This window comes from Acidovorax sp. SRI_002 (assembly GCF_057586455.1).
On the sequence record NZ_JBYCZW010000003.1, the window covers coordinates 110,737 to 168,028 of the forward strand.

A 57,292-nucleotide genomic window follows, 5' to 3' on the forward strand; every position below is an offset into this window, starting at 1 on the left:
CCAGCGTGCCGCGGATGATGGCCACGTCGATCTTGGGCGAGGGGTAGAACAGCCATTCCTCGCCGTTGAATTCGACGAGCTTGACGAGGTCCTCCGTGGACTTGCTGTTGAGCTTGCCGCCTTCGATGCGCGGGTCCACAAACGTGCCCAGACCCACCTTGGTGAGCAGCCCCGGGCTGCGGCTGGCAATGTGGCGCGTGAGGTGCGACAGGCTGCCCTGCGGGAAGTTGTAGGCCTCCACCTCGCCGTCAAACACCATCTTCATCATCTCGGCGCCCGTCTGGCCGAAGTGGCCCGCCACGGTGCGCTTGATCATGCCGGGGTGGGCAAAGTGCACCATGCCCGCGTCCTTGCTGTTGCCGATGGCGCCGCAGGCCCAGGTGGTCACGTTCTTCGGACTGCCGTGGTCGAGGAAGTTTTTCTCGATGCCCTTGAGCACTTCCTCCGGCAGGCTGGAGACGGCCAGACCGCCCAGAAAGATGGTGGCGTTGTCGGGGATCAGGGCCCCCGCCTGGGCTGCGGTGATGATTTTCATGGTGCTGTGCTCTTGCAAATGGGTGTGAAGACTGGATTTACGCGTCGGTGTTCTCGATCAGCAAAGCAATGCCTTGCCCGCCGCCCACACAGGCGCTGGAGATGCCGTAACGCAGCCCTCGGCGGCGCAGTTCGCGCGCCAGCGTCACGGTCAGGCGCACGCCGGTGGCGGCCAGCGGGTGGCCCAGGGCAATCGCACCGCCGTTCACGTTGAGCTTGTTCAGGTCGAGCCCCAGCTCGCGCCCCACGGCCAGGGTCTGTGCGCCCTGGGCTTCGTTGATCTCGAACAGGCCGATGTCATCCAGCGTGAGGCCGGTGCGCGCCAGCAGCGCGCGGATGGCCGGGGCCGGGCCGATGCCCATGTACTCGGGCGCCACACCCACAGCGGCCACACCGCGCAGGCGCGCCAGCGGCTTGAGGCCACGCTGCTGCACATAGGCATCGCTGGCCACCACGGCACCCACGGCGCCGTCCACCAGGGCCGAGCTGTTGCCGGCGGTCTGCACGCCGCCCGGGTACACGGTGCGCAGCGCGGCCAGGGCCTCGACCGGCGAGGGGCGCGGGTGCGTGTCGCGGTCGAGCTGCGCGACCTTACGCGGCAGCGTAATGCCGCGCGTGGCGTAGCCTTCCAGTTCAAACTTCTCGCTGGTCACTGGCACGATCTCGCCCGCCAGGAAGCCATCCTCCTGCGCCTTGAGCGCGCGGGCAAAGGACTGCGAGGCGTAGGCATCCACGTCCTCGCGGGTGATGCCGTATTTCTTGGCCAGGTTCTCGGCCGTCTCGATCATCGTCACCGGGCCTGCGGTGTCGATCAATGCCTCCATCAGGAAGTCCTTGAACTCCACGGGCGCGCCCAGCTTGAAGCCGGTGCGGTGCGTGTAGGCCGCAATCGGGTTGCGCGTCATGGACTCGGTACCCACCACCAGCGCCACGTCGGTGTAGCCCAGCGCAATCTGGTCGGCGGCCTGGCGGAACAGCTCAAAGCCCGTGCCGCAGATGCGTTGCACCAGGATGGCTGGCACGGCTTGCGGCACGCCTGCATACAGGCCAATGTGGCGCGGCAGCACAAAGGCGTCGAAATCGGCCTGCGCCATGGAGCCCGTGATGACCGAGCCCACATCGGCAGCGGGCACGCCGCTGCGCACCAGCACGGCGCGCGCCACCTTGATGCCCATGTCGGTGGGCGACACATGGCCCAGCGGGCCGCAGTAATCGACCATGGGCGTGCGCACGCCGTCCACCAGCCAGGCGTTCAGGGGCGCGGAGAAAGAGCTTGTCGAAGTGGTCGTCATGGTCAGGCCTTGGAAGTGGTTTTGCTGTCGGTCACACGCAGCACGGTGGCGTAGCCGGTGTCGCCGGCCGCGCAGCCGGTGAACAGGCCCACGCCGCCGCCGCGCAGCACCAGCTCTTCGATCAGTTCGATGATTGCGCGCATGCCGGTGGGTGCCTGGGGGTGGCCCCAGATGATGGAGCTGCCGTAGTTGTTCATGCGCTCCCAGGCAAAGCCGGTGTCGCGCGCCAGGGCGATGTCGTTCACGGCGAAGGGGTTGTGCGTCTTGATGGCCACCACGTCGCTGATGGAAAGGCCCGCGTTCTTGAGCGCGTTGAACGCGGCAGGCGACGGTGCCATGGGCATGTAACCCGCCTCCACGCGCGCCATGCCAAAGCCCAGGATCTCCACTTCGATGCCGGGGTCGGTGGCTACGGCGCGGGCCCGTTCGCGGGTAGTGACAATGGCGCCCGCGTTGCCGTCGGCCGGATGCGTCTGGCCGCCAAAGGTCACCGTGCCGCCTTCCTTCACGGGCTTGAGCTTGGCCAGGCCTTCGGCGGTGGTGGGGAAGATGCCTTCGTCGGTACTGAGCGTGCCGGTCTGCTTGCGGAATTTGGAGTCGGTGACGGGCACATCGGCCATGTAGCGCTTTTGGAAGGCGCGGTCGTTGGCCAGCGCCTCCTGGTACTGGTGGTAGCGGTGCAGCTTGAGCGCATGCTGCTCTTCGGTGCTGATGCCATAGCGCGCCGCCACGTTCTCGCCGGTCTGCAGCATGGGGTTCTTGGCATACGGGTCGTGGCCCATGTTGTCGGGCACCCAGTGCTCGGTAATGCCATAGCCGCCCGTGCCGCTGGAGTCGGGGTAGTACACCACCGGCCCGTTGGACTGGCGGTCGGCCATCACCAGCAGCGCGCTGGTGGCCGTGCCGCAGGCCACCTCTTGTGCAGCCATCTGCAGCGCGCGCACACTGGTGGCGCAGGCCTGCTGCACCGTGGGCCCGGCCACACGGTCGATACCCATCATGCCGGTGACCCAGGGCAGGCCGTAGAAGCTGCCCTTTTGCGGGTTGGTGATCCCGAGGATCGCCAGGTCCACCGCCGTCAGGTCGTAGCCGCGCGCGGCGAGCGCCTGCTTGCCTACGGCGGCGGCCAGCGGCAGCGCGTTGAGGTTGGCCAGCGTGCCCTGCCACTTGGCAAACGGGGACGACCAGTAGATACCGTAGGGGATGAAGGCGTTCATGACAGGGTCCTTGCTTGGATTGCGCACCAATTTTAGTTATTTATCATAACCATATGAGTCGCTTGAAAAGCTAGGGAAACCCCCTAGCAAAGAGCGGCCTTGCGGTCTTGTTTTAGTTATTTTTGATAACCATAATTTCCCTAACTCACTCACACCACCATGACCAAGAACTCCGACATCTCCCTTGAAATCCGTGGCGAACGCGAGGAAATCGCGGTCATCCGCCTCACCCGCCCCGCCAAGCGCAATGCCTTGAACGACGGCCTGATCCTGGCGCTGCGCGACGTGATGGACAACCTGCCCGCCAGCGTGGGCGCCGCCGTGATCGATGGCGATGGCGAACACTTCTGCTCGGGCCTCGACCTCTCGGAGCTGAAAGAGCGCGACGCGGGCCAGGGCCTGCACCACTCGCGCATGTGGCATGCAGCGCTGGACCGCGTGCAGTTCGGCCCCGTGCCCGTGGTGGCCGCGCTGCACGGCGCGGTGGTGGGCGGCGGGCTGGAGCTGGCCAGCGCCTGCCACATCCGCGTGGCCGATGAATCCACCTTCTACGCACTGCCCGAAGGCTCGCGCGGCATCTTTGTGGGCGGCGGCGGTGCGGTGCGCATCCCGCGCCTGATCGGCACGGCCCGCATGACCGACATGATGATGACCGGCCGCGTCTACAACGCCGTGGACGGCGAGCGTGTGGGTTTTGCCCAATACCTCGTGCCCACCGGCACCGCATTCGATAAGGCCTTTGAGCTGGCCCAGCGCATTGCGCAGAACGCACCGCTGACCAACTACGCACTCATGCACGCGCTGCCCCGCATTGCCGAGCAGCCGTCCGACCAGGGCCTGATGACCGAAGCCATGATGGCCGCCATCGCCCAGAGCGCGCCCGAAGCCAAGGCCCGTGTGCGCGCCTTCCTCGACGGCAAGGCAGCCAAGGTCCAGAAGGCCTGAAGATGCGAGCCCCCGCCCGCGCCAGTGAGTTCTTGAAAGCACCCATGATGGCAACCGCCCCCACCCCCCGCTACCGGCCGCTGCGCTTTGGCGTGACCGAGGTCACCACCCGCCAGGGCGACAACGGCGTGGTCTATGTGCGCGCCACGCAAGACCTGCAGCCCCACCCCGTGCGCCTGACCGACCGCCTGGCGCACTGGGCGCAGACGACGCCCGACCGCACCTGGATGGCGCAGCGTGTGAAGAACGCCGACGGCAGCCTGGGCGACTGGCGGCACATCAGCTACCGCAAGGCATGGGACAGTGCGTGCCGCATTGCGCAAGCGCTGCTGGACCGCAACCTGAGCGCCGACCGCCCCGTGGTCATGCTCAGCGAAAACGACCTGGAGCACGCCCTGCTGTCGCTGGGCTGCCTGGTGGCGGGCGTGCCGCAATGCACCGTGTCGGCCGCCTACTCCACTGTGAGCAAGGACTACGACAAGCTGCGCCACGCCATCGACACCCTCACGCCCGGCCTGGTGTTTGCGAGCAGCGGCGAGCGCTTTGCCGCCGCCATCAACGCCACGGTGGGCGCCGACGTAGAGGTGGCGCTGATCGAGGGCACCCTGCCCGGCCGCAGTACCACCCCATTCAGCGCGCTGCTGGCCACCGAGGCGACACCCGCCGTGGACGCCGCACACGCCGCCATCACGGGCGAGAGCATTGCCAAGTTCATGTTCACCTCGGGCTCCACCAAGGCGCCCAAGGCCGTGATCATCACGCACGGCATGTGGGCCGCCAACCTGCAGCAGATGAACCAGTCCATGCCCGTGCTGGCCGAGGAAGACCTGGTGCTGGTGGACTGGCTGCCGTGGAACCACACCTTCGGCGGCAACCACAACTTCGGCATCGTCATCTACAACGGCGGCACGCTGTACCTGGACGAAGGCCGCCCCACGCCCGCGGGCATGGCCGAGACCATCCGCAACCTGCGCGAGATCGCGCCCACGGTGTACTTCAACGTGCCCACGGGCTTTGAGGTGCTGGCGCACACCATGAAGACCGACGCGCAGCTGCGCAAGAACCTGCTCAGCCGCGTGAAGATGTTCTTCTTTGCCGCTGCCGCACTCTCGCAACCCATCTGGGATGCCCTCTTTGAGGTGGCCGAGCAGGAGGTGGGCGAGCGCATCGTGATGAACACTGGCCTGGGCATGACCGAGGGCTGCCCCTTCTGCGTGGCCGTGAACAGCCCCAACGTGCAGGCGGGCGACATCGGCGTGCCCACGCCGGGGCTGGAGTTGAAGCTGGTGCCGATTGATGGCAAGGTCGAGGTGCGTTATCGCGGCCCCAACATCACGCAGGGCTACTGGCGCAACGCCGAGGCCACGCAAGAGGCGTTCGACGAAGAAGGCTTCTACTGCTCCGGCGACGCCGTGAAGTGGATCGACGAGGCCGACCACAACAAGGGCCTGAAGTTCGACGGCCGCATTGCCGAAGACTTCAAGCTCAGCACCGGCACCTTCGTGAGCGTGGGCCCCATGCGCGCCAAGATCATCGCGGCCTGCGCACCCTATGTGCAGGACGCCGTCATCACCGGCATCAACCTCAAGGAAGTGGGCGCGCTGCTGATCCCCACGCCCCACATCCGCACGCTGGCGGGCCTGCCCAGCGACGCCAGCCTGCCACAGGTGCTGGAGAGCGCGCCCGTGCAGCAGCACTTTCAGCAGGTGATCAACCAGCTGGCCGCACAAGCCACGGGCAGTGCCACGCGTGTGGCCCGCATGCACCTGATGGCCGAGCCGCCCTCGCTGGACAAGGGCGAGATCACCGACAAGGGCTCCATCAACCAGCGCGCCGTGCTCAAACACCGCGCCGACCTGGTGGAAGCCATGCACGAAGGCAAGTTGCCATTCACCCTCGTGCCCCAGAAATGAATTGACCTGAACTGAACGACTACCCAAGGACACCACCATGCAGATTCAAGGACAAGCCGCCCTCGTGACCGGCGGCGCATCGGGCCTCGGTGAAGCCACCGCACGCGCACTGGCCGCCCAGGGCGCCAAGGTCGCGGTGCTGGACCGCAATGCCGAACTGGCTGAAAAAGTCGCCGCAGACATTGGTGGCGTAGCCTGCCCCTGCGACATCACCGACGCCGCCAGCGTGCAGGCCGCCATCGACAAGGCCGCCGCCGCCCACGGCCCCGCGCGCATTCTCATGAATGTTGCAGGCATCGGCAGCGCCAAACGCGTGGTGCAGCGCGATGGCAGTGCCGCGCCGCTGGAAGACTTTGTGCGCGTGGTCAACATCAACCTGATCGGCACCTACAACGTGAGTCGTTTGTTTGCCGCCGCCTGCAGCAAGCTCGACGTGCTGGACAACGGCGAGCGCGGCGTAATGATGTTCACCGCCTCCGTCGCCGCCTTTGACGGCCAGGTGGGCCAGCAAGCCTACAGCGCCTCCAAGGCGGGCCTGGCGGGCATGACCCTGCCCATGGCGCGCGACCTGGCACAGCACGCGATCCGCGTGTGCACCGTGGCGCCCGGCCTGTTTGCCACGCCGCTGATGAAGGAACTGCCCGAGGCCGTGCAGCAATCGCTGGCCGCCAGCATCCCTTTCCCGCCACGCCTGGGCAAGCCCGAGGAGTTTGCCGAGCTGGCCTGCCACATCGTGACCAACGGCCATCTCAACGGCGAAGTCATCCGCCTGGACGGCGCCCTGCGCATGGCGCCACGCTGATCCATTCCTTCCCCCGCCCCCAGAGCTTTCAACGACACACAGGAGACAACACCATGACCATCACCCGCCGACAACTCGTCCAGGCCTTTGGCGCCAGCGCCGCGCTGGGCGCCCTGCACCCCTTTGCTGCCCACGCCCAGGTGGACCAGGTGAAGGTGTATTTCGGCTTCCCCGCTGGCAGCTCGGGCGACACCGTGGCCCGCCGCGTGGCAGAAAAGTGGGGCGGCAGCGCCTTCAGCAAGAACGCTGGCGTGGTGGAGAACAAGCCCGGCGCGGGCGGCCGCATTGCGCTGGAGACGCTGAAGGCAGCGCCTGCCGACGGCTCGGTGCTGGCGCTGGCGCAGGTCTCGGCCATTGCCAACTACCCGCACATCTACAGCAAGATGAACTACACCGACAAGGACTTCGCGCCCGTGTCGATTGCCGCCGTGATGCACCACGGCCTGGCCGTGGGCCCCATGGTGCCCGCCAGCGTGAAGAACGTGAAGGACTTCCTGGCCTGGGCCAAGGCCAACCCCAAGGACGCCAGCTACGGCTCGCCCGGTGCTGGCTCCACGCCGCACTTCCTGGGCGCGCTGCTGGGCATCAACAGCGGCGTGGACCTGCGCCACGTGCCCTACCGTGGCTCCATCCCGGGCGTGACGGACGTGGTGGGCGGGCAGGTCGCCGCCATGGTCACGCCGCATGGCGACTTCATTGCCAACTACAAGGCGGGCAAGCTGCGCATCCTGGCCACCTCGGGCCCCAAGCGCTCGCAGTATGTGCCCGACGTGCCCACGTTCGCCGAGCAAGGCTTCCCTGAGCTGACCACCGAAGAATGGTTTGGCTTCTACGCCCCCGCCGCCACGCCCAAGCCCGTGATTGCTGCCGCCAACGCTGCCATCAACGCCGCCCTGAAGGAAAAGTCAGTCATCGATAGCCTGGCCATCGTGGGCCTGATGCCCCACGGCTCCACGCCAGAGGAACAAGCGCGCTGGCAGAAGGCCGAGTACGACACCTGGGGTCCGCTGATCAAGAAGATTGGCTTTACCGCAGATTCTTGAAGGTTGTGAATCCCCCCTGAGCGGCTTCGCCGCTTCCCCCCTTGGGGGGGACGCCACCAGCGCGGCGGGGCGGCCCTTGCGCGGTGGCCCTCGCCTGGGGGCGCGCCGGTATCGACGGGTGGCGGGCGCAACCCCCACACCCCACCCGTTCGGGCTGAGCCTGTCCAATCCAAGGCGCAAGCAGCCACCAGGCTCGTGCCGACGAAATTCAGAAGAAAACGGCCTCCAGCGCTTATCTATCAAGCGCCAATAGCTATCAAATAGTGAGCATTTAATGCAAGCACGCCAAGCCCTTGCCGACATCCAGCATCTGCTGACCCACGTGTTGCAGGCGCCCAGCCGCTGGCAGGCGCTGGCGCCGTTTGCCGACACCGATGGCGAGCTGGCTGCGCAGGTGTTGGACGAGGCCGCCAAGTTTGTGGACAGCGCCATCACCCCATTGCAGCGCACTGGCGATGAGGAAGGCTGCCGGTTTGACGCAGGCAAAGTGCACACGCCCGCAGGATTTCGCGATGCCTACCAGGCCTTCTGGCAGGCGGGCTGGCCGTCGCTGTCGTGCGCGCCCGAGGACGGCGGCCAGGGTCTGCCCGCAGTGCTCGAATGTGTGCTGTTTGAATGGCTGGCCGGTGCCAACCACGGCTGGACCATGGCGCCCGGCCTGCTGCACGGCGCGTACGAATGCATCAAGCACCACGCCAGCGACGAACTCAAGGCGCAGTACCTGGAGAAGGTCGCCACCGGCGAATGGCTGGCCACCATGTGCCTGACCGAAGCCCACGCGGGCAGCGACCTGGGCCTGGTGCGCACACGCGCCGTGCTGCAGCCCGACGGCAGCGCGCGGGTGAACGGCAGCAAGATTTTTATCTCGGGCGGCGAACACGACCTGACCGACAACATCGTGCACCTGGTGCTGGCGCGCTTGCCCGATGCACCGGCGGGCCCCAAGGGGTTGTCGCTGTTCCTCGTACCGAAAGTGCTCCCAGACGGCAGCCGCAATGCCGTGGTGTGCGAGCGCATCGAAGAAAAGATGGGCCTGCACGGCAGCCCCACCTGCGTGATGCGCTTTGACGACGCCACCGGCTGGCTGGTGGGCGAGCCCAACAAGGGGCTGAACGCCATGTTCGTGATGATGAACGCCGCGCGCCTGCATGTGGGCCTGCAAGGCATCGGCCTGCTGGAAGCCGCATGGCAAAAGGCCAGCGCCTACGCGGCAGAGCGCCGCCAGATGCGCGCCCCCGGCGCCAAGGACACCAGCCTCATCCACGACCACCCCGCCATCCGCCGCATCCTGCACACGCAGCGCGCCTGGATCGACGGCGGCCGCGTGCTGGCCTACCACACAGCCCTGCAGCTGGACGTGGCCAAGCACAGCACCGACGCCGGCGAACGCGCCGCCGCCCAGCGCTGGTGTGCACTGGTCACGCCCGTGCTCAAGGCTGCGCTCACCGACCAGGGCTTCCACGGCGCCAGCGCCTGCCTGCAGGTGTTTGGCGGCCACGGCTATGTGCGCGAATGGGGCATCGAGCAGATCGTGCGCGATGCGCGCGTGGCGATGATTTACGAGGGCACCAACGAGATCCAGGCGATTGACCTGCTGGTGCGCAAGGTGCTGGCCGATGGCGGCCAGGGCCTGGCAACGCTGCTGACCACACTGCCCGGCACAGCGCCCAGCCCTGCGGCCAGCGTACGCCGCCATGCGCTGGTGGAGATCACACAGACGCTGGCGATTGCCGCCCAGTCCGACGCCGAGCTGCCCTACTGGGTGGCCGACGACTACCTGCGCGCCGTGGCGCTGGTGCTGCTGGACTGGGCCTGGCAGCGCATTGCCGCCGGCAGCAACACGCCGCGCTGGCACGAGCCTGCCAACGCCTTCGCACAGTGGGTGCTGCCTGAGTTCGAGATGCGTGCGGCCATCATCCGCCAACGCATCACCCAGGCGTTCGAATTTTTGCCAAGAAAAGCCGCTACCGCCTGATAGGCAAGCGCCATCAGCTATTGATTCAGTAGCAAGCAGACGCAAGCAGACGATCTCCCGCTTTCCCTCCCACAGCGTGTTGAGGCCGCGCTGCGGGATTCCTTGCGCCTCAAAAAAATGGAGACAACAGCATGAACCGTACGAAAAGAAGAATGCGATTGCACCCTCTCGCACTGTCGGCCCTGCCGGTGGCGCTACTCATGGGTTGCGGCGGGGGGTCGTCGGACGCGGGGTTGCCGCAGCTGAGCGCGGCCACACCGGGCACGCTGGCCACGTGCTCTGACCTGGCCAGCAAGTTCACCCACCCCAACACGCAGATCAGCCTGGCCGAGCCGGTGGCTGCAGGGGCACTGACCCGTGGCGATGCTCCCATGCCCGCACACTGCCTGGTGCGCGGCGAGATGTTTCCCCGCATCAGCCCGCAGGACGGCCAGCGCTATGCCATTGCCTTTGAAATGCGTATGCCGCTGGCCTGGAATGGCCGGTTCTTCTACCAGGCCAACGGCGGCTCTGACGGCGTGCTCTGGCCCGCAATTGGCTCCCAGACCGGGCCGCAGCCCACCGTGGCGCTGCAGCAAGGCTTTGCAGTCATCAGCTCTGACGCCGGCCACGCCGGACAGGGGAACATGACTTTTGGTATCGATGCCCAGGCCCGGCTGGACTACGGCTACCAGGCGGTGGCCAAGCTGACCCCGATGGCGAAGGACCTGATCGCTTCGGCCTACGGCAAAAAACCCGACCGCTCCTACATCGGCGGCTGTTCCAATGCCGGCCGCCACACCTTCGTGGCAATGACCCGGATGCCGGGTGAATACGACGGCTACCTGGCTGGCGCCCCCGGCTACCGCCTGCCGCTGGCGGCCATCGCCAACCAGTTCGGCGCCAAACAGTACGCGACCATCGCAACCGACCCAGCGGACTTGTCCACCGCGTTTACGAGCACCGAGCGGGCTATGGTCTCTGCCAAAGTGCTTGAAAAGTGCGATGCGCTGGACGGGGCGAAGGACGGCATCGTGCAAGACACTGCGGCCTGCCAGGCCAGCTTCGACTTCCAGCGCGACATTCCGTCGTGCTCTGGCGCGCGGGACGGCAGCTGCCTGACGCCCGCCCAGAAGACGGCCATCGCGCCCATCTTCTCGGGCGCGGTGGACAGCAAGGGCAACAAGTTCTACGCGAGCTTCCCCTTCGACACTGGCCACAACGCTGCGGACTCGTCGTTCTGGGAGTTCTTCGTCTCCACCAATATCGACCCCGCGATGACTGCCATGACCTGGGGCTCGCCACCAGTGTCCCCCACAGGCTTCAGCGCCCCAGCGTTTGCATTGAATACACCCATCGACACCATGCTCACCTCGGTGGCTGCGACCAGCGGCGTGTACACCGAATCGGGCTTGGCATTCATGCAGCCCGTCAACCCCACCAATCTGGCCACGCTCAAGCAACGCGGCGCCAAGGTCATGGTCTACCACGGTGTGAGCGACCCAATCTTCTCGGCCAACGACACGGCCAGCTGGTATGAGGGCCTGCGCACAAACAACAGCGGCGACGCATCGAACTTCGCGCGGTACTACCCCGTGCCCGGCATGTCGCATTGCGGCATGGGCCCGGCCACCGACCAGTTCGACATGCTGACCTCGCTGGTCAACTGGGTGGAAAAAGGCCAGGCGCCCGATAGCGTGGTTGCAGGGGTGAGAGCAGCGGGCAATGTGGCCGGCGCCAATCCCGACCTGCCCGCCAGCTGGTCTGCCAACCGCACCCGCCCGCTGTGCGCCTACCCCAAGGTGGCGCGCTACAACGGCACGGGTGATATCGAAAGCGCCAGCAGCTTCAGCTGCAAGTAGTGCCCCGGCCCTGGCCACTGCGGCCAGGGCTTTTTTTGATTGCGCCCTTCCCCCGCCCACCTGGAGACATCGCATGCCACACCCCCTCACGCGCCCCCTCCCCCTGTCGGCCCTGGCCATGGCACTGGGCACCGCCACGCTGCTGGCAGGCTGCGCCAATGCACCGCGCACCACGCCCCCACCGCAACTCGGCGCCGCCACACCCGCCACGCTGAAAAACTGCACCACCCTGGCCCAGAGCCTCGCGCTGCCGGACACGCGCATCACCTCGGCAGAGATGGTGGCCGAAGGCCCGATCACCCTGCAGGGCAACACCACCCAGGCGCCCGCGCACTGCCTCGTCAAAGGCAAGATGAAAGAACGCACCGGCCCCGTGGACGGCGCCAGCTACGCCATCGGTTTTGAGATCCGCATGCCCGTCAACTGGAACGGCCGCTTTCTGCACCAGGCCAACGGCGGGCTGGACGGCAGCGTGGTGACCGCACTCGGCGCGGTAAGCGGCGCTGCGCCCGTGGCCCCCGGCCTGGTGCAAGGCTTTGCCGTGCTCAGCTCTGACGCAGGCCACAGCGCGCCCACGCCCTTCTTCGGGCTAGACCCCCAGGCCCGGCGCGACTACGGCTACCAGGCCGTGGGCACCCTCACACCCATGGCCAAAGACCTGATCAAGGGCGCCTACGGCAAGGGCCCCGACCGCTCGTACATCGCAGGCTGCTCCAACGGTGGCCGCCACGCCATGGTGGCCGCATCGCGCTATGCCGACCAGTACGACGGCGTGCTGGCGGGCAACCCCGGCTTCAGCCTGCCCAAGGCCGCCACCGCGCAGCTGTGGAAGGCCCAGCAATACGCCAAGGTATCCCCGGCCGGAGTCAACGGCCAGCCCGACCTGACCAAGGCCGTGAGCCCCGCCGAGTTCCAGCTCATCGGCCGCAAGATTGTGGAGCGCTGCGACGCGCTGGACGGCGCCACCGACGGCCAGGTGAACGACGTGCAGGCCTGCCAGGCCGCGTTCAACCTGCAACGCGATGTGCCCACCTGCACCGCTGCCAACACCGCGCGGGACGGGTCGTGCATCTCTGCCGAGCAAAAGAACGTGCTGGCCAGCATCTTCGCCGGGCCCAAGAACAGCAAGGGCGAAGCCCTGTACACCGGCACTTGGTTCGACCCCGGCGTGGCAGGCAGCAACTTTGCGTTCTGGCACTTCAACGCACCCACCACGCGCGACGCGGGTGCCGTGGCGTTCCTGTTCACCACACCACCCTCCACGATGGACGCCTTCAAGGCCACCACCGGCCTGCAGTACGCGCTGAACTTCAGCCTGGACGCGGACTACCCCAAGATGTTCGCCACCACGCCGGTCTACACCGAGTCATCCTGGTCGTACATGACGCCGCCCAACCCCGCCGACCTGGGCGCCTTGCGCAATCGGGGCGCCAAGATGATGGTCTACCACGGCGTGGCCGACGGCGTGTTCTCGCCCATCGACACCGCGAACTGGATGGACCGCGTGCAGGCAACCCACGGCGGCAAGGCCGACGACTTTGCCCGCCTGTACCTGGTGCCCGGCATGAACCACTGCTCCGGCGGCCCCGCCACCGACCAGTTCGACATGCTGGCCCCGCTGGTGGCCTGGGTGGAACAAGGCAAGGCGCCCGACAGCGTGACGGCGAACGCGCGCGGCGCGGGGGCCAAGGTGGTCAATAACGAGCTGCCCGCCAGCTGGTCCGCCAACCGCACCCGGCCGCTGTGTGCGTACCCCAAGGTGGCGCGGTACAACGGGACGGGAGATGTGGAGAGTGCGAGCAGTTTTAGCTGCAAGTGAGGGGGGTTGAAAGTGGGAAGCCCGGCGTCTGCCGGGCTTTTTTTTGGGTGAAGGGGATGGTTACTTGGTGGCGCGGTAACGAGCCCTATGGGAGTGGATCCTGCAGCAAGCTACCGCTTGCTGTGCGCCGGTTTGCCTTACAGCGCCGTACGAACTTCCAAGCATCCAAATCTTCCCAACTTAACGAGATTGACCAAACTTTCAAAAATTGCGACAATGGGCTCACCTCCACAACCGACGCTAGCCGTCGTCACCCCTCAAATTTGAAGCTCTCACATGACAGCCGAAGCACTATCACCACCCAACCCTATGCAATCGCTTCGAGAGCGATTAATACAAGAAGGATCTATTGTTCCGGAAGGTAGCGTCGAAAAACTTAGAGATAAACTGAATAAAAAAATATTTCAAATTATTGATGAAGGCAGCAAAACGCACGATGAGACAAGAAAATCTTATCTAGACTATGCATTTTCAGTACTTATTGGTCGTGCTATAGATTCATTGTCAGAATTTGAATCTGAATCTTCAGACGGAAAATCAAGATATATTTGGACGCTTAGATTTTCGCTGTTAATTAATAAATTTGAAAAATTTATTAATTCTTTATCTTCAAAGCTAAGAGCAAATTGCCAGAGCACTCTGTTCGCACGGTGCGGATTTTATTCTCCACTAAAAGAGAACATGAAGAATGCACCATGAATATGGTAGAAGGAAGTTAAATGTTGATTAATTCACTAAACAATCTTTCTGCTCGGCTTAAGGTAGATGCCAAGGATAAAACAGCGGGTAAGGCTGACCCGTATGCTACTGCAGCACAGTCTGCTGCAGTTTTGCGCTCAGGTGCAGAGTTCCGTAAAAACCGGATTGCTGCAGCTGACATGCTGACGACTGAAGAGGCTGCAGAGCTGGCCGGCGTGTCGCGTGTAACGATTAATGCTTGGATTAGGCAAAATCGTTGCATTGGCATTGCTAACCTGCGCCGTGGCTTCAAAATTCCTAAGTGGCAATTTGAGCCGCAGGTCTTTGAGTTGATTCAGCCTCTGTTTGAAGCGCTGGGCACGACGGATAGCTGGAGCGTGCTGGCGTTCCTTGAAAACTCTCAAGAGGCACTTGACCGCCGCACCCCTTTGGTGGCGTTGGAACAGGGCGAATCTGCAGAGCGTATCTTGCAACTGGCTATGGCAGAAGGACATTAATAAATATGTTCTTCAAAAATGATAATTTCAGAAAAGCAGGTTCCTAAAATTGAATTGCCCGCTGGGCAGATTTTCCATCGCGTGCAGCGCACTGCTGTACGCAAGGGTAGTGTCAAAATCAATCGAATGATTCTGCCTCCGGCAGGCATCAAAGCAGGGCGGTTTTGTCTGGCAACTGGGGTGACTGCGTATCTGGCAGATAGCGCGGAGACGGCGTTGTATGAAGCAGTTTTCAGACGTGAACTTAAAACCTTCGTTGCTTTAGCGGATTTGCGGTTGAAGGAGTTGGGCACTTTCACATCCAAGAAGCCCTTGAGGCTGGTGGATTTGCGAGGACTCGAAGAGCAATACCCGGTGCTGCAGTCACAGCGTCTTCAGCATACCCAAGCGTTTGCTGAGGAGTGCTTTGGACAAGGCTATGAAGGCATCCTGTACGCCTCAGCGCAGCACCCGCATCATGAGTGTGTGTGCCTCTTTGAGCCCGGTGCCAAAAAGCTGGGTTTTGTAGAGGCTTGGCCTCTGGTGAAGCCGGGCACTGACATTCTGCATGGTGCAGTGGTTGAGGGTGCGCGACGATCTGGGGTGGAGATCAGCTGACGTTTACGAGCCCGCTGATGCGCAATGCCAGTCAGTTAAACCACTGACTGGCATTTTTTGTTCAGATACTTGCATTGAGGCCTTTTTCCCAGCTCCTGACTGCTGGAGTAACACAAACAAGTGCGCTTGCTGCAATAGATGCTCATGCTGTTTGGGGATATTTGCTGGGACAAAAAAACTGGCGAAATGCAATGTATTCACGATGGCATAGCTGCTAACAGCCCGGGCGAACGCATCAGCCGGGCGGACATGTGCCCATAGCAGATAGCCAATGCTGCCCAAGGCGGTGGCTGGGAAGACTCCCCTGTCGAAGGAGCGATGTTCTGCTGTGCAGGCTTACAACAAAGGCTTGCATCGGCGAACCTTTGCAAGCCTTAGATTTTGCGACGGGCTTTCTATAGGAAGCTTGGCAATACAGCCCCTAAGCAATCCAAGCCCCAGGGTGCGCCCAGATGCACGACCCGGCGGCTCAAAACCGCACCCCCACATAGTTCTCCGCCGACGAGATCAGATGCGCTAGGTCCGTGTCCTGCAGCTTCTGGTCGTAGGCAAGCGATTCGAGGGAGGTGTGCAACATGGTCGTCATCCACCGTGAGAAGCGCTGAGCCTTCCACACGCGGGCCAGGGCCTTCTCGGGGTATTTGTCGAGCTGGATGCCGTCGCCGCTTTTTTTTGACGGGCGACCATCGCGTGATACAGGTAGGGAAAAGTTTGATGGCCCGCCGACCATCGCCGGGGAATCAGACGCCTACTCCGACGCGCCCGGCGTGCGTTCGGTCGGCATTTGCGACCTGCTGGCTTCGTTCCTCGCCTTCTTCCCTTGGTCGTAATGCCACTTGATGGCGAAGAACATGCCTGTGCCGAAAACGGCCACCTTGAACACAATGAAGACTATCGGGACCCAATCCATTTTTGAGATTTTCCTGACTGTTGATTGGCACTATCGGATGTGAAGTGCACTGCCTCAAAACGCTGCATCGGCAGCTTCATCGTATTCGAGCCATCGTCGAATCGCACATCGACACCACTGGGCAAATGATCTGAAAACTTGGTGCGATGCTATCGGGCCTGCTGTGCGGGCGTAAGCATCAGTTCTGCCTAAATTTTGCGTAGCAGATGGAGACCGCTGCCCAACGCGACTGCCTGCACTGAACGCCGATCTGGGCGCAAAAAAAGGCTTGCAGGGAGACACCCCATGCAAGCCTTTGACTGGGTAGCAGTGCTACCGCAGGGGGCTCAAAACGGCAACCCCACGTAGTTCTCCGCCAGCGACCCCAGCGCCTTCTCAGAAGAGAACAGATACGCCAGGTCCGTGTCCTGCAGCTTCTGGTCGTACGCGATGGAATCCGGGAAGGTGTGCAGCATGGTCGTCATCCACCACGAGAAGCGCTGGGCCTTCCATACGCGGGCCAGGGCCTTTTCGGAGTATTTGTCGAGGCCGGTGCTATCGCCGTTTTGGTAGTGGGCCACCATGGCGTGGTACAGGTAGTAGATGTCGGACGCCGCGCTGTTCAGGCCCCGTGCGCCCGTGGGCGGCACGATGTGAGCGGCGTCGCCCGCCAGGAACAGGTTGCCGTAGCGCATGGGCTCGGCCACGAAGGAGCGCAGGGGGGCGATGGACTTCTCGATGGATGCGCCGGTGATGAGTTGGGCGGCCACCTCGGCGGGCAGGCGGCGCTTGAGCTCGGCCCAGAAGGCATCGTCGGACCAGTCTTCCACGGTGTCGGTCAGCGGCACCTGGATGTAGTAGCGGCTCAGCACCTGCGAGCGCAGCGAGCACAGCGCAAAGCCGCGCTCGTGCTTGGCGTAGATCAGCTCGGGCGAGACGGGCTTGGTGCGCGAGAGCACGCCCAGCCAGCCGAAGGGGTAGACCTTTTCATACTCCTTGAGCACATCGCGCGGGATGGACTTGCGGCTCACGCCGTGGAAGCCGTCGGCGCCGATGACGAAGTCGCAGTCGATGCGCACCACCTCGTCGCCACTGCGGTAGGTGACGTACGGGTTGGCGCTTTTGAGGTCGTGCGGCTGCACGTCTTCGGCGTTGTGGATGACGATGCCCTTCATGCGGTCGCGCGCTTCGTACAGGTCGCGCGTCAGCTCGGTCTGGCCGTACACCACCACCGAGCTGCCGCCGCTGTATTTGTGCAAATCGACCCGGTCCATCTTGCCGTCGTGGGCAATGATGAAGCCGTCGTGGATCTCGCCTTCGCGGTCCATGCGCTCGCCGCACTGGGCCTCGCGCATGAGCGCGGCAAAGCCGTGCTCGAGCACGCCGGCGCGGATGCGGCCGAGCACGTATTCGCGGCTTTGGCGCTCCAGCACGATGGTGTCGATGCCCTTGAGGTGCAAGAGCTGCGAGAGCATGAGGCCCGAGGGGCCCCCGCCGATGATGCAAACCTGGGTTTTCATGGTGTCTCCTTTGTGGCGAGCGGCTCACAAAACTCCCCTGGCGTTGTTGTCCTGCCTTGCCGTACTGCTTGTACTGTCTGCGGCAGGACGCCTAGCCAGGGCCGCTTCGCTGAGTTGTGTGAGCCGCTCTGTTGGGTTGATGACATGGGTCAAAACGACCACCCAAAGATACGTGGCACAGTCGCCGCGTTGAATGGACGGATGGAGCCAGAACATGCACTTTTCGAACATGGCCGAGAACCACAGCAGCATCCAGTCGTACAGCCTGTTTGGCGAGTCGCAGCACCTGCCCGACGTGCTGCACTGCGAGACGATTGCCGCGCGATCGGTGCTGCACGACTGGGAGCTGGCCCCGCACCGGCACACGCGGCTGCACCAGGTGTTGCTGATCGAATCGGGCGGCGGCGTGGCGCACCTGGATGGCGAGCAGCACGCGCTGGCCGCCGGTGCGCTCATCAACGTGCCGCCGGGCCATGTGCATGCGTTTCGGTTCACACAGCACACACAGGGCTGGGTGGCCACGCTGGCCGATGAATTGATGGACGAGATTTTTGTGCGCGTGGGCGATGTGCGGCGCGACCTGGCGCGGCCCGCCGTGGTCACCGCCAGCCCGCCCATCAGCCAGGCCATGGGGCAGATCTGGCAGGAGTTTTCGGGCCGCGCCAAGGCGCGTGCGCTGGTGCTGCGGGGCCTGAGCGCCACGCTGCTGGGCTGGGTGGCCCGCGCGATGGAAGACCACAGCCCGGGCGACGCGGCAGCACCAGAGTCCAGCCTGGTGCAGCGGCTGGAGGCGCTGATCGAGGCGCATTTTCTGGAGCACTGGCAGGTGGCCGACTACGCGCGGGCGCTGGCCGTGTCGCCCACGCACCTCAGCCGCGTGTCGCGGGCCACCACGGGCGTATCGGCCCAGCGGCTGATTGAGGCGCGCCTGATGCGCGAGGCGCGGCGCAACCTGGCCTACACGCACCTGGGCGTGGCCACCATTGCCTACACGCTGGGCTATGCCGACCCGGCGTACTTCACCCGCGCCTTCACGCGCGATGCAGGCTTGTCGCCGCGCAGCTTTCGCGCACAGGTTGCGGCATCGAGCCCGGGCCGCAGCATGTGAGCCCGGTGACACGCTGCTGACACTGCGCTGTCAGCAGGCCGCCGCGACCATCAAGGCTTCTTTTTTGAGTTTGCACACACAAGGAGCCTTTGCATGAAAAACGCCATCACCTGGTTTGAAATCCCCACCACCCAACTCGACCGCGCCCAGACTTTTTATGAAGCCGTGCTGGGCCAGCCCCTGCGCCGCGAGAACATGGGGCCCAGCGAAGGTGCTGTGTTTCCCTACGACGGCGCAGCAGACGGCGTGGGCGGCGCGTTGATGATGGGCCCGACGGCACCGCAGGTATCGGGCAGCGGCACACTGGTGTACCTGGACGCTTCGCCCTCGCTCGACGCCGCACTGGAGCGCGCCGTAGCCCACGGCGGCCAGGTAGCACTGCCCCGCCAGGCATTGCCACCGGGCATGGGGTTTTTTGCGCACATCCATGACCTGGATGGCAACCGCGTGGGTTTGCACGCACTTTCTTGATTGAAGAAGGGACAACCGCATGGAAACACAGGAACTGCACCGGGGACGGCTGATTGACCACATTCAGCTCGTTGTGCGCGATCTGGCGGCCAGCCAGGCGTTTTACACAGCCGCGCTGGGGGCGCTGAAGGTGCCGATGGGTGGCGCTGACGAGGGCTATTTCTGGGCGGACGAGCTGTTTGTGTCGTCTGCCGACAGCCCTGCCGCGCAAGGCCACCTGACCGGCCGCACGCACCTGGCCTTTCAGGCGCAGGACCGGGCGATGGTGGATGCCTTCTACCAGGCCGCACTGGCCCACGGCGGCACCGACAACGGCGCACCGGGCGAACGCCCCTACCACCCCGGCTACTACGCCGCCTTTGTGCTGGACCCGGATGGCAACAACATCGAGGCGGTGTTCCATGGCGACGCGCAGCGCAGTGCGGCGTCGGTGAAGATCACGTTCTGAGGGGTGGGTCAGCCCGCCTCCGGGCGGGCCAGGCCACGCAGCGGGATGGGCGTGGAGAACACGATGGATGTGCGCGTTTCACCATAGCCGTTGATATCGCCCAGAAAGCGCTCCAGATCGGGCAGGTCGCGCGCCACGACCTGCATCACGTACGAGTCGTTGCCGCTGACATGGTGGCATTCGAGCACCTGGGGCGACTTGAGCAGCTTGTCGATCAGCGCCTTCTTGCCGGGCTGCGGCACGTTGATGCCCACCACGGCGCGCACGCCGTAGCCGACCTTGGCGGGGTCGATATCGGCATGCACGCCGCGCACCACGCCCGCCTCTTGCAGGCGGCGCAGGCGCTCGAGCGTGGCGGGCACCGACAGGCCCACGGCCTCGGCCAGTTCCTTGAGCGAGGCGCGGCCATCGGCCTGCAGCGCGTTGATCAGGCGCCAGGCTTTGTCATCCACTTCCATAAAAGCCTTTATCAATGGGCACAGAAAAAAACGAAACCCAATTCTGGATTCGCCGAATTTTCTGCATTCTCCACCGCCCGCCGCCGACCTAGCATTGCTGCATGGACTTGACCTCAATCACCGTGTTTCTGCAAGCCGCCGTCATCGGCGTGCTCATCGCGGCCCCTGTGGGCCCCATTGGCCTTTTGACCATGCAACGCACCCTGGAGCGGGGCCTGGCGGCCGGGCTGGCCACCGGCCTGGGCGCGGCTGCGGCCGATGCGGTGTATGGCGCCGTGGGCGCCTTCAGCGTGCGCTGGCTCATCGATGGGCTGACGCAGGCCAAGACGCCGCTGGCGCTGGGGGGCGGCGCACTGCTGCTGGTGCTGGCCTGGCGCACCTGGCACGCGCCGGTGGCCCACACCGCCGCCCCGGCCCGCGATGCGCGGGGGCTGCTGGGCCTGGCTGCCGGCACGTTTGCATTGACGCTGGCCAACCCGGCCACCATCGTGTCGTTCATTGCGGTGTTTGGCTCGCTGGGGGCAGGTCGGCCCAGCCTGCCGTCGCCGCTGTGGATGGTGGCGGGCGTGCTGGTGGGTTCTGCCGCCTGGTGGCTGCTGCTGACCGGCGCGATTGCCTACCAACGGCAGCGCTTCACGCCGGCCTGGCGCCAGCGCATCAACCGGGCCTCGGCCCTGCTGCTGGGCGGGTTTGCGTTGTGGCAGTGGGGGCAGTTGGTCTGAGGCTTGTACGGTGCTGACAGGGATGCTGCAAAGGTACTGACACTGCGGTGTCAGCAGCACGCCCGCACCATCGGTGGCTTCTTTGACCCGGAGCTTTTCTCATGACCGACGCCGTGCTGCAACACCCTCTCTGGCCGGATGCCGAGCCTGCGCGCAGCGACATGCCTGTGTCGGCAGCTGCCTCTGCGGCCACCACGCGCCGCAACTGGATTGCCGTGGCCTGCGCCCAGCACGCCCGCCGGGGCTGTGCCACGCCAGGCGCGGGCTACATGCAGGTGTGCCATGGCAAGGTGGCGCCGCTGCAGCGCATACGCCCCGGCGACCGCGTGGCGTATTACGCGCCGACGGTGACCTTGGGGGGCAAGGACCGCCTGCAGGCGTTTGTCTCGATTGGCATCGTGCAGCCGGGCGCGCCGTATGCGTTTGATATGGGCGGTGGGTTTGTGCCGTCGCGGCGGGACGTGGCCTATGTGCCTGCACGCGAGGCGGCGATTGCGCCGCTGCTGGACGCGCTGGAGTTTGTGGACGACCGCCAGCGCTGGGGCAGCAAGTTCCGCTTTGGGTTGTTTGTCGTGAGCGACCGCGACATGCGCCTCATTGCACAAGCGATGGAGGCAGATGCTGCCTTGCTGCATTGGGCATAGCGGCACGCCAACGGACGGCAAACACTGACCGCCCTCTAGAAGGTGCGACGTGGGGCTGGCAGCTGCCGACGCAGCCCCTCAACACACGGCCATCAACGCATCCACAACCCTTCGTTGGGCCGCGCTCAGTGCGGCATAGCCTTCGCGCATCATGCGCAGCACGATCACGTGGATTTCCATTTCGGCATTGGGCATGGTGTTCTCCTTGGAGGAAGTCTTCTTCGGCCACCGAGCAGGCGGGCCGAGGGATCACGGTGCATGTTGCAGGCCCGCAGACCCACCAGCACCCTGGCCTGCCCCACCATGGACCAGGCCCCATGCCACTGTGCCAACGTGGCACGGGGGCAATGCGGTGATGTGAGGGGAAATGGCGGCGCTGTTCATGTCCCACGGGGCCATCGATGGCCCACAGGCGCGGCAGTGCCAGGCCACCTTCAGCTTCAATCATTCCTGTTTTTATAGCTATCAGCGCTTATCCATCAAGCGCTAGCGGCCAAAAACACTAAAAATCAAGGATGCGCAGGCCCTGCCCGCACACGCGCCAGCGCCTCGGGCACGTCACGCCACGCCGGGCGTCCGGGGGCGTAGCGCTGGCGCATGTAGCCCGCCAGCTCGGTGATCTGCGCATCGCTGAGCGCGTGGCCGAAGCCGGGCATGAAGCCGATGTCCCGCGCGGCGGGCTCGCGGATGCCGTGCACGATGACCTGCAGCAGGTTGTCGGGCCGGTCGCTGTGCAGGTTGCTGTTGAGCGCCAGGGGCACATTCACGCCCAGCAGGCGCGGGCCGTCGCCGTCATGGTGGCAGGCGGCGCAGGCGCCGTCGAACAGGCGCTGGGCCTGGCCGGGTTGCGGCGCCAGCGCAGCGGCCTGGGCCACGGCGGTTTGGGCGCGCTGCTGCGGGTCAGGCACAGGCAGGGTGGCTGGCTGGGTAGCCGCTTCCGTCGCGGTGAACGAGGCCAGGTAGCCCGCCATGGCGCGGATGTCGTCGTCGGGCAAATGCGCCAGCTCGCGCACCACGGGTGCCATGGGGCCGGAGGCGCTGCCGTGCTGCGGGCTGTGGCCGTGGCGCAGGTAGCCGTACAGCGCATCGGCCGTCCAGGGCACGGGCGCCTTCGACAGGCCGGTGAGCGCAGGTGCCTCCCAGCCATCAATCATGGCCCCGGAGAGGAACGCAGCCCCGCCCAGCTCGGCCCCCAGCGCATTGCGCGGCGTGTGGCAGGCGCCGCAGTGGCCCACGCCCTGCACCAGATAGGCGCCCCGGTTCCATTCGGGGGGCTGTGTCGGGTCGGGCTTGAACGGGGTCGCGTCGTGGAACAGCGCGTTCCAGCCCGCCATGAGCGGGCGCACGCTGAAGGGGAAGGTCAACTCGGCCTTGGGCACCTCGGCCCGCACCGCGGGCTGTGCCATCAGGTAGGCGTACAGCGCGGTGAGGTCGTCGTCGCTCATCCTGGCGAACGAGGTGTAGGGGAACGCGGGGTACAGGTGCTTGCCGTCGCGCGAGATGCCTTCGCGCATGGCGCGCTGGAAGGCGCTGAAGGACCACTGGCCGATGCCGGTCTCGGCATCGGGCGTGAGGTTGGTGGTGTAGACCTTGCCGAATGGCGTTTCCATGGCGCGGCCCCCCGTGTTGGGCGTGCCGCCGGGTGCGGTGTGGCATACCACGCAGTCGCCTGCGGCAGCCAGCAGGCGGCCCCGCTCTATGGTGGCGGCGTTGTAGACCGAGGCCCCGGCCGTCTGCACCACGGGCGCGATGGAGGGGCGCCAGCCCAGCAGCGCCGCGCCCATGGCGATGCCACCAGCGGCCAGGGCCAAGGCGCGGGCCCAGGGGCTGCGCTTGGCGGGCCATGTGGCGCTGGCGGGCACGGTGGGTGCGGGCAGCTCCAGCGTGGGCAATACCTCGGCCTGCTCAGTGGGTGGGGTGCTGCCCGCAGCCGCTTGACCTGCGCCGCCGGGCAGTGGGTTGAGCCCGGCGCGCACAACCTCGGGCGTGAAGGGCGGTGCACGGAATCGCACACCCGTCGCATCAAAGATCGCGTTGGCAATCGCCGCCGTGCCCGGCACGGACGACGACTCGCCCGAGCCCAGCGGCGCCTCGTCCTGCCGGGGCATGTGCATGACCTCGATGACCGGCACCTCGCGGAAGCTCAGGATGGGGTAGCTGCCCCATTCGCGGTTGTCCACGGCCTGCTTGACGGGCTCGAACGTCACCTGCTCCTTGAGCGCGCGGCTGGTGGTCTGCAGCACGTTGCCATGCACCTGCTGCTCCACACCAGCGGGGTTCACCATCAGGCCCGCGTCGTGCCCCACGACCACGCGGCGCACATGCACCTCGCCGGTCTTTTTGTTGACCTCTACATCGGCCACCCAGGCAGCCCAGGCGGCGCCAAAGCCGGGCCATTTGCTGTGGATGTAGCGGGCATAGGCAAAGCCCTGGCCCTGCACCCAGTCACCGTCCTGCTCGCGCTGCAGCGGGCCGGTGCGGCGAATCCAGCCCGCCTTTTCGGCCGTGGCCTGCACCAGCTCGGCGGCGCGCGGGTCGTTCAGCAGCTGCAGGCGAAACTGCACCGGGTCCACACCCGCAGCAGTAGCCAGTTCGTCCACATACGACTCGTGCGCAAACGAGTTGGGCAGGGCCGACACGCCGCGCAGCCATGACGCGCGCACGATGGGCGGCATGTCGTTGACGGCCACGCGCAGGTTGTCGTACTGGTAGGGCGGGCGCGCGGTGCGGTCGCCCATCTCGTAGGCCTGGGCCACGGGCTCGATGGTGCGGGTGAGCAGCAGGGCCAGCGTGGGCGCGCCGTTGGAGGGGTAGGACGTTTCAAAGTCATACGCCGCTACGGAGCCATCGGCCTTGAGCCCGCCGCGCACCTGCATGAGCTGCGCCGTGCCCTTGGGCTCCCACAAATGCTCCTGCTCGCGCGTGAGCTGCACGCGCACCGGGGCGCCCACAGCGCGCGACAGCAGCGCGGCATCTGCCGCTACATCGTCGGCACCGTTGCGGCCATAGCAGCCTGCGGCCTCCATGCGGATGAGGTCTATGTCCACATCGGTCAGCCCCATCAGCCGGGCGAGGTCGGCGCGCAGCACATGGGGGTTTTGCGTGCCCGCCCACACCGTCATGCGCGGGCGGCCCGTGCTGTCATCACTGCGCCATTCGGCCACCGCGCACGACGGGCCGATGGAGCCATGCATCTGGTACGGCCACACATAGGTGCGCGGCATGGGCTGGCCGTCGGTAGACAGCGCGGCCAGGGCGCCCTCCACATCCCCCTCGTCCACCAGGCGGCGCTGGGTGGCGGGGTTGGCGCGAATGGCCTGCTCCAGCGCCTCAGTGCTGTCCTGGCGCGGGAAGCCGGGCCAGTCCTTCCAGCGCACTTTCAGCTCGCGCAGTGCTTGCTCGGCCTGTTCCTCGCGCTCGGCGACGATGCCCACAAAGTCGCGGATCACCACCACGGCGCAGATGCCGGGGATGTGCGCGATGGACTGCTGGTCTACCGATTCCAGCGTGTTCCCGATGAAGTCGCCATGGTCCGCCCCCGCGTACGGCGGGCGCACCACGCGGCCGTGCAGCATGCCGGGCACACGCATGTCGTGCACAAACACCAGTTCGCCGCTGACCTTGGCGGGGATGTCCACGCGCGGCACGGACTGGCCGACCACGGTGTAATCGGCGGCGGCCTTGGTGGGCGTGGCATCCACCAGCTCCAGCGTGGTGTGCGCGCCCGCCAGCAGCGCGCCGTAGGCCACGTGGCGCGACGGGTCTGCAGTGACCTGCACGATCCCCGCACGCACCTGCAATTGATCCACCGGCACGCCCAGCCGCTCTGCGGCCTGGGCCACCAGCCAGTGGCGTGCCTGTGCGGCGGCGATGCGCAAAGGCTTGGCGTGGATCTGGATGGATGCACTCGCGATGGTGGCGCCCTGGTTGGGCGCGCGTGTGGTGTCGCCCAGCACCATGTTCACCTGGGCCAAGGGCACGTCCAATTCTTCGGCCACGATCTGCGCGAGCGCGGTGCGGATGCCGGTGCCCAGGTCCACATGGCCGTTGAGTGCGGTCACGCTGCCGTCGTCCCACACGGCGATCAGTATCTCCACGCCCTCGGCCGGGTTGCCCGCCACGAGCGCGGGCTGGCCCTTGACGGGCGGTGGCGCGGGCGGTGGGTTGCGCACCACCAGCAGCACGCCCCGGGCGGCATGGAAGTCGGCGCGGGTGAGCGGGCTGTGGGCGCGCAGGGATGGAGGCGTGTTCATGCCTGGGCCTCGCGCTTCAGCACTGCCGCGCGCAGCACGGCGCGGATGATTTCGACATGCGTGCCGCAACGGCACAGGTTGCCCGACAGCTCGCGGCGTACGGCTGCTTCGTCGGGGTCTGGATTGCGCTCCAGCAGGGCCACGGCCATCATCACCATGCCATTGAGGCAATAGCCGCATTGCGCGGCTTGTTCATCCACAAAGGCTTGCTGCACCGGGTGAAGTCCCTCGGTAACGCTGCAACGCCGGGGCAACCCCTCCAGCGTGGTCACCTCGCGGCCTGCCACGCCCTGCGCCGGGATCACGCAGGCCCGCGCGGCAATACCATCCACCAGCACCGTGCACGCCCCACACTGCCCCAGGCCACAGCCGTATTTGGGGCCGTTGAGCGACAGGTCATTGCGCAGCACGTGCAGCAGCGTGGCATGGGTGGAGGTATTTGCTGGCAAGGCACAAGGCTGGCCGTTGACGACCATGGTGTGAAGCGAAGCGGGCGCGTGCATGTCTCTTTGGGGTGCCCTCAGCGCCGCAGACTGCCGGTGCGCGTGTACATCTCCAGATCCACAAAGTTGGAGCCATTGTGGTTGCCCGGGCCGTACTGCAGCGGAAAGTCACCGATCTTGGTGGTGCCCATGTCTTCCATGGCCTTGATGAAGCCTTCGCGCGTGAGCGCTTTGCCCGCGCGCTTGAGACCCTCCACAAACACGCGGGCGGCAATGTAGCCCTCCAGCATGGTGTAGCTGTCGATCTTCTCGCCCGCGTCGACGCGGTCCTTGCGGTAGTCCGCCACGATGGGCAGGCGGCTGGCCTGCGGCGAGGGCACGATGCTGGCCGTGACCAGCCCTTCGATGCCGCCGTTCAAGCGCTGCGCAGAGCCCGGCGCATCGGTGATGCCCACCGATATCGTGTACAGCGGCGAGGCGCCGCCCCCGGCACGGTAGTCGCGCAGGAACACCTCCACCATCTTGCCCGCCATGATCATCACCACCGCACCAGGCTGCGCCTTGGTGAGCGAGGCCACCTGGGCCTTGGCGTCGGTAGCGGCGATCTCCATGGGCACGGACTCCACCACCTTGACCTTGAGCCCCTGTGCAATCTGCAGGCAGGTGTCGAGGTTGGATTTGCCAAATGCGCTGTTCTGGTAGATGACCGCAATGTTGTGGATGCCCAGCGTGGCCAGGTGCCCCACGATCTTGCGAAGTTCGGCCTCGTAGCTGGCACGCACGTGGAACAGGTAGCGGTTGTGGTTGGTGCGAAACGATGTGGTGCCGACCAGCGGGGCAAACATGGGCACACCGGCCTTCTCGGCAATGGGCATGGCAGCGATCAGGTTGCCTGTGGCCACGTAGCCGATGAGGGCAAACACCTTGTCTTCGTCGATGAGGCGCGTGGTGTTTTCTGCGGTCTTCTTGGGGTCGTAGGCGTCGTCATGGGAGACGAGCTCCAGCGTGCGCCCCAACACTCCACCGGTCTTGTTGACCTTGTCGAAGTAGAGCGCAATGCCCGCCTTGTAATCCACCCCAAAATCCTTGGCAGGGCCGGTGAACACGGCCGACTGCCCCACCTTGATGCGGGTGTCCGTCACTCCGGTCTCGGCAGCGGCCGGCCCCGCCCAGGCCCATCCCGCTGCTGCCGCCAGCCCCGCCATGGCAGTCCGGCGGTCGATGCATCCATCCTCCACTCCTCGACACTTCATGTAGTGCTCCTTACATCAAAGGCGCCAGTTTCGGGGCTTGTGCTCGCATCGCGCAAGTGTTTGAAGAGGTGTTTTTTGTAACCAACAGCACCCGTGTGCAGCGCACCACATCGCACGGCTGCGCAGGTGCATCACACGCTCAGGTAAGCGCGCCGCACCTCTTCGTTGGCGGCCAGCTCTTCCATGCTGGCCTGGTAGCGGATCTGGCCCTTTTCGAGCACATAGGCGCGGTCGGACACCAGCTCGGCAAAGTGCATGTTCTGCTCGGACAGCAGAATGCTCACGCCCTGCTCCTTCAGCTCCAGGATCATGTGCGCCATCTGCTCCACGATGACGGGGGCCACGCCTTCGGAGGGCTCATCCAGCAGCACCAGATAAGGGTTGCCCATGAGCGTGCGCGCCACGGTGAGCATCTGCTGCTCGCCACCACTCATGCGGCCGCCGGGGCGCTGGGGCATCTCGCCCAGGTTGGGGAAGAGCTTGAACAGGCGCTCGGGCGTCCACACCGGGGCGGCCGTGCCGTCGGGCCAGGTGCGGGCGGGCTGGCGGCCTACCTCCAGGTTCTCCATCACCGTGAGGTCGGTGAACACGCGGCGGTCTTCGGGCACAAAGCCCAGGCCCAGGCGCGCGGCGTCGTGCGGGTCGCTTTTGGAGATGTCCTTGCCCATGAACTGGATCTGGCCCTTGCGTTTGGCCAGCATGCCCATCAGCGTCTTGAGCGTGGTGGACTTGCCGGCGCCGTTGCGGCCCATCAGGGCCACGACTTCGCCCCGGCGCACGTCCAGGTCCACGTCATACAGGATTTGCGCCGCACCATACCAGGCCTGCAGCCCTTTGGCCTGCAGCAGCAGCTCTTTGGGTTCGTTGGTCGTCATGCTCATGCGGCCTCTGCAGCAGCGGCTGCCGTTTTCTTCTCGAAGGTCTTGCCGGTGCCGAAGTACACCTCCTGCACCTTGGGGTGGTCACGCAGCTCCAGCGGCTTGCCCTCGGCAATGAGGCGCCCGCGCGCCAGCACGATCATGCGGTCGGCATAGGCAAACACCACGTCCATGCTGTGCTCGGTGAAGAGCACGGCCATGTTGCGGTCGATCACCAGTTGCTTGGTAAGCGCCATGAGTTCGTTGCGCTCCTTGGGCGCCATGCCGGCGGTGGGCTCGTCCATGAGTAGCAGCTTCGGCGCGTTGGCCATGGCAATCGCCAGCTCCACGCGCTTCACATCGCCATAGGCCAGCACGCTGCAGGGGCGGTCGGCCTGCGACTTCATACCCACCTGGTCCAGCAGCGCCAGGGCCTCGTCGCGCTTGTGGTCTGCCGCCTTGCGCCACATCGCAAACAGGCGGTTGTCGTTGGAGATCAGTGCCATCTGCACGTTCTCCACCACCGTGAGCGATGCAAAGGTTTCAGCGATCTGAAAAGTGCGGCCCACACCCATGCGCCAGATGTCGCGCGGCTTGCGGCCCACCAGCTCCTGGCCATTGAGCTGGATGGAGCCTGCATCGGCAGGCAGCTGGCCGTTGACCATGTTGAAGGTGGTGGACTTGCCCGCGCCGTTGGGGCCGATCAGCGCCAGCAGCTCGCCGGCAGCCAGCTCGAAGTGGATGCCATCCACCGCCTTGACGCCGCCAAAGGACTTGCCCAGGCCAGAGACTTTGAGCAGGCTCATGCCGTGCCCTCCTTGATGTTCTTGGCTTCGCGCTTGTTGTCGAAGATCTGCTTGATGGCCCCCGCAATACCCTGCGGGAACAGCAGCACCAGGATCAGGATGATGGCGCCCAGCATGGCACGCCAGTAGTCGGTGTTGCGCGCCACGGTGTCGTGCAGCCAGGTGAAGGTGACGGCGCCCACCACAGGGCCCGCCAGCGTCTGGATCCCGCCGAGCAGCACCATGACGAGGCCATCGACCGAGCGGCCCACATGCAGCGTCTCGGGCGAGATGCTGCCTTTGGAGAACGCGAACAGCGCGCCACCCAGGCCCGCAAACAGCCCTGCGATCACGAAAGCCGTCCACTGCATGCGCTTGACGTCAATGCCGATCGCATCGGCCCGGAGCACGGAATCCCGCCCTGCCCGCAGCGCATAACCAAACGGCGAGAACAGCACCCGGCGCAACAGCAGCACACCACCCACCACCAGGGCCAGCGTGAGGTAGTAGTAGTTGCGCTTGTCTGACAGCCACTCGGCAGGCCATACGCCCGTGAGGCCATTGCTGCCGCCTGTGAAGCCGTCCCACTGGTAGCAGATGGCCCAGGTGATCTGGGCAAACGCCAGCGTCAGCATGGCCAGGTAGACGCCCGACAGGCGCACGCAGAACCAGCCATAGAGCAGCGCGCCCGCCGCCGCCGCCAGCGGCGCCAGCACCAGCGCCAGCTCCATGGGGATACCCGCCGAGCGCACCAGCAGCGCTGCGGCATAGGCGCCCAGGCCAAAGTACGCGGCATGGCCGAACGAATGCATGCCTGCCGGGCCCATGATGAAGTGCAGGCTGGCCGCAAACAGCGCGGCAATCAGCAGGTCGATCATCAGCACCGTGAGGTATGGCGAGCCCGTCGTCAGCAACGGCAACAGCACCAGCGCAACCACCAACGCCGCGCCACCCAGCTTGAACCAGCGCTCGGGCTGGCGCAGGGGCGCCTCGGGCAGGCCGGTGTTGCGGCTCACGCCCTGCGGCTTGCCCATGAGGCCCCAGGGGCGCCAGACCAGCACCACGGCCATCACCAGAAACTCCACCACCAGCGTGAGCTTGGAGAACGACACGCTGAAACCAAAGATGTCCACCACGCCCAGCCAGATGCAGATGGCCTTGATTTCGGCGATCAACAGGGCCGCGACATAGGCGCCCGGAATGGAGCCCATGCCCCCCACCACGACCACCACAAACGCTGCGCCGATGGTGTTGAGGTCCATCTCCAGCGTGGCGGGTTCGCGCGGCAGCTGCAACGCACCGCCCAGGCCCGCCAGCAGCGCGCCCAGGGCAAACACCGCCGTGAACAGCCAGGCCTGGTTCACGCCCAGGGCGCTGACCATTTCGCGGTCTTGCGTAGCAGCGCGCACCAGCGTGCCCCAGCGTGTGCGGGTGAGCAGCAGCCACAACAGGCCCAGCACCACCGGGCCTACGACGATCAGAAACAGGTCATACGAAGGGAACTGCCGCCCCAGGATGTTGACCGAGCCCGACAGCCCCGGCGCGCGCGGGCCCAGCAGTTCTTCCGGCCCCCAGAACCACAGCGCTGCGTCCTTGATGACCAGCACCAGTGCAAACGTGGCCAGCAGCTGGAACAGCTCGGGCGCCTTGTAGATGCGGCGCAGCAGCACCACCTCCACCAAAGCGCCCAGCGCCCCCACCACCACCGCCGCCAGCAGCAGCGCGGGCCAGAAGCCCAGGCCGGTGCCCAGCTTGGCCACCAGCGAATAGGCCACATAGATGCCGACCATGAAGAACGAGCCATGCGCAAAGTTGACGATGCGCGTGACACCGAAGATCAGCGACAGCCCGGCGCCCACCAGGAACAGCGAGGAGGCCCCCGCCAGTCCGTTGAGCAGCTGAACGATAAAACTCGAAAAACTCATTCCACATCCTTCGGGGTCACGGCAAGGTCCATCCCTGCAGGTCGGCGCCTGCGCTATGGTTCAGAGATCAGGGGCAGTTGGCAGGGAGGGAGCCCTCCCCGGCCTTGCGCGGCCGTCAGTCGGCGGGGCGCATTTTCTTGACTTCGTCGTTCGAGGGCTGGACTTTGCTGCCATCCACATAGCGGTAGTCCACCATCACACCCTTGCCGCCTTCGTTCTTGGTGCGGCCCACATAGCCGCCCATCGTGGACTGGTTGTCCTCGGGGCGGTAGGTGATGCGGCCAAACGGCGTGGGCACCTGCAAGCCCTTGAACGCTGCCACGAGCTTTTCAGTGTCGGTGGAGCCGGCCTTCTTCATGCCTTCGGCCAGCGACTTGATGGCGCTGTAGCCCACGATGGAGCCCAGGCGCGGGTAGTCATTGAACTTGGCCTGGTAGGCAGTCTGAAAGGCCTTGTGCTCAGGCGTCTGGATGCCGTACCAGGGGTAGCCGGTGACGATCCAGCCGTTCGGCGCTTCGTCCTTGAGCGGGTCCATGTATTCGGGCTCGCCCGTCAGCAGGCTGACCACTTCACGGCCCTGGAACAGGCCACGCGTGTTGCCTTCGCGCACAAACTTGGACAGGTCGGCACCGAACAGCACGTTGAAGATCGCATCCGGCTTGGCGTCGGCCAGGGCCTGCACCACGCTACCCGAATCGACCTTGCCCAACGGGGGCGCCTGCTCGGCCACAAACTCCACATCGGGCTGGGCCGCCTTGAGCAGCTGCTTGAACGTGGCCACGGCCGACTGACCATACTCGTAGTTGGGGTACACCAGCGCCCAGCGCTTTTTCTTGAGGGCCGCTGCCTCGGGCACCATCATCGACACCTGCATGTACGTGGAGGGACGCAGGCGGTAGGTATAGCGGTTGCCGTTTTGCCAGACGATCTTGTCGGTCAGTGGCTCACCGGCCAGGAAGAAGAATTTCTTTTGCTTGGCAAAGTCGGTCAGCGCCAGCCCGATGTGCGAGAGGAACGAGCCCGTGAGCACATCGACCTTTTCGCGCGACACCAGTTCTTCGGCAGCGCGCACGGCGTCGCCAGGGTTGGCGTTGTCGTCGCGGATGATGAGCTGAACCTTCTTGCCCAGCACCCCACCCGATGCGTTGATCTCATCGACCGCCAGCTCCATGCCTTTCTTGTAGGGCTCCAGGAAGGCGGGTTGCGCCTTGTAGCTGTTGATCTCGCCAATCTTGATGACATCCTGGGCGTGCACCACAGGGGCCAGCGTGAATGCCAGCGCGGCTGCGGCCGTGGCACGCATGAGGTTTCGTCGCATCGTCATGGGGAAACTCCTGAAAGGTGGGTTGGGGAAGGGGAACTGGTGAGACTGCTCGGGATGGTAGTGCGCGCTCAGATCAGCGCAGTCCATCCTCGCCTTTGATTTCGGAGGCCTGAAGACCGCCAATGCGTGCCAGCGGACGGCCGCTGTCGGTCACGACGATGGCGACCACGATTTCGTTGGCGCGGGGGGCGTCGGCCACGCGGGCCTCCATGGCGTCGAAGTGGCTGCGCACATAGGCGGCATCCTTGTGGCCCAGGGGCACGTCGATGGCGGTGCCCAGGCCGCCGATCTTCTTGCTGGACGGCACCAGGGCAGCGCCTTTCTCGACCGCCACACGCAGTGGCGCCCCCAGCTTTGGGTGCAGGATGGCGGCGGCATGTTCCAGCTCGCCCGCCTCGCCCACGATGGCGGCCTTGCCGTAGCTCTGTGCCTGGCCAGGTTCAATGCCCAGGGCTGCGACGCAACGGGCACCCAGCAGTGCGCCCAGCTCTTCACCGATGGCCACGAGTTCGTCGAGGTTCTCGACATAGCGGCCCGCGCAGGGGTTCTCGATGACGGCCATGGCCAGGGCCTTGCGCACAGGCGGCTGTACGTCGCGCCCCATCTCCACGCGGACTTCGTCGGTTTGAACAATGATCTTCCGAATCTTGGCGGGCATGTGTGGGTCTCCTAGGGTCTTGTGGTTGGCAGTGGATCAGCGCAGGCCGTTCCACTGGCTGATGTCTGCGGCCTTGAGGCCGCCAACGCGTGCATGGATGCGAGCGCCGGTGGACATGGCCAGGATGAAGACGATTTCATCCGATGTGGGTGCGCCGGGCACCCGCACTTCGATGGCATCAAAATGGCTGCGCACGTAGCTCGCGTTGATGTGGGTGAGCGGCACATCCAGCGCCGCGCCGGGGCCGCCCACCTTCTTGGTGGAAGGCACGATGGACAGCGCATTGGCGGGTTGCCCGGTCTTCTCTTCGGCAAGGCCTTTGGCGTAGGCGTTGCGGTCGCCCTTCCAGCCCAGCAGCTCGCGCATGGCATAACCTCCGGGCACATGCCACAGCGCACCGTGCTCCAGCTCGCCAGCTGCCCCCACGATGGCGCCCTTGCCATAGGTCTCGATGCGCTCGGCGGGCACAGCCATGGCCTTGAGCAGGCGCTGGGCCATGTCCAGCCCCACGTCCTGCAGCGCGTCCATCATGGGGAGGATGTCGGGTTCGTACCGGCCCGCAAACGGGTTGGTCAGCACCGCGCCGATGGCACCACGCAGCAGCGGCACCTCAGCCACCGGCCCGAATTCGTGCCGGATTTCCTCAAGATGGGTGAAAACGCGTCGTATCTGGATCATTTTGGAGACCTGTGCAATTCGTTAAGCAAATACTGAACCAACTTCCGATTTCATCACCGCTTGTGGGGGCCACACAGCACCGGCCAGGACTTGCGGTGCTGCGGTCGCCAGAAACTGCCCCTGGCAAGCCAGCAGCGCAAACCACAGCAGGCCGCTGGACTGCAATTCTTGCGCTTTTTGCAACCCCTGCTGCAAAGCCCGGCGAACCTGCTCTTCGGGCAAGTTAGGCACATCCACGGTGACAGGAATGGCACCCAGGTCACTGTCGTCCCGCACCAGCCACGCGGGCATGCGACCAATGCGCGCGTCCTGCACATTGACCGCATTGGCCACAATGGTCGCTGCCGCATCGGCCTGCGCGGCCGTGCGCGCCAGCACCGTGACGCTGTCCGCAATGCCCAGCGACTGGCTGCGCCCGTGCCACCCACTGGTGGCCACACCGCGCACCGGCATAGCGCTGTCGATGCGGATCTGCCCATCCAGCACCAGACCGTTGCGCAACTGTGCAGCGTTGAGTGCAGCGATATCAGCGTACACCCCTACCGTGACCGACTGGCCTGGCGCCAGGTGCAGCGCAATGTCGCCCCCATTGTTGACCCAGGCGCGGTCTATGCCCTGCTGGTCGTAGCACGCCAGAATTTCCTGGGCCACCGCACCCGCCACCGCAGCCATCGACGTGATGAAGTCTGCGCGGTAGGGGCTGCAGGCCGCCCACATGCGACGCGCCACCACGCCCTGCAACGCGCAGTGCTCACCCACCGGCGCCCGCAGGCCAGGGAGTTCACTCACCAGCTCCTGCAGCAGCCCTTCAAAACGTTGCCAGGCGCGTTCGTGCGCGTGGATCACGGCGTCGCGCACCCCTTCGGCCTGAAGGATGAGGTCCATCGGGCCATGCTGGAAGTGCCAGCGGCCGTCGGAAAGGAGTTTGCGGCAAGCGCTCACAGCACGGCTCACTCAGCCTAGCAGGGGTGGGCGGCCCAGCGGCCACGGATTGGCCGCGGGCAAGGTCTGCCACACGCGCGCCTGCGGCGCACCGTCGTTGTGCCACGCACCGCGCTCCAGCACTTCGCGCAGGCTACGAATTTGTTCGGTGTGCCCGCCCAGCGCTTCGTAGTCCGCGCGGCGCATGCTGAACTCGATGGGTGCCACGATGGCGGGCGTGGGCACAGTGCCAAAGCTGTTGTCCGGCATGCGCAGCACGTCGGCCATCACGGTGATACCGCCGCCCGGCCACACATAGGCGGGGGCACCGCCACAGGTCACATTGACCAGCGCGTTCTTGATGGAGCGCGTGAGCAGCACCGGGTTTTCGGTGACCCCCGCGCGCAGGCTGCCGCCTGCACCACCGAGGAACAGCACAGACGCCAGCGAGGGCTCGCAGTTTTCGCCGATGCGGTCCACAATGCGGCGCACCTCGACGGGCATCTCGGCTTCCACCGGATTCAGTTGCTCATCCAGCACGTACCAGGAGGCATGCTCCCCCGTGGTGGAGGTCATCAAGAGGCGCAACCCCGGCCAGGCGACAGATTCGTCCCAGCCCTCAATGATGGACAGCGGGTCAGCAATGTCGGTGCCACCCCAGCCGGTGCCCGGGTTCGCCACCTGAAAGTAGCGGCCCGGCGTGGACTTGCGCCCGCGCATCTGGATGCCCGAAGGCTTCATGTCGAGGCAACGGCCCGCCTGGTGCTCGGTCAGCACGCCGGTGATGTGGTCGTCCACCACCACCACCTCGTCCGCATGGCCGAAGAACTGGCGCGCAAAGATGCCAATGGCCGCCGAGCCGCAGCCCACGCGCATGCGCTGCTCAGCAACACCGTTGACGATGGGCGCACGCCCCGCCTGGATCACGAGCTGCGAGCCACCGTCGATGGTGAACTCCACCGCCTGCTTGTTGCCCAGCGCCTGCATCATCTCCGCGGTGATGCGGCCTTCCTTCTTGGTGCCACCCGTGAGGTGGTGCACACCGCCGAGCGACAGCATCTGCGAGCCGTATTCCGCCGTGGTCACGTGGCCCACCACCTCGCCCTTGCAACGCACATTGGCCTGCTCGGAGCCGAGGAAGCGATCGGTGTCGATCTTCACCTTGAAGCTGCAGTAGCTGAAGATGCCCTCGGTGACCACCGTGACCATGTCCACACCATCGGTTTTGGAGCCCACGATGAAGGGCGCCGGCTTGTAGTCGGGGTAGGTGGTGGATGAGCCCACGCCCGTCACGAACACCTCTTCAGACAGCAGCAGATCGCCGTTCCAGGCGGGTTCTGGAGCCACTGCGATCTCGGCGTCTTCTGCAGCCGGGGCGCGGCCCGCAAACGGCACCAGTGTGGCCTCGCCCGTTTCCAGCGTCTTGCGCAGCAACACCACCGGGTCAAGCCGCACGAGCACACCCGCCTGGTTGGCGTAACGGTCGCAAGCACCTGCGCGGCCTTCGGAAATCTGGCACAGCACCGGACACGCATTGCACTCGACCTTGGCAGCGTTCATGCGCTCGTTGCGGGGCCGGGCGCGCTCGAGCACCTGCGGCAGATCTGGCGCATCCATGCCCGGCAGCCCATCGGTCTTGGTGTGTTCAGTCATCGTGGCAACCCATTCATTGCTTTGTTGCAAGTGCTTGTATGCGCTTTGCATTTTGTGTAGCATTCACTTAACTTAAATGTTGTGAACACTACATTTGATGTCAATGTAGCGGAATCAACCAGACTCTGCAATGGTGTTTTCGCACCCCCAAAAACGGTGCACGAGGAGCCCCAAAATGACGCACGTTGTGACGGACGCATGCATTCGGTGCAAGTACACCGACTGCGTCGATGTGTGCCCGGTCGATTGCTTCAAGGAAGGGCCGGCATACCTGGTCATTGACCCGGACGAATGCATCGACTGCGCGGTGTGCATTCCGGAGTGCCCGGCCAACGCCATCTATGCCGAAGACGACCTCCCCGAGGGCATGGAAATCTTCCTGCAGTTCAACAAAAAGCTGGCGCCCACGCTGCCCACAATCACCAAAAGAAAAGCGGCTTTGCCAGATGCGGAACAATGGAGGGTTGTGAGCCACAAGCTTTCAGGCCTGAACATTGCGCTGTAGAGCGCTTGGGGCCCTGAATCTGAGCCAGCTTCAGCCAGATTTCTTATTTGTTTCCAACTTTTCCATCTAACGCACCATGAGCGCCTTTCTTGACGAACGCGTCCTGACGGTCCACCACTGGACGGACCGACTTTTCTCCTTTACCACCACGCGCGACACCGCGCTGCGCTTTTCCAACGGGCATTTCACGATGATTGGCCTGCGTGGCGAAAACGGCAAACCCCTGCTGCGCGCCTACAGCATCGTGAGCCCCAACTACGAAGAGCACCTGGAGTTCCTCTCCATCAAGGTGCCCGACGGCCCGCTGACCTCGCGCCTGCAGCACATCAAGGTGGGCGACACCATCGTGGTCGGCAAGAAGCCCACGGGCACCCTGCTGATCGACTACCTGCTGCCCGCCAAGCGCCTGTACATGCTCTCCACCGGCACGGGCGTGGCCCCGTTCCTGAGCTTGATCCGCGACCCCGAGACTTATGAGAAGTTCGAGGAAGTCATCCTGGTGCACGGCGTGCGCGAGGTGAAGGAGCTGGCCTACCACGACTACATCACACAGGAGCTGCCACAACACGAGTTCCTGGGCGAGATGGTCACCAAGCAGCTCAAGTACTACCCCACCGTGACGCGCGAGCCTTTCAAGCACCAGGGCCGTGTGACCACCGTGATCGAAAACGGCCAGATGGCCCGCGACCTGGGCCTGCCCGCACTCAACCCCACCGAAGATCGCGTGATGATCTGCGGCAGCCCCGAAATGCTGCGCGACCTCAAGCACATGATGGAAGAGCGTGGCTTCAAGGAAGGCAACACCACGAAGCCTGGCGACTTCGTGATCGAACGCGCGTTCGCAGAGCAGTGATCCCCCGGCGGCCCCCGCCCTGGGGGCCCGCCTCATCCACCAGGACCCGCCATGTCTGCCACCCCCACCAAGACCCGGACCGCGTCCCCCCGCGCAGCCTCTGCCCGCAAGACGGGCGTGCGCGAGCAGGCCGCGCAGACCACGCGCGACAACATCCTGAAGGCGGCGACCAAGGTGTTCGCCCGCTACGGCTACGAAGGCGGCAGCGTGGAGAAGATCTCCAAGGCGGCCAAGTCGTTCGACCGGATGATTTACTACTACTTCGGCAGCAAGGAAGGCCTGTTCATCGAGGTGCTGGAGGAAACCTACCGGCGCATGAACGATGCGGAGTCCAAGCTGGACCTGGACACCGCCAAACCGGTGGAGGCGCTGCAGGCGGTAATCCGCTTTGTGGTGGGCTACTACCGCAAGAACCCCGAGTTCATCACGCTGCTCAACACTGAGAACCTGCACAAGGGCAAGCACATCTCCAAGTCGATGCGCGCCCGTGAATACTCGTCGCCCGCCATTGAGGTGATCCGCCGCGTGCTCGAAAGCGGCCAGACGCAGGGGCTGTTCCGCAAGGATGTGTCGGCGCGCGATGTGTACCTGCTGATTGCCGCCACGGGCTACTTCTACATGTCCAACCGGCACACGCTGTCGGCCTTTCTGGGCGAAGACCTGGAGACGCCCGACGCGCTGGCGCACTGGGAATCGTTTGTCATCGACAGCGTGCTGCGCACTGTGGCGCCCGGCCCCAGTCTGCCCAAGGGCAGGGTCGCAGCGGCCTGAATCAACAAGAGATTTTTCCCTGCGGGGTGCCGCGTGGTGCCCCGCCCACCACCCCACGAGGAGAATCCATGGCAGAAGCAGCAGCAGGCGGCAAATCGGGCAAGGTCGTCATCCAGAACATCGGTCTTTTGTTGTCGGGCGACCTGGACCGGCCCATCCTCGACGCCGACACCATCGTGGTGAATGATGGCCTTATCGTGGCCGTGGGCCGCTACAAGGACTGCGACACCGACCACGCCAACACCGTGATCGACGCACGCCAGACCTGCGTGGCGCCGGGCCTGATCGACAGCCATGTACACCCCGTGTTCGGAGACTGGACGCCGCGCCAGAACCAGATCGGCTGGATCGACTCCACCATGAACGGCGGCGTGACCACCATGGTCTCGGCCGGTGAGGTGCACCTGCCCGGCCGGCCCAAGGACATCGTGGGACTCAAGGCCCTGGCCATCACCGCGCAGCGCTCGTTCGACAACTTCCGCCCCGGTGGCGTGAAGGTGATCGCGGGCGCCCCGGTCATCGAAAAAGGCATGACCGAGCAGGACTTCAAGGACCTGGCCGACGCGGGCGTGACGCTGCTGGGCGAGGTGGGCCTGGGCTCCGTCAAGGCGGGCTACGAGGCCCAGCAGATGGTGGCGTGGGCGCGCAAGCACGGCATCCAGAGCACTATCCACACTGGCGGGCCGTCCATCCCAGGCTCGGGCCTGATCGACAAGGACGTGGTGCTGGAGGCCGATGCCGACGTGATCGGCCACATCAACGGCGGCCATACTTCCCTGCCCTGGAAGCACGTGTGCGAGCTGTGCGAAAAGTCGTCCCGCGCGATCGAGCTGGTGCACAACGGCAACGAAAAGATCGCCATCCAGGCCGCGCGGGCGGCCATCGAGCTCAAGTGCCCGCACCGCGTGATCCTGGGCACCGACGGCCCGGCAGGCTCTGGCGTGCAGCCACTGGGCATGCTGCGCATGATTGCGCTGATATCGAGCTTTGCCGACATTCCTGCCGAGCTGGTGTTCTGCTTTGCCACGGGCAACACGGCGCGCATCCGCAACCTGAACTGCGGCCTCATCGAGGTAGGCCGCGCGGCGGACTTTGTGTTCATGGACCGTGCCCAGCACACGGCTGGCGCCACGCTGCTGGAGAGCGTGCAGCTGGGCGACATCCCTGGCATTGGCATGGTGATGATCGACGGCTTGGTGCGCTGCGGGCGCAGCCGCAATACACCACCCGCGACCGAGATCCCGGTGGTGCTGTAGCCCACACTCATCCCACAAAAAAGCCCGCAATCAGCGGGCTGTCTGTTGGGAGAGGTGCGGTCGAATCAATACGTGTCCGCCACACGCACCGCGCCGGGCTGTGCACGCGGGTAAGGTTCTTCAGCGCGCATGGCGGCGCCATCGTCCACGCGGAAGCCCTTGCCCTGCAGCACGACGGGCGTGCCCACGGCGGTGGGCTGTGCACGCGTGAAGCGGCGCACCGAGCCGTCTTCCATGCGCACCGCGATCTGGTAGACCGTCTGCGTGCGCGTGCGCTCTTCCACCTTGTGGCCCACATAGCCGCCGCCCACGGCGCCCAGCACAGTGGCGGCCGTGCGGCCCGAGCCCTTGCCCACCTGGTTGCCCACCACGGCCCCGAGCACACCGCCCGCCACCGCCCCCACGCCTGTGGCCGGGGCCGCCTGCTGCACGGCTTGCACCGACTCGACGCGGCCGCAGGTGGCACACAGGGGGGCCTGTGCGGCAGTGCGCAGCGGTGGCTGCTGCTGTGGCTGGTATTGCTGCGGGGGATGCCCGGCATAACCTTGCGAAGCTGCGGGCGGTTGATTAGCTACACTATTAGTAGCAATATTTCTATTATCAACAAGCGCTGGCGCCGGTTTTTGTTGCAAATTCTCAGCTCTTGGCGCTCCTGACGCAGGCTGCGCCGTCATGGCCAAGGGTTGCGCGTCGGCGGAGGCGGACTTGCCCGCGTTCTGCACCACCAGGGTCGTGCCCAGCGCCACCACACTCACGCCCAGCACGCCGATAGCGACCCACAGCCACTTGAGGGAAGGGCTGGCCGCGCCGCCAAAGGCGCCAGCCTGTGCCACAGGAACGGCGGAAGTGTGGGTGGAAGGCGAAACGATAAGACTCATGATTTTTCTCCGGAAGATCCAGAAAGCTCTGGATGAATGGCCGCCAGCGTAACCAGCCAGCCCGGAAATCCGGGCGTAGCGTCTGTAAAGGACGTAAGAACCTGTTTAAGAACCAGCCTATTGCGGCACATGCAAACGCCCCCGCGCTGCAGGTAGCGCACCCAGCTCCTGGAAAGCCCGGGCGCAGCTGGCTGAAAACAACAGCACCGCCGACGAGAAATAGATCCACATCAGCAGTACCACCAGCGACCCCGCTGCGCCATAGGCCGACACCACAGCCGCCGTGGCCAGGTACCAGGCCAGCAGCTGCTTGCCCACCGTGAACAGCGTGGCGCCCACCACGGCCCCAGCCATGATGCAGCGCGGCGGCGGCTTGGCCCCGGCGCCAATGCGCATCAGGCCCACAAACAGTGCCACGGCAAAGCCAAAGGCCACCACTTCATTGACCAGCTGCATGGCCGGTGCCAGCGGCGCCAGCGCCAGGCGCGAGCCCGCCCAGCCCGCCAGCAGGTGGATCAGCGTGGACAGCGCCAGCGACACCAGCAGCAAAAAACCCAGCGCCAGCACGTAGGCCAGCCCCCGCAGGCGCAGCGACGCCATGCGCCACCAGGCGGCCCGCTGCGGCAGGGGGCCTTCGCCGCGCCACAGGTGCTCCAGCGCCGACTGCAACTCGACAAACACCCCGGTGGCGCCTGAGACCAGCACCACAAACCCCACCAGCGACGCCAGCCGCCCCTCGGCCGGGGCCTGCGCACTGGCCATCGCCTGCCGCACCACGTCGGCCACCTGCTGCCCCATCACAGCCTGCACCTGTGCGATGAGATTGCTTTCCAGATAGCTGCGGTCCATCCACCAGCCCAGCACCCCCACCAGCAACAGCAACAGGGGCGCCAGGCTGAGCATGCCGTAGAACGACATGGCGGCGCTCATGCGCAGCCCGTCGGCGTCCAGCCAGAGCGTGGTGGCGCGCCAGAAAGGCTGGAGCAGGGTCCACACGGGTTTGACAAGGCGCAGTGCGCGGCGCTTCAGGGAGGGTGCTGCCATATGCGGCTAGCCTACGGCGGCAGCCCCCGCGCGTCCACCCGCGTTTCGCTGCAACTGCGGTAGGCCCGATCCCACATCGATCCCATAGCCCCCTGCAACAGTGGCCCTGCCTGTTGCCCAGGTGACCCGCCAACCCCCACGCGCGCGGATATTCTCAGGGCCGACACCCATCCACCCGGAGACACCGCCCCATGCACCCCCACGCCTTTGCCCACCTGCGCGCCGCACTCCAGACCCACGTCGACCAGGGTCTGCTGCCCGGCGCAGTGGCCCTGGTGCACCACCAAGGGCGCACGGTGCTGCACGAAGCCGTGGGCGCCCAGCGGCCCGGGGCAGGCGCGCCCGCCATGGCGCCCGACACCGTATTCCGCATCTATTCCATGACCAAACCCATCGCCTCGCTGGCGGCGCTGATGCTCATGGAAGAAGGCCGCCTGCTGCTGTCGCACCCTGTCTCGCACTACCTGCCGGCGTTTGCGGGCCAGCGGGTGTACGACGAAGCCACCGGCACCACCGCCCCCGTGCAGCGCGAAGCCACGGTGCACGACCTGCTGCGCCACACCGCCGGGCTGAGCTATGCGTGGGAGGCCGGCACGGTGCCCGACCAATACCGGGCGGCCCGCGTCGGCTCGCGGCGCCACAGCAATGCCGAGCTGGTGGCCGCGCTCGGCCCGCTGCCGCTGGTGCACCAGCCTGGCAGCTGCTGGGAATACAGCCGCGCCACCGATGTGCTGGGTGCGGTACTGGAGGTGGTCGAAGGCGAGAGCCTGGGCACCCTTCTGAAACGCCGTATTCTGGAACCCCTGGGCATGCACGACACCGGGTTTTCGGTACTGCCCCACCGCTTGGCCGACCTGGCCGAGCCGTTCGCGCGCGACCCGCAGACCGGGGCCGAGGTGGCGTTGATCGATGTCTCGGCCCCGCCCGCGTTTGAATCCGCTGGCGGCGGGCTGGTGTCCACCGCCAGCGACTACGCACGCTTTTTGCAGCTGATGCTGGGCCGGGGCACCGTACAAGGCCCGGACGGCCACACCATTCGCCTGGCCAGCCGCGCCACCGTCGGTTTCATGACCGCCGACCACCTGGGCAGTATCCCCACAGCGGGCGACATCCTGCCCGCAGGCTACGGCTTTGGCCTGGGCGTGGCCGTGCGCAAGGCCACCGGCCTGGCATCCAGCCCCGGTTCGGCAGGCACCTACAGCTGGAGCGGACTGGGCGGCACCTTCTTTTTGGTAGACCCCGCCGAAGACCTGTTCGCCATCCTGCTCACCCAGGCGCCGGGCCAACTGCGCACCCTGTGCGAGCTGTATCCGGCGCTGGTCTACGCTGCACTGTGAGAGAGAGGCCTCCCTGAGCGGCTTCGCCGCTTCCCACTGCTCTCGCCCTGCGCGCGGGCGGGCGGGGGGACGATGCCCTCGCAGCAGGGCGGCCCTTGCTCGGCGTCCACTGGCTTGGGCCGCGCCAGTCGCAACGGCTGCTGGTGGCGCCCTGCGCCGAAGGCCCGCGGGCGCCCGCGCGCTTACACTCGGCGTCCAGTCTCGGGAAACATGCAGCAGGCCCAGCGCCCCACTCGCAGGCCCGTCAACCAGATCCTTTTTCCTATCTATGCAGATCCGCTGCGCACTGGTCGGCATGCCCGGCTCCGGCAAATCCACCATCGGCCGCCAGCTGGCCCACCGGGCGGGGGTGCCCTTCATCGACCTGGACCACCGGCTGGAACAGACCATCGGCACCACCATCCGCAGCTTCTTCGAGGCCGAGGGCGAAGCCCGCTTTCGCGACCTGGAGTCGCAGGCCCTGGCCGACGTGGCCGGGCAAGCTGGTGGCATGGTCCTGTCCACCGGCGGCGGCGCCGTGCTGCGCCCCGAAAATCGAGAAACCCTGCGCCAGTTTGGCAACGTGCTGTACCTGCGCGCCTCGCCCGAAGAAATCTACCGGCGCGTCAAACACGACCGGACCCGCCCCCTGCTGCAAGGCGGCAACCCCATGGACAAGCTGCGCGACCTGTACGCCCAGCGCGATGGCCTGTACCGCGAAACCGCCCACTACGTCATCGAAACCGGCCGCCCCACTGTGCACACGCTGGTCAACATGATCATGATGCAGCTGGAGATGGCGGCGGGGGCACAGGGGGAGCAAGTGCCGCACGGCCCGTCAGATGCCCCAACCTTTTCGGGCGCGCCGCACGACGACCGCGCTTGAATCATTTGCTATTAAATAGATAGCTTTTTGCGCTTTACCGGCAAGCGCTAGCCGCCATTTTCATGCCCCCTGCAGCAGCGAGCAGCTCCCTCTACCGCGCCTGCAACTGCCCCTCAAACACACAGGCAGCGCCCCGATAGGCACCGCAACCCGTCTCGGACACCCAGGCCCGGCGCCCGTCGGGATCCACCCGCACCTGGACCTCGCAAGCGGCAGCGTCGGGTTCGGGCCGGTAGGGCTTGAGCACCAAGGTGCCTCGTTGCCACTGCCCCAGGCTGTCCAGACCACCGCTGCACTGCGGCGATCCAACCGTGAGCGCTGCCGCCACCGCGCCGCGTTCAGCATCCAACACGATGAGTCGTAACTGCAACTGCCCCACCAAGGCCGGGCCTTCCCACTGCGCCGCGAGGCGGCTGGCTGGCAAGGTCGAACTGGCGGCAAGAGCAGGCGCCTGGGCCTGGGCCCAGCAGACGGGCTGGGCCAGTGCCAGCGCGGCCCACAGCGCTTTTCGCGCTCCAGCACACGCCACGCTGCGCGCCACGGCACCAAAACGTACAAGGGAGCGAAGTCGAGCGGACAAGGAACAAGTCATGGCAGGGGTCGGGCGTTTCAACGGAAGTTGGCGGGCACTATGCGCTGCTCAATGTACTGCCACAGGTAAGCCGTGTAAGCCTTGGCTGCACTGCCGTCGTGGGCGTCGATCATCGCCTGGCGCTTGTCGGCATCAGCCACGTGGTTTTTCAGCAGGCCTTCAGCGCGCGCATCGGTCAGCGTGCCTTTGAGGATTTGCGCGGCACCATTCGCCCCCTCGTGGTGGACCAGATAGATGTACTGCGCTTTCTTGTCTGCGGGCAGATCGGCAGGCACCAGAGGGGTGCCATCGTCGTTGGTGCGGGCGCTCAGTTGGGTGAAGTAACCCTTGTCCAGCTCAGCCGCAGCCACGATGGAGGTGGTGGCGTCAAAGCGCAAGTCCAGCAGCGCAGCCCGGTCAACCACCTGGTTGGCATCGTTCACCTGCCCCAGGGACTTGGCCTGTTCATTGACGTAGCTGCCCGGCTTGGTGGCCGATTCGATCCAGGTGCTTTCCAGAAATTGCGTCAAGCCCCCAGCCTTGCTGGTGGTGTTGTAGCTCTGCGGGTCCCAGGTGGCCGAGAGTTCACGGCGCAGGGCCTTCCACTCGGCGGCCCCTGCCTTGTCCAGCTTGGCTTTGGGGTCCAGCTGCGGATGCAGCTCGCCAAAAAAGCGCTGGTTGGTGGCATCGTCCAGACGCTTGCCGCGCAGCGGGCCCGCTTCTGCAGATATCACGGCCGCAATCGTGGCGCGTGGGTAGCCCGTGCGATCCGCAGCCAGGGTAATGGCGTCGCGGTAAATCTCGTTCACGCCCAGGCGCAATGGATCGGTCCGGTCGCGCTCGGCATTCCGCAACGCGGTCAAGGCATTGGGCGCAGGCACGGTGCCAGCCCCCCAGAACGGCGTGGAGTTGGCGCTTTGCGCGGTGTTGCTGCTGGCGGTGGGGTTGAGGGTATCGGCCTGCGCCAGCATCAAGCCGGATTGCAAAGACGTCGCGGTGCTTTCGTTAGCAAAGCCCGTCTCCTGAGACAAACTGGGGTCCGTAGGCGCTGCAGCAGCGCCACTGCCGGACAGTGCCCAAGTACTGGTGTTGGTAGTGATTTGCATGGTGAAGAGCTGTCGGTATTGATCCATCCCTGGGCACATGGGCACTGGGCCTCAGGCCATCCCTTGGGGCATCTGCCACTTGATGCAGCCATGAGGGATGAACGTGATTGAACCGGTTTTACCTTCGTATAGCTATACAGGCGATTCCTAGCTAGGAATCTCCCTAGCTGGGAAGAACACCTACCCACAGAGAGAAGAACCGCCCGGCCACACCAAGGGCTCGGGACGGAACCCTGCGTTCGATCTAGCGGAAAGTCTGGTCAGGAGTCTTGATCGGGCAGCCAGAGCTTTCGCCCTGCCTGTCGAGGGACTGTTCAGCGGAACCGCCCTGGCTCGGACAGGCCCAGCCCGAAGGGGTGGGGGGAAACGGGCGGGACAAAGGACGAGGGCAACCAGTGCGACACGAGGTCACGAGGTCCTCCAAATCAAGCCGCATCAGCCTCCGGTGGTTTATCTACAAACGCAAGCTGCCGCACAATTAATAGCAAAGGCATCCCACGGCAGCAACGGCATCACAGGTTCGGCGCCAGCAACCGCTCCAGCACCTTCTCGTCCATGCCCCGGCGCTGGGCCATGTCGTGCAGCTGGTCTTCGCCGATCTTGCCGACGTTGAAATACACCGCGTCGGGGTGGCCGATGTAGAAGCCGCTCACGCTGGCGGCGGGCATCATGGCCAGGCTTTCGGTGAGCGACATTCCAATCTCGCCAGCCTGCAGCACGCGGAACAGGTCGGTCTTGGCGCTGTGGTCCGGACAGGCGGGGTAGCCGGGCGCGGGGCGGATGCCAGCGTACTTCTCGGCAATCATGTCGTCGTTGCTCAGCGCCTCGCCCGCGGCGTAGCCCCACAGGTCAGTGCGCACGCGGTGGTGCAAGGCCTCGGCAAAGGCTTCGGCCAGGCGGTCGGCCAGGCTCTTGAACATGATGGCGGAGTAGTCGTCCAGCGCGTCGATGAAGGCCTTTTCCTTCTTCTCGATCCCGAGGCCCGCCGTCACGGCGAACATGCCGGCGTAGTCGGCAATGCCGCTTTCCTTGGGCGCTACAAAGTCGGCCAGGCAGCGGCTGGGGCGGGTCACGCCGTCGATGGTGTGTTTTTCGGCCTGCTGGCGCAGGCCGTACCAGGTCATGGCCACTTCGGTGCGGGTGTCGTCGGTGTAGAACTCGATGTCGTCGTCATTCACGCTGTTGGCGGGCAGCAGGGCCATCACGCCGCTGGCCGTGAGCCACCGGCCTTCGATGATCTTCTTGAGCATGGCCTGCCCATCGGCAAACACACGCGTGGCTTCCACGCCCACGATCTCGTCGGTGAGGATGGCGGGGTACGGGCCGGCCAGGTCCCAGGTCTGGAAGAACGGACCCCAGTCGATGTACTTGGCCAGCTCGCCCAGGTCGAAGTTCTTGAACACGCGGCGGCCCAGCGCGCGCGGCACGGTGGGCTGGTAGGCCGACCAGTCAACCGGCGTCTTGTTGGCGCGGATCTTGGCCAGGGGCCACAGGGGCGTGGCCTTTTTGTTGGCGTGCTGGGTGCGGACCTTGTCGTAGTCCGCGTTGAGCTCGTCCACGTAGTTCTGCACGCCGTCGCCCAGCAGGCTCTGCGCCACGCTCACGCTGCGCGAGGCGTCGGGCACATAGACCACGGGACCTTCGTAGTGCGGCGCGATCTTGACGGCCGTGTGTACGCGGCTGGTGGTGGCGCCGCCGATCAGCAGCGGGATCTTCTTGATGCGGAAGTGCTCGTCCTTCTGCATCTCGCCCGCCACGTACTGCATTTCTTCGAGGCTGGGGGTGATCAGGCCCGACAGGCCCACGATGTCGGCCCCCTCCACCTTGGCGCGCGCCAAAATCTCGTGGCAGGGCACCATCACGCCCATGTTCACCACCTCGAAGTTATTGCACTGAAGCACCACGGTGACGATGTTCTTGCCGATGTCGTGCACGTCGCCCTTCACGGTGGCGATGACGATCTTGCCCTTGCTGCGCACGTCGCGCCCGGCCAGTTCGTCCTGGCGCTTTTCTTCCTCGATGTAGGGGATGAGATGGGCCACGGCCTGCTTCATCACGCGTGCGCTTTTCACCACCTGGGGCAAAAACATCTTGCCCGCACCAAACAGATCGCCCACCACGTTCATGCCGTCCATGAGCGGGCCTTCGATCACGTGCAGCGGGCGGCCGCCCTTGGCCAGGATCTCGCGGTATGCCTCTTCGGTGTCTTCGGTGATGAAGTCGGTGATGCCATGCACCAGCGCGTGCGACAGGCGTTCGCCCACGGTCTTGGGGTGCTCGGGCGTTCCGCGCCATTCGAGCTTCTTGCTTTCGTCCTTGGCGCCGCTCTTGGCGGTTTCGGCGATCTCGACCAGGCGCTCACCAGCATCCGGGCGGCGGTTGAGCACCACGTCTTCCACGCGCTCGCGCAGCACGGGCTCCAGGTCGTCGTACACACCCACCATGCCCGCGTTGACGATGCCCATGTCCATGCCGGCCTTGATGGCGTGGTACAGAAACACGGTGTGGATGGCTTCGCGCACCGGGTCGTTGCCGCGGAAGCTGAACGACACGTTCGATACCCCACCCGACACCTTGGCGCCGGGCAGGTTCTGCTTGATCCAGCGCGTGGCCTCGATGAAATCGACGGCGTAGTTGTTGTGCTCTTCAATGCCGGTGGCTACGGCAAAGATGTTGGGGTCGAAGATGATGTCCTCGGGCGGGAAGCCCACTTCATCGACCAGGATGCGGTAGGCGCGTTCGCAGATTTCGATCTTGCGCTCGTAGGTGTCGGCCTGGCCTTTTTCGTCAAACGCCATGACCACGGCAGCGGCGCCGTAGCGGCGCACCAGGCGCGCCTCGTGCTTGAACTTGTCCACGCCCTCCTTCATGGAGATGGAGTTGACGATGCCCTTGCCCTGCACGCAGCGCAGACCGGCCTCGATCACCTCCCACTTGGAGCTGTCCACCATGATGGGCACGCGGGCGATGTCGGGCTCGGACGCGATGAGCTGCAGAAAGCGCACCATGGCGGCCTTGCTGTCGAGCATGGCCTCGTCCATGTTGATGTCGATGACCTGGGCGCCGTTCTCCACCTGCTGGCGCGCCACGGCCAGGGCCTCTTCGTACTGGCCATTCAGGATCATGCGCGCGAACGCCTTGGAGCCGGTGACGTTGGTGCGCTCGCCGATGTTGACGAACAAGGTGCCCTCGCCAATGGAGACGGGCTCCAGACCGGACAGCTTCATGGGGGGCAGGGATACAGCAGACATAGGACTCACTCACCTGTGCAGGGGCAGCAGAAAAACAGGTGAGCGTCGTTGCGGTGTACGGTGGGGTGCGCGGGGCCCAAGCCTGACGAATCGCCATGCACCAAGCCGGGCATGGCAAGTCGCTGCAACGCTCCTTGGGCCGAGGGGCGATTGTAAGTTGCCCGCCCGGGATCAGCGCACTGGGCGGCGGCCCCGAAGTGCGGCCAGCAGCATCAAGCCCGCCATCAGCCACAAAGCCCACTCGGACAACGACGGAATCGCGCTCGCGGCCACTGCCGTGATGGTGTCGGTATCGGTGGCGCTGTTGTTGCCGGGGTTAGGGTCGGTCACGCCACCCGGGGCCGCGACCGTCGCGGTGTTGACCAGCGTCCCTGTGGCCGACGCGCTCACCGTGGCGGTGACGGTGTAGGTCACCGATCCACCCGCGGGCAGGTTGACGACATCGTTGATGCTGCCGCTGCCCGCCGCCGTGCAGGTGCCGCCGCCGGAGCCCACGCAGGTCCAGGTGCCGGTCAGCACGGCGGGCAGGGTGTCTGCCACCGTCGCGCCAGGGGCGTTGGACGGTCCGGCATTGCTGGCGGTGATGGTGTAGGTCACCGAGCCGCCAGCGTTGGCCGTGGTCACGCCATCGGTCTTGGTGATGGTCAGGTCGGCTTGCGATGCGATGGTGTCGGAATCCGTGGCGCTGTTGTTGCCCGGATTGGGGTCGGTCACCCCGCCCGGCGCTGTCACCGTCGCGGTGTTCACCAGCGTTCCGCTGGCCGCAGCACTCACTGTTGCGCTCACCGTATAGGTCACCGATCCACCGGCGGGCAGGTTGACGCTATCGTTGATGTTGCCGCTGCCCGCTGCCGTGCAGGTGCCGCCACCCGCACCCACGCAGGTCCAGGTGCCGGTGAGCGCTGCGGGGAAGGTATCCGCCACCGTGGCCCCCGACGCATTGGACGGCCCCGCGTTGCTGGCGGTGATGGTGTAGGTCACCGACCCGCCCGGGACGGCCGTGGTCACGCCGTCCGTTTTGGTAATGGACAGATCGGACTGCGGCGTGATGGTGTCGGAGTCCGTGGCGCTGTTGTTGCCCGGGACGGGATCGGTCACTCCGCCCGGCGCTGTCACCGTCGCGGTATTGGCCAGCGTCCCTGTGGCCGCTGCACTCACCGTGGCGCTGACGGTGTAGGTTACCGATCCTCCGGCGGGCAGGTTGACGGTGTCGTTGATGTTGCCGCTGCCTGCGGCGGTGCAGGTGCCGCCACCCGCGCCCACACAGGTCCAGGTGCCAGTGAGTGATGCGGGGAAGGTGTCCGCCACCGTGGCCCCCGGCGCATTGGATGGCCCCGCGTTGCTGGCGGTGATGGTGTAGGTGACCGATCCGCCCGGCGTGGCCGTGGTCACACCATCGGTCTTGGTGATGGCCAGATCGGCCTGTGGCGTGAGCGTGTCGGAATCGGTGGCACTGTTGTTGGCGGGAACCGGGTCGTTCACGGCGGACGTCACTGTCGCGGTGTTGGTCAGCGTTCCGGTCGCAGAAGCGTTGATCGTGGCGCTCACCGTGTAGGTGACCGATCCCCCCGCTGGCAGGTTGACGCTGTCGTTGATGTTGCCACTGCCTGCGGCGGTGCAGGTACCGCCGCCTGCGCCCACACAGGTCCAGGTGCCGGTGAGCACGGCGGGAAAGGTGTCCGCAACCGTGGCACCGACGACGGGGTCCGGCCCTGCGTTGCTGGCGGTGATGGTGTAGGTCACCGACCCGCCCGGGACGGCCGTGGCCACACCATCGGTCTTCGTGATGGACAGGTCCGCATCTTGGGCATGCGCCGCGGTCGCAGCCACCATGGCCAACAAGAGCGCAGTGAGCCACAGCAAAACACGTTGGAGCATGGCGAAGTCCCGATTCGAAGTGGAGGGGTGACCAAAGTGTAACGCCACGTTTCCACCCGGAATCTTCGTGCATGGCGGCACGCGCTGACCGCGCGTCCCGCGTTTGAAGCGGTTGAATCGCTCTCAACGCACCGGCAGGAACTGCAGGAACGTGCCGCCCACAATGCCCTGCACATAGCTGATGGCGGCGCGGCGGTACTTTTCGGTGGTCAGGGCAGCCAGCAGGTCGAGGCGCGCGATGATCTTGCCAAACTCGCGCTCAAAGCTCAGGTTGCGGCCTTGGGGGCCGATCTCGTCCGCCAGCAGCAGTGGCTGGCCCTGGGCATTGCGGCGCTGGGCCAGCAGCCACACGGCGCTTTCCACATTGCGGGCGGCGTTGTAGAGGTGCTGGGCATCCATGCCGTCGAGCAAGAAGAATTCGATCTTTCCGCCATGGGCCGTGATGATCATGTCGGCCGTGGCATGGATGAAGGCTGCCACGCGGTCCCCGGTGAACTCCGGCGCGAACGCAAAGCCCATCGCGGCAATGTCGCGCCGCCCCTGCAGTGGTGCCCAGGGCTGGCGCTGCAGGATGGCTGTGCGCACCTGCTCGGCCGCGTGCTCGCGGCTGGTGGCGCTGGTTTTGCGCCATTCGGCGGGGTTGCGGCGGTAGAGCTTGTCCATGAGGCGGAACAAGCCCTCCAGGTTCTCGTGCATGGCCAGCGTGGCCACGCGGTTCATGTCGGACTGGGCCAGCTCGGCGGGCGTTGTGGCGGCACCCTTGACCTCGCCGCGTGGCGTGGGCGCATTCGCCGCGCAGCCTGCGAGCACGGTGCACAGCAGTGCACACGATGACATCCACAGGATAGAAAGGAACGGCCCACGCATGGGGGCCGATTATCGGGCGCAGTGTGGGCGCCTCACAGCCGGTTAACACTGTTTGAAGATCTCAGGCCACGGCCCTGAATCCCGTTGCCTCAGCAGCGGTCTGCGCTGTCGGGGTTGGGGATACCCTCGATCGGGCACTCCTCGGTGCCCACCATGGGCCGCGTGATGGCCTCCACGGCCTTGCGCGTGCCTTCGGGGTCAGTCACCCAGCGGGTGTAAAAATCATACGGGCAGGCGGCCACACCCTGGTCTCCACCGCCGGAGTTGATCAGCCCGGTGTAGCCCCGGTGCAGCAGCTTGAAGAGGTGGTTCTCGGACTGCCCGTTTTTGCGGAAGTCGCGGATCAGGCTCTTCGACAACGCGGCGTACTGCACGCCGTATTCCTCCTCGCCGCATTCACCGAGCGTTCGGCCATCAAAGCCAATCAGGGCGCTGTGGCCGAAGTAGCTGTATACGCCGTCAAACCCGGCGGCATTGGCCACGGCCACATACGTGTTGTTGGCAAAGGCCATCGCCTTGCTCATCAGAATCTGCTGCTCCTTGGCGGGGTACATGTAGCCCTGGCACCGCACGATCAACTCGGCACCCTTCATGGCGCAGTCGCGCCAGATCTCGGGGTAGTTGCCGTCGTCGCAGATGATGAGGCTGATCTTCAGGCCCTTGGGACCTTCGCTGACGTAGGTGGTGTCCCCGGGGTACCAGCCTTCGATGGGGGTCCAGGGCATGATCTTGCGGTACTTCTGCACGATCTCGCCCTGGTCATTCATGAGGATCAGGGTGTTGTACGGCACCTTGTGCGGGTGCTCCTCATGGCGCTCGCCGGTGAGCGAGAAGACGCCCCACACCTTGGCCTTGCGGCAGGCGGCGGCGAAGATTTCGGTCTCTTCACCCGGTACGGTGGCCGCCGTGTCCATCATCTCCTGGGCGTCGTACATGATGCCGTGGGTGCTGTACTCCGGAAAGATCACCAGGTCCATGCCGGGCAAGCCGGTTTTCATGCCCACCAGCATGTCTGCGATCTTGCGCGCGTTGTCCAGCACCTCGGCCTTGGTATGCAGGCGCGGCATCTTGTAGTTGACCACCGCCACGCCGACGGTGTCCTTGCTGCTTGAAATATCGCCGTGAATCATGGTGAAGCATCCCTATCAATGAGAAATCATCCAGGGCCGTTTGCTCGGAAACGCCTTGGCGCCGCTGGGCGCCGTCACCGTGGCCTTGCGGCTTTGCGATGACGAACAGCAGCCACAGCCTGCGGGGTGTTTGAGGCGGGCGTAGTCGCCCGAGCGCTGCGGCTCGTGCCGCGCTCGCTCGTTGGTGGCGATGGCGCTGCGCGCGGACGCGCTCATGAGCGCCAGGCGCGGTGCGGTGGCAAACACGCGCGGCGATGCTGCGCCGCAGTCTGGGCAGGCGGCGGGTTCGTTGCGGTCAGCCAGCAGGCGGAAGGCATCAAACCCGCCACACTGGGCACAGGCGTAGTCGTAGGTGGGCATGGCGGGTCCTTCTGCAGCAATGGTGTTTGACTGTCAGACCAGGTCGGGCGACAGCGGCATGGCCACCGAGCCATCCAGGTGCTTGATCGGCCCCGCCGCACTCGGGTTGATGTCAAAGTCAAAGATCTGCGTGGGCAGCCACAGCGTGGCGCAGGCGTTGGGCACATCCACCACACCGCTGATGTGGCCCTGCACCGGGGCTGTGCCCAGGATGGAATACGCCTGCGCGCCCGAATAGCCAAACTTCTTGAGGTACTCGATGGCGTTCAGGCAGGCCTGGCGGTAGGCCACGTTCACGTCCAGGTAGTACTGCTTGCCACTCTCGTCCACGCTGATGCCCTCGAAGATCAGGTAATCGTTGTAGGTGGGCGTGATGGGGCTGGGCTTGAAGATGGGGTTCTTGATCCCGTACTTGGCCATGCCGCCCTTGATGAGCGTGACCTTCATGTGCACCCAGCCTGCCATCTCGATGGCGCCGCAAAAGGTGATCTCGCCGTCGCCCTGGCTGAAGTGCAGGTCGCCCACCGACAGGCCGGCGCCGTCCACATACACCGGGAAGAACACCTTGGCGCCGCGCGACAAATCCTTGATGTCGCAGTTGCCACCATGCTCGCGCGGGGGCACCGTGCGGGCGCCTTCGGCAGCCGCTTTGGCCTTGGCATCGCCCGTGAGGCGGCCCATGTGGGCCGTGCCCGCCGAGGGTGGGTTGGCCAGCCCGGCCGTGGGGTCTGAGTCGATGAGCGCCTGCTCGCGCGCATTCCACTGCTCCAGCATCTTGCGGTCGGGCAGGCAGCCAATCAGGCCGGGGTGGATGAGCCCAGCGTACTTCACGCCCGGCACATGGCGCGAGCTGGTGAACATGCCATGAAAGTCCCAGATGGACTTTTGCGCCTGCGGGAAATGCTCGGTCAAAAAACCGCCGCCGTTGTTCTTGCTGAAAAAGCCGTTGAAACCCCACAGGCTGTCCTGCTTGGCACCAATGTCCAGCAGGTCCACCACCAGCAGGTCGCCCGGCTCGGCGCCCTTCACGCCCACGGGGCCACTGAGGTAGTGCACCGTGGTCAGGTCGATGTCGCGCACATCATCGGCGCTGTCGTTGTTCTTGATGAAGCCGCCCGTCCAGTCAAACGTCTCCAGCACAAACTCATCGCCCGGGTTGACCCAGCAGGCCATGGGAATGTCTGGGTGCCAGCGGTTGTGGATATTTTCGTTCTCGGTGGGCGACTTGCTCAGATCGACCTTGATCAGGGTTTCAGCCATGGCGTGCTCCTTGGAAGGGGTGGGTGGAAGAATGAAAACGTGAGATAAAAGCTCTAGGGCCTGCAAGGCAAGCTGCCTGTGAAACGGTCACGGCCAACGCCAGTGCCCCCGCGCAAGGGCCGCCCCGCCGCGCTGGGGGCGTCCCCCTCCCGCAGCGCGCAGCGATGCGAGAGAGGGGGAAGGCGCCGAAGGCGACTCAGGGGGTGTTTCATGTCATACCGACAGATAAGCTTTGATGCGCTGCTGGTCGGTGTCGGCGCGGGCGGTCTCGTGCACCAGGCGGCCGCCTTCGATGACGAACAGTCGGTCGGCCACGTCCATGGCGAACGAGAGCACCTGCTCGCTCACCACGATGGTGATCTGGCGCAGCTTGCGGATCTCGTTGAGCGCCTTGGCGATGTCCTTGATGATGGAAGGCTGGATGCCCTCGGTGGGCTCGTCGAGCAGCAGCACCTTGGGGTCGGTGACGAGCGCTCGCGCAATGGCCAGTTGCTGCTGCTGCCCGCCCGAGAGGTTGCCTCCCTTGCGCCGACGCATGTCCCACAGCACGGGAAACAGTGCGTAGATGTCTTCGGGAATCTGTCGCGTCTTGGAGTTTTCCAGCCCGGTCTCGATGTTCTCTTCGACCGTGAGGGTCGGGAAGATCATGCGGCCTTGCGGCACATAGGCGATGCCCTTGGCCACGCGGCGAAAGCTCTCGTCCTTCGTCACGTCCTGGCCTGCCACGGTGATCTGGCCGCTCTTGACGGGCATCACACCCATGAGGCTTTTGAACAGCGTGGTTTTGCCCATGCCATTGCGGCCCATGATGGCCACGGTCTCGTTGGCACGGCCGTCAAACGAGATGCCGTGCAGCGCCTCGCTCTGGCCGTAGGCCACAAACAGATCTTTGACTTCCAGCATGCGATGCTCCTGTGAAGGAATGGGTTGCTCAGTGGCCCAGGTACACGTCGATGACCTTGGGGTCCGCTTGCACCTTCTCCATGGGGCCTTCGGCCAGGATCTTTCCCTGGTGCATCACAGTGACCTTGTGGGCAATGCGCTTGACGAACTCCATGTCGTGCTCAATGACGATCACCGCGCGGTTCTTGCAGATGCGCTGCAGCAGCTCGGCCGTCAGCTCGCGCTCGCGCGCGCTCATGCCGGCAATCGGCTCGTCCAGCATCAGCAGCTCTGGCTCCTGCATCAACAGCATGCCGATCTCCAGCCACTGTTTTTGCCCGTGGCTCAGCAAGCCGGCCTCGGTATCGAGCTTGTCGCCGAGGCCAATGTCTTCGGCCACCACCTGCACACGCGCCTTGACCTCATCGGTGCACTTGAACGCCAGCGCTCCCAGCACCGAGCGGCCTGCGGGGTAAGACACCTCCAGGTTCTGGAAGACCGACAGGTTCTCGTAGATCGAGGGCGTCTGGAACTTGCGCCCGATGCCCAGGCGCACACGCTTGTGCTCGGCCATGCGGGTGAGTTCTTCGTTCTTGAACTTGATGCTGCCGCCCGTGGCGCGGGTCTTGCCGCAGATCAGATCCAGCAGCGTGGTCTTGCCCGCGCCGTTGGGGCCGATGATCACGCGCAGCTCGTTCTTGTCGATGTACAGCGTGAGGTCGTCGATGGCCTTGAAGCCGTCGAACGACACGGTCAGGTCTTCCACGGCCAGGGCAAAGTCGGTGTTGCTCATGAGGGGTGCTCCGGTGGGTTCAGACGCCCTGGCGGCTCACGCCGTCAGGCAGCACAGCAGACGGTGCGAGCGACGATGCCGCCGGTGCAGACGTTGGCCCAGCATCCGCAGGCGGGCGCGCTGCGGGTGGTCGGCCTTGCACCGATGCCTGGCGCAGTGCTTCGCGGCGGCCCTTCCACCACGGCACCACATGGCTCTCCCACAGGCCCGCCAGGCCCATGGGGAAAGCCATGGTCACGCCGATGAAAAGCCCGGCCATGAGGAACAGCCACAGCTCGGGAAAGCTCTCCGAAAAATACGTCTTGCCCGCGTTCACCAGCAAGGTGCCATACACCGCGCCCACCAGGCTCATGCGCCCGCCCACGGCGGCGTAGATCACCATCTCGATGGACGGCACGATGCCTACAAAACTGGGCGACATGAAGCCCACCTGCAGCGAGAACATGGCGCCCCCGATGCCCGACAGCGCGGCGGCCAGGCAGAAGGTAAAGACCTTGAAATTGGCCACGTCGTAGCCCGAAAAGCGCACGCGGTCTTCCTTGTCGCGCATGGCCAGCAGCAGCGTGCCCACCTTGCCGGTCTGTATCCAGCGGCACAGGATGATGGAGCCGATGAGCAGCGCCACACACACGTAGTACAGGATGTATTTGGCGCTGTCGGTGCGCGTGTCCCAGCCCCACAGGGTCTTCAGATCCGTCATGCCGTTCACGCCACCGGTGTAGCCCTGCTGGCCGATGATGAGCACCGTCAGAATCAGCGCCACGGCCTGCGTGATGATGGCGAAATACACACCGCCCACGCGGCGCTTGAACATCGCAAAGCTGATGATCCAGGCCAGCAGCGTGGGCACGACGATGACCGCCGCCAGCGCAAACGGCAGGCTCTTGAACGGAATCCAGAAGCTGGGCAGTTCGGTGATCTGGTTCCAGTCCATGAAGTCTGGGATGCCGGGCGTGGACTGGATCTTGGTGCTGATGGGGTCGGAGGCTTCGAGCTTGAGGAACATGGCCATGGCATAGCCCCCCAGGCCAAAGAACACGCCCTGCCCCAGGCTGAGCACGCCACCGTAGCCCCACACCATCACGAGGCCGATAGCGACGAACGCATAGGTGAGGTACTTGCCCACCAGGTTCAGCCGAAAGATGTCGAGTGCCAGCGGCAGCACCACGGCGAGCAGCACGGTGAGCAGTACCAGGCTGGCGAGCTGGTAGCGCAGGATCCAGGCTTTGAGGGCGTTCATGCGGAGACTCCGGTTTTGAGAGGTATGAGGGCGTGCAGGAACCGTAGCGAGCGGGCCGAGGTTGGGTTGAGGACCGGAGCCGTACACCCGTACGGCGAGGACCGCAGGCGCGAGATCGGTTCGCGCAGTAGGTTCATGCATGCCCTCATCGGCGCACCTTGGAGGCGAACAAGCCCTGTGGCCGCACCATCAGGATCAGCACGATCAGCGACAGCGTGATCATCTTGGCCATGGAGCCCGCCATGAAGAACTCGGTGATCG

Annotated in this window: 51 protein-coding genes and 1 riboswitch (2 of these 52 running past the window's edge); of the genes, 21 read left to right on the plus strand and 30 right to left on the minus strand. The window is 65.2% G+C overall.

The annotated features are described in order from the left end of the window. The 3 genes in view from AC2YJX_RS08685 to AC2YJX_RS08695 are tightly spaced (at most 37 nt apart) and all read right to left on the minus strand, a layout consistent with a single transcriptional unit that may run on beyond the window. Positions 1–535 carry the 5' portion of an acyl CoA:acetate/3-ketoacid CoA transferase gene (locus AC2YJX_RS08685; protein ID WP_431151535.1) on the minus strand. 1,058 nt of this gene lie to the left of the window's left edge, so only the first 535 of its 1,593 coding nucleotides appear in the window; it begins with the start codon at positions 533–535; the stop codon falls past the left edge of the window. 37 nt (positions 536–572) lie between these two features. Continuing rightward, entirely contained in the window at positions 573–1,826 is a 1,254-nt protein-coding gene (locus AC2YJX_RS08690; RefSeq protein ID WP_431151534.1) for a thiolase family protein, read from the minus strand. Between the two features lie 2 nt (positions 1,827–1,828). Beyond that, positions 1,829–3,043, minus strand: a complete 1,215-nt coding sequence (locus AC2YJX_RS08695) for a thiolase family protein (protein ID WP_431151533.1) — start codon at positions 3,041–3,043, stop codon at positions 1,829–1,831. A 159-nt stretch (positions 3,044–3,202) separates the two neighbouring features. Between AC2YJX_RS08695 and AC2YJX_RS08700 the strand changes: the two genes are divergently transcribed. The 10 genes from AC2YJX_RS08700 to AC2YJX_RS08745 all read left to right on the plus strand — a co-directional run bounded on the left by AC2YJX_RS08700 (position 3,203) and on the right by AC2YJX_RS08745 (position 15,174). Beyond that, positions 3,203–3,988: a crotonase/enoyl-CoA hydratase family protein gene (locus tag AC2YJX_RS08700; protein WP_055399790.1), complete on the plus strand. Its 786-nt coding sequence runs from the start codon at positions 3,203–3,205 to the stop codon at positions 3,986–3,988. Positions 3,989–4,032: 44 nt separating this feature from the next. Next, the gene (locus AC2YJX_RS08705; RefSeq protein ID WP_487255806.1) at positions 4,033–5,901 is read left to right on the plus strand and encodes a feruloyl-CoA synthase; all 1,869 of its coding nucleotides are present in this window, start codon (positions 4,033–4,035) and stop codon (positions 5,899–5,901) included. 37 nt (positions 5,902–5,938) lie between these two features. After that, positions 5,939–6,703: an SDR family NAD(P)-dependent oxidoreductase gene (locus AC2YJX_RS08710; protein ID WP_055399781.1), complete on the plus strand. Its 765-nt coding sequence runs from the start codon at positions 5,939–5,941 to the stop codon at positions 6,701–6,703. Between the two features lie 53 nt (positions 6,704–6,756). Beyond that, the gene (locus tag AC2YJX_RS08715) at positions 6,757–7,746 is read left to right on the plus strand and encodes a Bug family tripartite tricarboxylate transporter substrate binding protein (RefSeq protein WP_055399779.1); all 990 of its coding nucleotides are present in this window, start codon (positions 6,757–6,759) and stop codon (positions 7,744–7,746) included. 274 nt (positions 7,747–8,020) lie between these two features. Then, positions 8,021–9,721 carry an acyl-CoA dehydrogenase family protein gene (locus tag AC2YJX_RS08720; protein WP_487255807.1) on the plus strand — a complete coding sequence of 567 codons (1,701 nt, stop codon included), beginning with the start codon at positions 8,021–8,023 and terminating at the stop codon, positions 9,719–9,721. Between the two features lie 131 nt (positions 9,722–9,852). Next, on the plus strand, positions 9,853–11,562 hold the full coding sequence (locus AC2YJX_RS08725; RefSeq protein WP_487255808.1) for a tannase/feruloyl esterase family alpha/beta hydrolase: 1,710 nt from the start codon (positions 9,853–9,855) through the stop codon (positions 11,560–11,562). Positions 11,563–11,635: 73 nt separating this feature from the next. Then, a complete protein-coding gene (locus tag AC2YJX_RS08730; RefSeq protein WP_487255809.1) occupies positions 11,636–13,381 on the plus strand; it encodes a tannase/feruloyl esterase family alpha/beta hydrolase in 1,746 nt (581 codons plus the stop codon). Positions 13,382–13,657: 276 nt separating this feature from the next. Next, positions 13,658–14,080, plus strand: a complete 423-nt coding sequence (locus AC2YJX_RS08735) for a hypothetical protein (protein WP_487255810.1) — start codon at positions 13,658–13,660, stop codon at positions 14,078–14,080. 20 nt (positions 14,081–14,100) lie between these two features. Next, positions 14,101–14,577: a helix-turn-helix domain-containing protein gene (locus tag AC2YJX_RS08740; protein ID WP_487255811.1), complete on the plus strand. Its 477-nt coding sequence runs from the start codon at positions 14,101–14,103 to the stop codon at positions 14,575–14,577. Between the two features lie 18 nt (positions 14,578–14,595). Further along, entirely contained in the window at positions 14,596–15,174 is a 579-nt protein-coding gene (locus tag AC2YJX_RS08745) for an RES family NAD+ phosphorylase (protein WP_487255812.1), read from the plus strand. Positions 15,175–16,410: 1,236 nt separating this feature from the next. Here the strand turns inward: AC2YJX_RS08745 and pobA are convergent. Continuing rightward, positions 16,411–17,583 (minus strand): 4-hydroxybenzoate 3-monooxygenase, encoded by a 1,173-nt coding sequence (gene pobA / locus AC2YJX_RS08750; RefSeq protein WP_487255813.1) that lies wholly within the window; start codon positions 17,581–17,583, stop codon positions 16,411–16,413. A 214-nt stretch (positions 17,584–17,797) separates the two neighbouring features. Between pobA and AC2YJX_RS08755 the strand changes: the two genes are divergently transcribed. The 3 genes from AC2YJX_RS08755 (at position 17,798) to AC2YJX_RS08765 (ending at position 19,610) form a co-directional block, all read left to right on the plus strand. Then, complete coding sequence (locus tag AC2YJX_RS08755; RefSeq protein WP_487255814.1) at positions 17,798–18,691, plus strand: helix-turn-helix domain-containing protein; 894 nt, start codon at positions 17,798–17,800, stop codon at positions 18,689–18,691. A 93-nt stretch (positions 18,692–18,784) separates the two neighbouring features. Then, positions 18,785–19,162, plus strand: coding sequence for a VOC family protein (locus tag AC2YJX_RS08760; RefSeq protein WP_487255815.1), 378 nt, complete (start codon positions 18,785–18,787; stop codon positions 19,160–19,162). 19 nt (positions 19,163–19,181) lie between these two features. Continuing rightward, a complete protein-coding gene (locus AC2YJX_RS08765) occupies positions 19,182–19,610 on the plus strand; it encodes a VOC family protein (protein WP_121507896.1) in 429 nt (142 codons plus the stop codon). 8 nt (positions 19,611–19,618) lie between these two features. On the opposite strand, the gene AC2YJX_RS08770 is transcribed toward AC2YJX_RS08765, so the two are convergent. Then, positions 19,619–20,068, minus strand: a complete 450-nt coding sequence (locus AC2YJX_RS08770) for an Lrp/AsnC family transcriptional regulator (RefSeq protein WP_487255816.1) — start codon at positions 20,066–20,068, stop codon at positions 19,619–19,621. 101 nt (positions 20,069–20,169) lie between these two features. Between AC2YJX_RS08770 and AC2YJX_RS08775 the strand changes: the two genes are divergently transcribed. Then, entirely contained in the window at positions 20,170–20,790 is a 621-nt protein-coding gene (locus AC2YJX_RS08775) for a LysE family translocator (RefSeq protein ID WP_192419609.1), read from the plus strand. A gap of 101 nt (positions 20,791–20,891) precedes the next feature. Next, positions 20,892–21,434: an EVE domain-containing protein gene (locus AC2YJX_RS08780; protein ID WP_255577877.1), complete on the plus strand. Its 543-nt coding sequence runs from the start codon at positions 20,892–20,894 to the stop codon at positions 21,432–21,434. A 509-nt stretch (positions 21,435–21,943) separates the two neighbouring features. Here AC2YJX_RS08780 and AC2YJX_RS08785 read toward each other — a convergent pair. The 11 genes from AC2YJX_RS08785 to AC2YJX_RS08835 all read right to left on the minus strand — a co-directional run bounded on the left by AC2YJX_RS08785 (position 21,944) and on the right by AC2YJX_RS08835 (position 36,184). After that, on the minus strand, positions 21,944–25,687 hold the full coding sequence (locus AC2YJX_RS08785) for a molybdopterin cofactor-binding domain-containing protein (protein ID WP_487255817.1): 3,744 nt from the start codon (positions 25,685–25,687) through the stop codon (positions 21,944–21,946). Continuing rightward, positions 25,684–26,190, minus strand: a complete 507-nt coding sequence (locus AC2YJX_RS08790; protein ID WP_487255818.1) for a (2Fe-2S)-binding protein — start codon at positions 26,188–26,190, stop codon at positions 25,684–25,686. Before AC2YJX_RS08790 ends, AC2YJX_RS08785 begins: the two co-directional genes overlap by 4 nt. 17 nt (positions 26,191–26,207) lie before the next feature. After that, positions 26,208–27,383 (minus strand): ABC transporter substrate-binding protein, encoded by a 1,176-nt coding sequence (locus AC2YJX_RS08795; RefSeq protein ID WP_487255819.1) that lies wholly within the window; start codon positions 27,381–27,383, stop codon positions 26,208–26,210. A 131-nt stretch (positions 27,384–27,514) separates the two neighbouring features. After that, positions 27,515–28,258: an ABC transporter ATP-binding protein gene (locus tag AC2YJX_RS08800; RefSeq protein WP_176889093.1), complete on the minus strand. Its 744-nt coding sequence runs from the start codon at positions 28,256–28,258 to the stop codon at positions 27,515–27,517. A 2-nt stretch (positions 28,259–28,260) separates the two neighbouring features. Beyond that, complete coding sequence (locus AC2YJX_RS08805) at positions 28,261–29,046, minus strand: ABC transporter ATP-binding protein (RefSeq protein WP_055398725.1); 786 nt, start codon at positions 29,044–29,046, stop codon at positions 28,261–28,263. Then, a complete protein-coding gene (locus tag AC2YJX_RS08810) occupies positions 29,043–30,950 on the minus strand; it encodes an ABC transporter permease (RefSeq protein WP_436129593.1) in 1,908 nt (635 codons plus the stop codon). The genes AC2YJX_RS08805 and AC2YJX_RS08810 overlap by 4 nt, the downstream gene beginning before the upstream one ends. Before the next feature lie 115 nt (positions 30,951–31,065). After that, the gene (locus AC2YJX_RS08815; protein ID WP_055398805.1) at positions 31,066–32,274 is read right to left on the minus strand and encodes an ABC transporter substrate-binding protein; all 1,209 of its coding nucleotides are present in this window, start codon (positions 32,272–32,274) and stop codon (positions 31,066–31,068) included. Positions 32,275–32,347: 73 nt separating this feature from the next. Then, positions 32,348–32,932, minus strand: a complete 585-nt coding sequence (locus tag AC2YJX_RS08820) for an amino acid synthesis family protein (protein WP_274106096.1) — start codon at positions 32,930–32,932, stop codon at positions 32,348–32,350. 36 nt (positions 32,933–32,968) lie between these two features. Continuing rightward, on the minus strand, positions 32,969–33,610 hold the full coding sequence (locus AC2YJX_RS08825; RefSeq protein ID WP_121507904.1) for an amino acid synthesis family protein: 642 nt from the start codon (positions 33,608–33,610) through the stop codon (positions 32,969–32,971). Positions 33,611–33,631: 21 nt separating this feature from the next. Beyond that, positions 33,632–34,552, minus strand: coding sequence for a UPF0280 family protein (locus AC2YJX_RS08830; RefSeq protein WP_487255820.1), 921 nt, complete (start codon positions 34,550–34,552; stop codon positions 33,632–33,634). A 12-nt stretch (positions 34,553–34,564) separates the two neighbouring features. Beyond that, entirely contained in the window at positions 34,565–36,184 is a 1,620-nt protein-coding gene (locus AC2YJX_RS08835) for a 6-hydroxynicotinate reductase (RefSeq protein ID WP_487255821.1), read from the minus strand. A 175-nt stretch (positions 36,185–36,359) separates the two neighbouring features. Here AC2YJX_RS08835 and fdxA point away from each other — a divergent pair, with 175 nt between their 5' ends. From fdxA to AC2YJX_RS08855, 4 genes are all read left to right on the plus strand, one after another. Further along, positions 36,360–36,689 (plus strand): ferredoxin FdxA, encoded by a 330-nt coding sequence (gene fdxA, locus AC2YJX_RS08840; RefSeq protein WP_487255822.1) that lies wholly within the window; start codon positions 36,360–36,362, stop codon positions 36,687–36,689. A gap of 76 nt (positions 36,690–36,765) precedes the next feature. Then, positions 36,766–37,542 (plus strand): ferredoxin--NADP reductase, encoded by a 777-nt coding sequence (locus AC2YJX_RS08845; protein ID WP_056742273.1) that lies wholly within the window; start codon positions 36,766–36,768, stop codon positions 37,540–37,542. Positions 37,543–37,593: 51 nt separating this feature from the next. Beyond that, entirely contained in the window at positions 37,594–38,313 is a 720-nt protein-coding gene (locus AC2YJX_RS08850; RefSeq protein ID WP_121421900.1) for a TetR/AcrR family transcriptional regulator, read from the plus strand. A 68-nt stretch (positions 38,314–38,381) separates the two neighbouring features. Beyond that, positions 38,382–39,569, plus strand: a complete 1,188-nt coding sequence (locus tag AC2YJX_RS08855; protein WP_056643274.1) for an amidohydrolase family protein — start codon at positions 38,382–38,384, stop codon at positions 39,567–39,569. 65 nt (positions 39,570–39,634) lie between these two features. Here AC2YJX_RS08855 and AC2YJX_RS08860 read toward each other — a convergent pair whose 3' ends face one another. After that, positions 39,635–40,447: an outer membrane lipoprotein gene (locus tag AC2YJX_RS08860; RefSeq protein ID WP_487255823.1), complete on the minus strand. Its 813-nt coding sequence runs from the start codon at positions 40,445–40,447 to the stop codon at positions 39,635–39,637. A 117-nt stretch (positions 40,448–40,564) separates the two neighbouring features. Further along, positions 40,565–41,491, minus strand: a complete 927-nt coding sequence (locus tag AC2YJX_RS08865; protein WP_121507908.1) for a YihY/virulence factor BrkB family protein — start codon at positions 41,489–41,491, stop codon at positions 40,565–40,567. Between the two features lie 191 nt (positions 41,492–41,682). Here AC2YJX_RS08865 and AC2YJX_RS08870 point away from each other — a divergent pair, with 191 nt between their 5' ends. After that, positions 41,683–42,828, plus strand: a complete 1,146-nt coding sequence (locus AC2YJX_RS08870; RefSeq protein ID WP_218301294.1) for a serine hydrolase domain-containing protein — start codon at positions 41,683–41,685, stop codon at positions 42,826–42,828. A 268-nt stretch (positions 42,829–43,096) separates the two neighbouring features. Further along, positions 43,097–43,693, plus strand: a complete 597-nt coding sequence (locus AC2YJX_RS08875; RefSeq protein WP_487255824.1) for a shikimate kinase — start codon at positions 43,097–43,099, stop codon at positions 43,691–43,693. Between the two features lie 91 nt (positions 43,694–43,784). Here AC2YJX_RS08875 and AC2YJX_RS08880 read toward each other — a convergent pair whose 3' ends face one another. From AC2YJX_RS08880 to urtB, 12 genes are all read right to left on the minus strand, one after another. After that, on the minus strand, positions 43,785–44,273 hold the full coding sequence (locus tag AC2YJX_RS08880) for a hypothetical protein (protein WP_487255825.1): 489 nt from the start codon (positions 44,271–44,273) through the stop codon (positions 43,785–43,787). 29 nt (positions 44,274–44,302) lie between these two features. Continuing rightward, positions 44,303–45,370, minus strand: a complete 1,068-nt coding sequence (locus AC2YJX_RS08885) for a hypothetical protein (RefSeq protein ID WP_426305971.1) — start codon at positions 45,368–45,370, stop codon at positions 44,303–44,305. Between the two features lie 512 nt (positions 45,371–45,882). Continuing rightward, positions 45,883–48,621 (minus strand): methionine synthase, encoded by a 2,739-nt coding sequence (gene metH, locus AC2YJX_RS08890; protein WP_436129582.1) that lies wholly within the window; start codon positions 48,619–48,621, stop codon positions 45,883–45,885. A 33-nt stretch (positions 48,622–48,654) separates the two neighbouring features. Then, a riboswitch (S-adenosyl-L-homocysteine riboswitch) is annotated at positions 48,655–48,763 on the minus strand. Between the two features lie 29 nt (positions 48,764–48,792). Continuing rightward, complete coding sequence (locus tag AC2YJX_RS08895; protein WP_487255826.1) at positions 48,793–50,499, minus strand: IPTL-CTERM sorting domain-containing protein; 1,707 nt, start codon at positions 50,497–50,499, stop codon at positions 48,793–48,795. Positions 50,500–50,622: 123 nt separating this feature from the next. Next, entirely contained in the window at positions 50,623–51,336 is a 714-nt protein-coding gene (locus AC2YJX_RS08900; RefSeq protein ID WP_487255827.1) for a hypothetical protein, read from the minus strand. Positions 51,337–51,455: 119 nt separating this feature from the next. After that, the gene (locus AC2YJX_RS08905) at positions 51,456–52,496 is read right to left on the minus strand and encodes an aliphatic amidase (protein WP_487255828.1); all 1,041 of its coding nucleotides are present in this window, start codon (positions 52,494–52,496) and stop codon (positions 51,456–51,458) included. Between the two features lie 15 nt (positions 52,497–52,511). Further along, positions 52,512–52,856, minus strand: a complete 345-nt coding sequence (locus tag AC2YJX_RS08910) for an FmdB family zinc ribbon protein (protein WP_057228095.1) — start codon at positions 52,854–52,856, stop codon at positions 52,512–52,514. Between the two features lie 33 nt (positions 52,857–52,889). Further along, a complete protein-coding gene (gene fmdA / locus AC2YJX_RS08915) occupies positions 52,890–54,116 on the minus strand; it encodes a formamidase (RefSeq protein ID WP_121507917.1) in 1,227 nt (408 codons plus the stop codon). A 213-nt stretch (positions 54,117–54,329) separates the two neighbouring features. Continuing rightward, a complete protein-coding gene (urtE, locus tag AC2YJX_RS08920; RefSeq protein WP_057228091.1) occupies positions 54,330–55,019 on the minus strand; it encodes an urea ABC transporter ATP-binding subunit UrtE in 690 nt (229 codons plus the stop codon). Between the two features lie 28 nt (positions 55,020–55,047). Further along, complete coding sequence (gene urtD / locus AC2YJX_RS08925) at positions 55,048–55,791, minus strand: urea ABC transporter ATP-binding protein UrtD (protein ID WP_057228089.1); 744 nt, start codon at positions 55,789–55,791, stop codon at positions 55,048–55,050. A 19-nt stretch (positions 55,792–55,810) separates the two neighbouring features. Beyond that, complete coding sequence (urtC, locus tag AC2YJX_RS08930) at positions 55,811–57,031, minus strand: urea ABC transporter permease subunit UrtC (protein WP_057228087.1); 1,221 nt, start codon at positions 57,029–57,031, stop codon at positions 55,811–55,813. Between the two features lie 145 nt (positions 57,032–57,176). Then, positions 57,177–57,292: the final stretch of an urea ABC transporter permease subunit UrtB gene (urtB, locus tag AC2YJX_RS08935; RefSeq protein WP_057228085.1), read on the minus strand. Its footprint extends 799 nt past the window's final position; the window shows 116 of its 915 coding nt (coding positions 800–915); the start codon falls outside the window, past its right edge; its stop codon occupies positions 57,177–57,179.

Coding starts and splice junctions, on each gene's coding strand:
- AC2YJX_RS08805 (WP_055398725.1), bottom strand. CDS start 29,046: ATGAGCCTGCTCAAAGTCTCTGGCCTGGGCAAGTCCTTTGGCGGCGTC.
- AC2YJX_RS08835 (WP_487255821.1), bottom strand. CDS start 36,184: ATGACTGAACACACCAAGACCGATGGGCTGCCGGGCATGGATGCGCCA.
- AC2YJX_RS08710 (WP_055399781.1), top strand. CDS start 5,939: ATGCAGATTCAAGGACAAGCCGCCCTCGTGACCGGCGGCGCATCGGGC.
- AC2YJX_RS08870 (WP_218301294.1), top strand. CDS start 41,683: ATGCACCCCCACGCCTTTGCCCACCTGCGCGCCGCACTCCAGACCCAC.
- AC2YJX_RS08785 (WP_487255817.1), bottom strand. CDS start 25,687: ATGAACACGCCTCCATCCCTGCGCGCCCACAGCCCGCTCACCCGCGCC.
- AC2YJX_RS08720 (WP_487255807.1), top strand. CDS start 8,021: ATGCAAGCACGCCAAGCCCTTGCCGACATCCAGCATCTGCTGACCCAC.
- AC2YJX_RS08810 (WP_436129593.1), bottom strand. CDS start 30,950: ATGAGTTTTTCGAGTTTTATCGTTCAGCTGCTCAACGGACTGGCGGGG.
- AC2YJX_RS08895 (WP_487255826.1), bottom strand. CDS start 50,499: ATGCTCCAACGTGTTTTGCTGTGGCTCACTGCGCTCTTGTTGGCCATG.
- AC2YJX_RS08740 (WP_487255811.1), top strand. CDS start 14,101: ATGTTGATTAATTCACTAAACAATCTTTCTGCTCGGCTTAAGGTAGAT.
- AC2YJX_RS08780 (WP_255577877.1), top strand. CDS start 20,892: ATGACCGACGCCGTGCTGCAACACCCTCTCTGGCCGGATGCCGAGCCT.
- AC2YJX_RS08910 (WP_057228095.1), bottom strand. CDS start 52,856: ATGCCCACCTACGACTACGCCTGTGCCCAGTGTGGCGGGTTTGATGCC.
- AC2YJX_RS08735 (WP_487255810.1), top strand. CDS start 13,658: ATGACAGCCGAAGCACTATCACCACCCAACCCTATGCAATCGCTTCGA.
- AC2YJX_RS08865 (WP_121507908.1), bottom strand. CDS start 41,491: ATGGCAGCACCCTCCCTGAAGCGCCGCGCACTGCGCCTTGTCAAACCC.
- AC2YJX_RS08815 (WP_055398805.1), bottom strand. CDS start 32,274: ATGACGATGCGACGAAACCTCATGCGTGCCACGGCCGCAGCCGCGCTG.
- AC2YJX_RS08800 (WP_176889093.1), bottom strand. CDS start 28,258: ATGACGACCAACGAACCCAAAGAGCTGCTGCTGCAGGCCAAAGGGCTG.
- fmdA (WP_121507917.1), bottom strand. CDS start 54,116: ATGGCTGAAACCCTGATCAAGGTCGATCTGAGCAAGTCGCCCACCGAG.
- AC2YJX_RS08715 (WP_055399779.1), top strand. CDS start 6,757: ATGACCATCACCCGCCGACAACTCGTCCAGGCCTTTGGCGCCAGCGCC.
- AC2YJX_RS08790 (WP_487255818.1), bottom strand. CDS start 26,190: ATGCACGCGCCCGCTTCGCTTCACACCATGGTCGTCAACGGCCAGCCT.
- AC2YJX_RS08900 (WP_487255827.1), bottom strand. CDS start 51,336: ATGTCATCGTGTGCACTGCTGTGCACCGTGCTCGCAGGCTGCGCGGCG.
- AC2YJX_RS08820 (WP_274106096.1), bottom strand. CDS start 32,932: ATGCCCGCCAAGATTCGGAAGATCATTGTTCAAACCGACGAAGTCCGC.
- AC2YJX_RS08745 (WP_487255812.1), top strand. CDS start 14,596: ATGATAATTTCAGAAAAGCAGGTTCCTAAAATTGAATTGCCCGCTGGG.
- AC2YJX_RS08765 (WP_121507896.1), top strand. CDS start 19,182: ATGGAAACACAGGAACTGCACCGGGGACGGCTGATTGACCACATTCAG.
- AC2YJX_RS08860 (WP_487255823.1), bottom strand. CDS start 40,447: ATGAGTCTTATCGTTTCGCCTTCCACCCACACTTCCGCCGTTCCTGTG.
- metH (WP_436129582.1), bottom strand. CDS start 48,621: ATGTCTGCTGTATCCCTGCCCCCCATGAAGCTGTCCGGTCTGGAGCCC.
- AC2YJX_RS08775 (WP_192419609.1), top strand. CDS start 20,170: ATGGACTTGACCTCAATCACCGTGTTTCTGCAAGCCGCCGTCATCGGC.
- AC2YJX_RS08695 (WP_431151533.1), bottom strand. CDS start 3,043: ATGAACGCCTTCATCCCCTACGGTATCTACTGGTCGTCCCCGTTTGCC.
- AC2YJX_RS08760 (WP_487255815.1), top strand. CDS start 18,785: ATGAAAAACGCCATCACCTGGTTTGAAATCCCCACCACCCAACTCGAC.
- AC2YJX_RS08855 (WP_056643274.1), top strand. CDS start 38,382: ATGGCAGAAGCAGCAGCAGGCGGCAAATCGGGCAAGGTCGTCATCCAG.
- AC2YJX_RS08850 (WP_121421900.1), top strand. CDS start 37,594: ATGTCTGCCACCCCCACCAAGACCCGGACCGCGTCCCCCCGCGCAGCC.
- AC2YJX_RS08845 (WP_056742273.1), top strand. CDS start 36,766: ATGAGCGCCTTTCTTGACGAACGCGTCCTGACGGTCCACCACTGGACG.
- pobA (WP_487255813.1), bottom strand. CDS start 17,583: ATGAAAACCCAGGTTTGCATCATCGGCGGGGGCCCCTCGGGCCTCATG.
- fdxA (WP_487255822.1), top strand. CDS start 36,360: ATGACGCACGTTGTGACGGACGCATGCATTCGGTGCAAGTACACCGAC.
- AC2YJX_RS08875 (WP_487255824.1), top strand. CDS start 43,097: ATGCAGATCCGCTGCGCACTGGTCGGCATGCCCGGCTCCGGCAAATCC.
- AC2YJX_RS08825 (WP_121507904.1), bottom strand. CDS start 33,610: ATGATCCAGATACGACGCGTTTTCACCCATCTTGAGGAAATCCGGCAC.
- AC2YJX_RS08690 (WP_431151534.1), bottom strand. CDS start 1,826: ATGACGACCACTTCGACAAGCTCTTTCTCCGCGCCCCTGAACGCCTGG.
- AC2YJX_RS08705 (WP_487255806.1), top strand. CDS start 4,033: ATGATGGCAACCGCCCCCACCCCCCGCTACCGGCCGCTGCGCTTTGGC.
- AC2YJX_RS08795 (WP_487255819.1), bottom strand. CDS start 27,383: ATGAAGTGTCGAGGAGTGGAGGATGGATGCATCGACCGCCGGACTGCC.
- AC2YJX_RS08725 (WP_487255808.1), top strand. CDS start 9,853: ATGAACCGTACGAAAAGAAGAATGCGATTGCACCCTCTCGCACTGTCG.
- urtC (WP_057228087.1), bottom strand. CDS start 57,031: ATGAACGCCCTCAAAGCCTGGATCCTGCGCTACCAGCTCGCCAGCCTG.
- AC2YJX_RS08755 (WP_487255814.1), top strand. CDS start 17,798: ATGCACTTTTCGAACATGGCCGAGAACCACAGCAGCATCCAGTCGTAC.
- urtD (WP_057228089.1), bottom strand. CDS start 55,791: ATGAGCAACACCGACTTTGCCCTGGCCGTGGAAGACCTGACCGTGTCG.
- AC2YJX_RS08905 (WP_487255828.1), bottom strand. CDS start 52,496: ATGATTCACGGCGATATTTCAAGCAGCAAGGACACCGTCGGCGTGGCG.
- AC2YJX_RS08770 (WP_487255816.1), bottom strand. CDS start 20,068: ATGGAAGTGGATGACAAAGCCTGGCGCCTGATCAACGCGCTGCAGGCC.
- AC2YJX_RS08885 (WP_426305971.1), bottom strand. CDS start 45,370: ATGCAAATCACTACCAACACCAGTACTTGGGCACTGTCCGGCAGTGGC.
- urtE (WP_057228091.1), bottom strand. CDS start 55,019: ATGCTGGAAGTCAAAGATCTGTTTGTGGCCTACGGCCAGAGCGAGGCG.
- AC2YJX_RS08700 (WP_055399790.1), top strand. CDS start 3,203: ATGACCAAGAACTCCGACATCTCCCTTGAAATCCGTGGCGAACGCGAG.
- AC2YJX_RS08730 (WP_487255809.1), top strand. CDS start 11,636: ATGCCACACCCCCTCACGCGCCCCCTCCCCCTGTCGGCCCTGGCCATG.